The following is a 57,287-nucleotide window of genomic DNA, read 5'->3' on the forward strand; positions in this document are numbered from 1 at the left end:
GCCGAGCAGGCGGCCCGGCAGCGGCGGCGTCTCGCCGGGCACCAGCTGGCGCGGCGTGCGCTGGACGTAGCGGTAGGTCTCGACGCCGCGCACCCGCTCGACCCCGTCGAAGACGGCCGTGACCGGGCGGCGCAGGCGCAGGTCGAACAGCGGGTAGTCGCGGCGCTCGGCATTGAACGGCCAGCGGAAGGCCTGCCCGGTCTGCCGGACGGAGACGTCCTCGTCCAGGTACTCGCCGCAGCAGTTCACGATCTCGCCGGTACGCCGGTCGAAGGCCAGGCGGCGCTCGTGGTAGTCCAGGCGGTGGCCGTCGCGAGTGGCCAGGGAGACCGACTCGCCCCACACCGCGCGGTCGTCGTCGCCGGCCAGCACGTCGCCGATCAGCCACCGGGTCTGGACCAGGTCGCCGGTCGTCTGCCGCATGGTCGCCGGGTCCACGTACGTGGCCGACTCGGCGGTCGCCCTGGTCATGCTCTGCTGTTCCAGGGGGGCCTTGAGCACCCGGTCGTAGACGTACAGGCGGCTCAGCGGGATGAGCGTCAGCAGGAAGGCCCCCACGGCGGCCAGCACCAGCGCGAGACTCCTTCGGCTCGGTGCGGTCACGGCCGGGGCACCGCCTGTCCCGGCGTCACGTCGCCCAGGCACAGGCCGGGCGGCACGTCGTGCACGACGATCCGGTCCGCGTCCGGCACGGCCAGCACGAACACCCGGCCGAAGCCGGCGCGCAGCTTCATGTCGGTGGCCCGGTCGCCCATCCACAGGGTGACCGTCGTGTCGGACCGGGCCGCGTACCCCAGCCTGACCAGGGTGCCCTCGACGCGGGTGACGCGGTTGTCCAGCGGCACCTGGACGGTCCCGCCGGTCACCGGCCAGCACCGGTCGCGGGTGGTGGGCACGAGCGGGATGCCCTGCACGTCCACCGGCCGCAGCCGGCCCTGGTCGTCGAAGACCAGGCCGTCGAGCGCGGCGGGCGGCGCCTGCATCCTGGCCCTGAGCGCGGGCGTGGCCAGCGCGCCCAGCACCCGCGAGGTCAGGCTGTAGGTCCGGTACGAGTTCGGCAGCACCTCCGTCGGCACCAGCCGGTCGTAGATCACGCTGTCGGGGGCCGCCCTGGCCAGCTCGGCGCGGGCGGTCTCGATGTAGTCGTGCCGCCGCTCGGCCCCCAGGTACCCGGCGAACAGCGTCACCGTGACCAGCGACGCGCCCGCGAACAGTCCGAGCGTCGCACCGGCCGCCCCGGTCACCCGCTCCCGCGCCGGCAGCGCCCTGCGGTACGGCTCCGCCTCGCCGCGCAGCGGCAGCAGCACCAGGCCCACGACCAGCGCGAGCAGCGGGACGGCGTCGGCGACGTACCGGGTGTCGGTGCCGACGAACGAGCCGAGCAGGTGCACGCGTCCCCACAACACCGGCAGCGCGTCCGCGACGAGCAGGTAGCCCAGCAGCGTGGCCCAGGCCAGGACGGCCCGCCTGCGGTACCGGCTGGTGACCGCCACCAGCGCGGCCAGGACGACCAGGGAGGCGATCACCAGCGGCAGCGGCGGCGAGGCCACCCCCCAGTCGCCGCCCGCGAACCACCGCCACGGCCCGCCGAGCACGGTGGTGGCGAACGTCTTGCCCAGCAGCTCCCACAGGAAGCCCAGGGCCTGGTCGAAGATCGGCAGCGCCCCGGTGTTCGGCGCCGACAAGGACCGCTGGACGTAGAGCGCGCCGAAGGCCACCAGCACGGTGGCGTACATGGCCCAGGCGGCCAGGTATCGGCGCAGCGCGGCGCGCAGGCCGCCGTGGTAGATCGCGGTGAGGGCGAACAGCAGCAGCGGCAGCGCGAACCCCTTGACGAAGCCCAGCAGCCCGACCAGCACCCACAGCGCCGCGGCCACGGCGTGCCGCAGCCGGCCCGTCCGCAGGTGGTGCCAGTGCGAGGCGACCGCCATGGGCAGCGCGACCTGGAGGAACACGGTGTTGAGCCCGGCCGCCCACCAGGCCAGGGCGGGCACGGTGACCGGCGCGAGCAGGAAGACCAGCAGCGGCACGAGCGTCGCCGGCCGCCTGCCGAACATCACCCGCAGCATGCGCAGCACGCCCAGCGCGGCCAGGGCGTGCAGCGCCAGCACCGTGCCGGCCGCCCACCCCCAGTCGAACGGGTGCAGCCGGGAGACCAGCCAGGCCACCAGGAAGCCGCCCGGCATGAACTGGCCGAAGTGGATCCGGGTCAGGTAGTCGAAGGACAGGTCGCTCTCCATCGCCCTGGCCACGAACTCGTAGTCGTCCTCCTTGAAGTACGCCTCCTGGACGACGGCCGCCTTGCCCGCCACCGCGGCGGCGACGAGCAGGAGCCCGGCCAGCAGGACGCCGTGGCGGCGGACCCAGCGGGCGGCACGCGCCACCGGGCCGGGCACCGTGATCACCGTCCCCGGACGTGGCTTGATCGTGTCGGTCACGGAACACTCGTCATGGTCGGGCCGCCGGCGGCGACGGTGATCGGTACGGTGGTCTGCCGGGCCGGCGCGCGCCTGGCCGCCACCTCGACGAGGAGCTGCCCGAGCAGCGGCAGGCAGAGCAGCTGCGCCCACAGGCCGCCCGCGCCGAACGCCACCGCGACCGTGGCGGCCAGGTAGAGCGCCAGCCCGCCGGGCGGCCCGAGCAGCAGGGTCCAGCGCCGCCGCCCGCGCAGATGCTCGGCCTCCCGCAGCGGACGCGACCAGGCGCCCAGCACGAACGCCACCCCGGCCACGCCCGCCCCCGCCGGCCCGCCGACCCAGTAGCCCAGCGCCACGGCGAACACCGCGACGTGCCGGACCCGTGGCCGGGCGGCCAGGACGGGCGCCAGATGGCGTCCCGGCCGGCCCCTGCCCACCAGGGCCAGCCCGGCGACGAGCAGCGCCAGCGCCCCGCCCGCGGCCAGCCCGGCCCGGTACGGCTCGTCCGGCTCGTAGGTGAGCGTCACCGTCCCGGCCGTGAACGCGGGCAGGAACCAGGCCTGCCGCCAGCCGTCGAGCCGGACCGGCTTGAGCGCCGCGGCCCCCAGCGTGGCCTTCCAGCCGGCGTTGAAGTTCTCGTTGACCACCAGGTAGGCGTCGTCCTGGACGTTCACCTCGACGACCCGCTCGCCGGCCGCCCACGTGGTGACCGGCGTGCGCCGCATGACGGTGGGCCCGGCCGCGGGGCTGCCCGGCTCGTGCCGCACGACCGCCGACTCGACCCGGTACGACTCCCCCGGCCGCACCGACAGCCGGGTCGGACCGGCCACGAGCTGCAGCCGCTCGCAGGTCTCGAAGGTCACCGGCCGGCCGGTGACCACGTCGTGCAGGGTGCCGCCGGTGACGGCGGTGTGCACCTCGTTGCCGTCGATGGTGAGCGTCGGCCCGAAGCCGCACGGCAGCGTGAGCTTGAAGCCGGTCAGCGCGCCGAGCGGCCGCACGCCGGGGAAGGCCACGTCGCTGATCTCGATCGGCCGGCCGCCGGACGCCCCGAACTCCAGCGCCACCTTCCTGGCCTTCATCTCCGGGAAGCGGACGAGCCCGTCTGTGCCGACCCAGCTCTGCCGGACGCCGCCCTCGGCGCGGATCGTCACCCGGACGGGAGGGGCGCCGAGGTAGGAGTCGGGCGTGATGACGCGGATCTGCGACAGCTTCGTCTCGCGGGCCAGCTCGACGTTCAGCGTGGGTTTGGGGTCGAGCGGGTCGGCGAACCAGGCCGTCCTCGGGTCGCCGTCGAAGGCCCAGCGGCCGCCCGCCGCGCCGCTGTCCACCGCGGTGGAGGAGGCGCGCACGCTCAGGGAGTCGCCGGGCAGCGTGCTGAGGCGTTCGATCGTCGCGCGGTCGGTGACCGTGGCGCGGCCCGAGATGCCGTACGCGCCGTCCTTGCCGGTGACGAAGGAGCGGTCGAAGCCGTTGCCGTCGTCGCCCAGCACCTCGTGGCCCTTGGCGCAGCTCCAGGCGGCCGAGCCCCGGACGCAGCCGGGCACGTCGCCGGTCCTGGCGACCGAGATCGTGGCCGGCTCGCCGGTGTCCTCGCGCGGGTCGGGCACGACGATCGAGCGTCCTGGCCGGACGCCGGGGATGTCCAGCTCGGTGATGCCGACCCGGCCGCCGAGGCGGTTCGCCGGCTCGTACGCGGTGGCGACGACCTTCACCCGCAGCCGCTCGACCGGGCCCTTCGGCACGGCCAGCTCCTGCGGGTCGGCGGTCGCGCGCACCTTCTGACGCAGCGCGCCGGCGCCGGTCTCCACGACGACCTCGCTGGGCGGCGGCCCGATCGGCGAGTTCTCGAACGCCACCTGGATCGTGGGGATCGTCAGCGGCTCGGCGAAGGTCACCTCCAGCCACTCGCCGACGGCGCCGTTCCAGCCGGTGGAGCGCCAGCTCGTGCGCCGGTCGCCGTCCAGGGCGGCGAAGGGCTGGTGGCCGGGCTCGCGGCTGTTCGCCGCGGCGCCGACGTCGGCCTCGGAGCTGGAGGCGGTGACGCCCGCGACGCCGGTGAGGCCGGCCGTGGAGACGTACCGCGCCCAGCCGGGGTCGAGCAGGTCGTTGGAGGGCGAGCTGCCGCGCAGGGGCTCGTCCGCGGTGAGCGTGGCGCTGGCGTTGCGGCGCAGGTCGGCGAAGGCGACCTCCCTGCGGCGCAGCGTGTCGGTCAGGATCGTGTCGTGCGCGGGCACCTTGACCACGCCCGCGTCGTCGTTCAGCAGGACGGGCCGGTCGTCGTCCAGGAGGCCCTGCTCGGCCAGGGAGAGCACGGACTCCGGCGCGCCGCCGACGCGCAGCGGGCGGGTGGCGTCCACGGTGCCGACCAGCGGCGCGGCGCCGGCCACGCGGTAGATCTCGACGGCCGGGTAGGGCTGGTCCAGCCAGGCGGCGGCCCGGCCGTACTGGGCGATGCCGACGCCCGGCCCCATCCGGGCCACGAGCGAGACGCCGGGCGAGTCCTCCAGCGCCTGGTGCACCCGGACCGGCCAGGCCGTGCCGATCGTCGCCCGGTCCAGGTCGTTCCGGACGACCAGGTACGACACCCCCATCCGGCGCAGCGTGGCGGCCAGCCCCGGCGAGCCCTTGCCGGTGGCCAGGCGGTCGTCCACGGCGGCCATGAGCCGCGAGATGCCGGCCGAGCCCCACGGCACGATCGTGTGCGTGGCCCAGCGGGCCTGCGAGAGCGCCTGCAGCGGCTCGTCGAGGGGGCGGCCCCACAGGTACTCGCCGCGTTTGGCGCCCGGCACGGCCAGCACCATGCCGTCGCCGGCGTTGCGGTTGAGCCAGGTGATGGCCTGCCGCCAGTAGTCGGGGATGGCGGTGAAGCCGCCGGCGGGGGCGAGGCCGGCGTACAGGATGGGCAGGCCCGACAGGGTCACGAGGCCGGCGGCCAGCACGGTCAGGGGCGTGCGCAGGCGCGGCCGGGCCAGTGAGAGCAGCCCGGCCAGGCCGAGCGCGACGGGCAGCCGGATCAGCGCGTCGAACTTGTGCAGGTTGCGGAAGGCGGCGAGCGGGCCGTCGAGCAGCCCGACCATGAACTGCTCGTGGGGCGTGCCGGGATGGCCGGTGGTGATGATCGCGACCCCGCACAGCAGGCTGATCAGCAGGAACGGCCGCTCGGGCAGCCGGCGCAGGGTGAGCCCCGCCAGGCCGAGCGCGGCCACGGCGGCGGTGACCACGATCAGCCACGGGACGGTGGACTGCTGGTGGGCGTCGGGCAGCCAGGTCTGGCCGTCCACGGTCAGGAAGCTGAGCCAGCTCGACGTGCCGCGCAGCGCGTTGACCAGCGACGTCACGCCGGTCGTCGCGGTGGCGGTCTCGATGTAGGGCAGGAAGGAGAAGATGTAGCCGCCGAGGGTGAGCAGCGGGACGGCCCACCACAGCGAGGCCAGCAGCACCAGCGGCAGCCACCAGGCGATCAGGCGGCGCTTGACCGGCCCGCCGCGCCTGGTCAGCAGGTACGCCGTCGGCACCACGAGCACGGCCGCCTCGGCCACCGCGTTGACGCCGCCGCAGAACAGGAAGGCGAACGCCGACAGCGCGGCCGACCGGCGCGGCGTCAGCTCGCCCTTGGCCCCCTTGACCAGCGGGAGCAGGATCCACGGCAGCACGGCGCTGGGCAGGAACTCCGAGGAGTTGATGCCGATCAGCGCCTGGGCGTGCGGCGCGAGCGCGTACACGAAGCCGGCCAGGACGCGGGTGTGCGGGCCGCCGACGCCGAACGCGCGGGCGAGCTGGACCACGCCGAGGAAGGCGACGCACAGCACGAGCGACATCCACAGCCGCTGGACGGCCCACGACTCCATGCCCAGCTTGAGGAAGATCGCGTAGAACGGGCCCATCGGGAACAGGTAGCCGTACGCCTGGTTCTGCAGGTGACCGAAGTAGGCGCCGTCCCACAGGTGCAGCGCCCGGCCGAGGAAGCCCAGCGGGTTGACCGCCATGTCGAGCTTCGTCTCGGGGATGATCTTCTCGGTCGAGGTGTTGAACGCGATGGCGCCGAGCAGCAGACAGGACGCGAGCAGCCGCAGCCTGTGCCTGATCCGGGCCTCGTAGCTCTCGACGGTGGAGTCCCCGCGTTCCCCCGGGGGTCCAGGCGAGGCTTGGGTCACTGAGGGGCTCCGCCGCAATCTTGGAGTTTCGCCAGGATAAGTCCGGTCATGTTAGCCCCAGTTCGGGCCCACGTAAATTCCCCGGCCCAGGCGCGGCAGGCCGCGGCCACCTCCGCCCGCCGCCGCGGGTCGGCCAGCTCCTTCAGCGCGCGGCCGGTCACCTCGGCCAGGCTCTCACCGTCCCGTACGAGCCAGCCGGTGACGCCGTCCCGCACGGAGTCGCGCAGCCCGGCCACGTCGTAGGCCACGGTCGGCACGCCGAGCGCGGCGGCCTCGATCACGGTCAGGCCCCAGCCCTCGAACTCCGAGGCCGTCACGTTCAGCCGGGCGGCGGCCAGCAGGGCGTTCTTGCGCGGCTCGGGCAGGAAGCCGTGCAGCTCGACCCGGCCGTCCAGGCCCCGGGCGGAGATCCGGGCGGCCAGGGCGTCGTGCTCGGGGCCGCGGCCCACGACGTGCACCCGCAGGCCCGGCCAGGCGTCGCCGAGCTCGGCGGCCAGGTCCACGACGCGCTCGATGCGCTTGTGGCCGATCAGGCGGCCGGCGTACACGAGGGCGGGCTCGCCCGCGGCGGCCGGCGGCTCGCTGCGCGCGGGCTCGGCGCAGCCGTTGGGCACGACGGTGACCGGCGCGAGCCATCGCAGCTTCGTGGCCAGGTCGCGCCTCGACGACTCCGAGACGGTGACCGTCAGGCAGCGCCGGTAGACCAGCCGGGCCACCTCGCCCTCCACGAAGCACCCGATGCGGGCCAGCCAGGCGGGCAGGAAGGCGTGGAACTGCCGGTCGTGGACGTGATGCACGAGGCTGATCACGGGCGTGCGGCGGCGGACGACGAGCGGGGAGAAGAACGGGATGCCGTTCATGGTGTCGATGACGACGTCCACGCGCCGCCGGTGGATCAGCAGCCAGAGCGGCACCAGCAGGTAGACGAGGTACGGGTTGCCCATCCTGCGCAGGTCGACGCCGTCGAGCACCTCGGCGCGGCGCTGCCCGCGCTGGCGGCCGGTGACGAACACGACCGAGGCCCCCTGCGTCAGCAGGAACCGGCTGACCTGCCAGGCGTACTCCTCGGCGCCGCCGGCCGTGGACTGGCAGGGTTCGCGGAAGTTGAGCATCGCCACGCGGACGCCCGCGAGTGGCCGCTCCTCCGCCGTCGCGTCGCTGGTCCGCGGCTCGATCAGCCGTGCCGTGTCCGCCTTGCGCTCACCGGTAAAGACCACCATCACTCCTCGTCGGCGGGCATGCGGGCATGGCGGAGCCACACTCCGTGCTCGCTGTGTATGGCCCCGCGTCAAGCGGGATGGATCACCTGGTGCCGTAGTTGTAGAGCGGCTGGTTGGGCGGGGTGAGCGACGGTGAGGCCACGTTGACCACCGCGACGGAGGCTCCGACCGCCAGCAGGGCTCCTATCGCCAGGGCCACGAGAAGTCGCAACACGAAGCTCTCCCTTCCTTCCGGTGACGCGGTGTGCCGAGACTAGAACGTGTTTCGTCTTGAATCCATAACATTGGTCAAACCGTGATAAAGCAAGTTACTCTCCGGTACATCATGAAACAGCCGGTCAACGCCGCAGCAAGCGCAGCTCTTCGCCGTCGAAGACCGTTCTCCAGCCGGGCGGCGCCGACGGGAACCCGTTCTCGCCCGCGGCCATGAGGAGATACCGGGCGGGCAGCTCGCCGTAGGCGCCGGCGGCCAGCAGGTCGCCGGTGAGGCGGTTCAGCGGGTCCTCGCCGCGCACCCGCAGCCGTCCGCCGCCGGGCAGGCCGACGAGCAACGTGTCGTCCCAGAGCACCCGGCGCCGGAACAGCTTGGTCGCCGGGTCGAGCACGACCCGGCCGCCGTTCCAGGCGAAGGCCCGGTGGGCGCCCCACGGCAGCGACACCAGCGGGCCCGGCGCGGGGTCGCCGTCCACGATCCGCTGGACCGCCGTCCATTCCGCCGGGTACGTCACCGCCGCCAGCCGGCCGAACGCGCCCAGCGCGAACGTCGGCAGGGCCAGCACCGGGGCCAGCACCCCGACCAGCGCGAGCGCGCCCGACCGCAGGACCGAGGCCAGGCCGACGGCCGTCAGCAGGGCCAGCGGAGCCAGGTACACCTGGCCGTCGCGCAGCGGCCCGAACCCCGGCCACAGGGCGACGAGCCACTTGAGCGCCTCGCGCCCCGGCTGGAACGCGCCCAGCCCGGCGACGCAGAACCCGGCGGCCGCCGCCACCGCCAGGCCGCCCCACCAGGCGGGCCGCTCGGGGGCCGCGCGCAGGCGGGCGTAGCCGTACAGGCCGGCGAGGACCAGGAGGAGCCGGGCGGTCGCCGTCCACCACGCCTCCTGGCCCGGCAGCCCGGCCTCGGCGTTCCAGATGCCGCCGAGCGAGAGCAGGCTGCCCAGCACGCCGAAGGGCCCGTCGGCGCGGGCCGCGAACGCGTCCACGCCCGCCGGGTCGGTCACCGCGCCCGAGCCGAGCGCGGGCACCGCCCACGGCAGGCTGTAGGCGACCAGCACCCCGGCGGCGACCGGCGCCCTGCGCCGGGCGACGGCGATCGGCATCAGGGTGAGCCAGGACACCAGCATCGCCTGGAACCCGCCCACCGCCGCGGGCAGCAACGCCACCGCCAGCCGCCCGGACCGGGCGACCCCTCCGGGGATCTCCCGCGTGAGCGCGCGGATCGCCCACGGCAGCCCGGCCACGCCCAGGAGCAGGGCCCACTGGCCGAGCATGAGCCGCTGGGCGAGGTAGATGTTCCAGGCGTAGAACGCGGCGGCCACGAGCCGGGCGAGCCTGCGCTCCGGCGGCACCAGCGCCGCCGCCCCGGTCGCGGCCAGCACGAACACGGCGACCAGGGCCGCCTTCTGCACGATCTCCACGGGCAACGCCCTGGACAGCAGCGCCACGACCAGGTCGCTGGGCACCGCCCGGGGGAAGCCGCCGCGGTCGGGCCACAGGGGCGGATCGGGCACGAAGAGCAGGTCGTACCGGAGCACCAGCCCCCAGCCCAGCGCCGGGCCGAGCGCCAGCACCGCCAGCCCGAGCCCCAGCGCCGCCGGCCCCCAGCGGCCCGCACGGCCTTCGCGCACCGTGACACCGCCTCTCCCTCGTGCCAGGACCGGCGATCCGGGCACAAGGGAGATTAGCCGCCGACGCCTCACATGTGTTATTTGCCGGGCTCGGGGTCCCGGGGCAGGCCGAGCATGCGCTCGCCGATGATGTTGAGCTGCACCTCGGTGGTGCCGCCGTAGATGGTCATGGCCCTGGTCGCGAGCACCGCCCGGTTCCAGTAGCCGGCGTCGCCGAGCTTCATGTCGGCCGCCACCACGGCCTGCGCGCCGAGCAGGCCGACAGCCGTCTCGGAGACGTGCTGGGCGTGCGAGGTGGACAGCAGCTTCCGTACGGACGCGTCGGCGCCCGGCTCGTTCCCGGCAAGCTGCTTGAGCGTGACCCGCAGCGACAGCGCGTTGATCGAGTGCCCCTCGCACACGACCCGGGCCACCTCCTGCTCCTCGGCCGGCGTGAGCTCGCGCCCGAGCCGCCCGATCAGCCCCAGCAGGTCGGGCACGGACGCGCCGGTGCCGCCCGATCCGGACGACAGCGAGACGCGCTCGTTGGACAGCGTGTTGCGGGCCACCTTCCAGCCGTCGCCGACCTCGCCCACGACCAGGTCGTCCGGGACGAAGACGTCGTCGAGGAAGACCTCGTTGAACAGGTTCTCGCCGGTCATCTCGGTGAGCGGCCGGACCGTGACGCCGGGCGCCTTCATGTCCACCAGGAAGTACGTGATGCCCTCGTGCTTGGTGCCCTCGGAGGAGTTGCGGGCGATGCAGATGCCCCATTCGGCCACGTGCGCGACCGACGTCCAGATCTTCTGGCCGTTGAGCCGCCAGCCGCCCTCGACCTTCTCCGCCTTCATCTGCAGCGAGGCCAGGTCGGACCCGGCGCCCGGCTCGGAGAAGAGCTGGCACCAGATCATCTCGCCGCTGAGCGTCTTGGGCAGGAAACGTTCCTGCTGCTCGGGCGTGCCGTACACGGCGATGGACGGCACCACCCAGGCCCCGATGATCATCGCGGGCAGCCTGACCTTGGCGGCCTTGAGCTCCTGGGCGATGAGCACCTGCTCCAGCGGCTTGGCCGCGCGGCCCCACGGCCTGGGCAGGTGGGGCATGACGAACCCGCGGTCGGCCAGCGCCCGCTTCTGCTCCTGGCCCTCAAGACGGGCGATCTCGGCGATCTCCGCCCGAATGCCCTCGCGCAGCTCCTCGGCGCCCTCGGGCAGGTCGATCTCCATCTCGCGGCCGACGCCCTGCAGGGCCAGCGCGGTCACCGAGGCGGCCCACTCGGCCGACGAGCCGAGCAGGGCGCGCAGGGTGAGGGCGCGCCGGTAGTACAGGTGCACGTCGTGCTCGAAGGTGTAGCCGATGCCGCCGAACGTCTGGATCGCGTCCTTGGCGCACTGGACGGCCGCGTCGGGGGCCATCACCCCGGCGACGGCGGCGGCGTACTCCAGCTCACGGCCCTCGGCCCTGGTGGCGTCCCAGACGGTGGCGCGGGCCTGCTCAAGCGCGACGAGCATCCGGGAGATCTTGTGCTTGATGCCCTGGAACTGGCCGATCGGACGGCCGAACTGCTCGCGTACCTTGGCGTAGGCGGCGGCGGCCGTGACGCACCAGGACGCCAGCCCGGCGGCCTCGGCGCCGAGCAGGATCGCGGCCAGGTTGAGCACGTCGGGGCTCTCCACGCCGTCGAGCACGCGCTCGGCGGGCACGCGTGCCTCCGACAGCTCCACCTTGGCCACCGGCCGGGTCAGGTCGAGCGACCGGACCGGCGTGACGGTGACGGCCGAGGCGTCGACGGCGATCCACTCCTCGCCCTCGGACGTGGTCACCGGCAGCACCAGCACGTCGGCCAGCGAGCCGGCCAGCACCGGGTCGGCCGTGCCGGACACGACCAGCGAGCCGTCGTCGGCACGGGAGCCGGTGAGCGAGCCGGACAGCGCGACGGCGCCCGTCAGCGTGCCGTCGGCGAGGGCTTCGAGCAGGTCGTGCCGCTTGGAGGCGTGGATGACCGCGCTGGCCAGCACGGTCGGCACGTACGGGCCGGGGGCGAGCTTCTCGGCCAGCGCCTCGACGGCGACGGCCGCCTCCAGCAGCCCGTAGCCCGACCCGCCGGACTCCTCGGGCAGGTGCAGGCCGAGCAGCCCCTGCTCGGCCAGGCCCGGCCAGAAGGGCGGACGTTCGTCCGACCCGGATCGCAGCAGCTCCGAGGGGATGTTCCGCTCGGCCCAGCCGCTCACCGAGTCGCGGAGCGCCTCGTGCTCCTCGCTCAATCCGATCGCCATTGCTCATCCTCCAGCCAGGTCAAAGTCAGTACCCGATGCCCAGAACCATATTCTAGAGCATGCTTCTGGCCTAGAGGGGACGTACCTGCTGGAGGAGTGTGTTCAAATCAGCCCATCGCGCCTTGTTCTTCTCGGGAATCGACGCCAGCAGCAGCGCCGGCTTGGTCTTGCCCACCTCGACGACCGTCACCACGGCCTGGGCGGTCTCCGTCTTGCCGCCCGAGACGTAGGTGACCTTGTACCCCAGCGACCAGCCCTTGCCGACCGGCACCTTCGCGGACCCGGTCCAGGAGGTCAGCTCGGCGCCCGCCGGATACTGCGTACGCAGCGCCCAGCGGGCCGCGCGGACGGCCATCTCGCGGTAGTCGGCATCCTTGGAGGGCTTCTTCGCCGGGGCGTCGCCGGGGAACATGGCCGAGGCGATCACGGTGTACGGCGCCGCCACCTTGCCGATGCGCTGGGCGACGGTGAACGGCGCGAACGACTTGGCGTCCCAGGGCGCGGCCAGGCGCGGGTAGCTGATGCCGCTCGTCTTGTCGGAGATGATCCCGCTCACCACGGACGCCTTGCCCGGGAACGTGGGGAACGCCTTGCTCGCCGGCACCGAGGGGAGCGCGACCGGCGTCTCGCTGGGGGTCGGGGAGGCGGTCGGGGTGGCGGTCGCGGCCGGCACGGGGGCGACGGAGACCGTCGTCCCGGCGGGGTCGCCGCTCGTGGGCACGTCGCCGGAGAACACGACGAAGATCAGCAGCACCGCCGTGACGGTGACGAGGATGGCGCCCATCAGGTAGATCGCGCGGATGGGGATGTCCCCGATGCCACGCTTGTGCGGCTTGGTAACAACCGGCGTCACAGGACCGGCGAAGCCCGGCTGAGGCTGAGGCTGGGCCTGGGCCTGGGGCCGGGCCTGGGGCTGGGCCTGATGGGGCTGAGGTTGAGGCGACCCGGGCGCTCCCGGTGGCCACACCTGCACGGGTTGATGCTGCGGCGCCCTCCCCTGCCCTGGCCGCTGCCCCGGCCCCTGCGCGTGAACCTGCCCCGCCCCCTGCACGAGCCCTGGCCCCGGCCCCTGCGCATGCCCCTGCGGCCCTTGCGCGAGTCCTTGCCCCGCCCCTTGTCCAGCCCCGCGGGCGACGCGCTGCCCCGGCCCCTGCGGGCCGCCGCCTTGGAACTGCGCGTTCCCGCCCGGCGGATGCGGCGGGCGTCCCTGTGGGCCGGACGGAGGCTGCGGGCGCACCTGCGGGCCCGACGGCGGCCCAGGGTAGGGACGCGGTTGCGGGCCGGATGGCGGTTGCGGGCCGGACGGCGGCTGCGGGCCGGACGACGGTTGCGGAGTCGGCCCCGCCGGCTGGGACGCCCCCGGGCGCGGCGGGCGCGGGATCTTGACCGTCTGCTCGGCGGGCGGCACGGCTTGCTCGGCGGGCGGCACGACGACCTTGCGAAAAGGTTGGGTGTCCTGTGCTGAGCTCTCGTCGCCGACGTCCGCCATGGCCTTGAGGTTACGTCACCGAAGAGCAGGATAATTCCTCTATTCCCCCAGCAGAATCAAATTCTGTATGGTCTGCGGACATGAGGGGTTTCTACGAGATCGCAGCCGCCGACCCGGACCGTCCCGCCCTGCTCGGCGACGCCGGCGCGACCTACGGCGAACTGCTCGCCCGCGCCAACAGAGCCTCCCACGGCCTGGTCGCGCGCGGCGTCCGGCCGGGCGGCGCCGTGGTGACCGTGCTGAAGAACGGGCTCGACGCCCTCACCATGATGCTGGCCACCTACCAGATCGGCGCCTACCTGGTGCCGGTCAACTGGCACTTCACGGCCGAGGAGATCGACTACATCGTCGCCGACTGCGGCGCCGACGTCGTCGTCTCCCCCGGCGCGCTGACGGTCGCCGACCTGATCGACGGCCGGCCGGACACCGCGCCCGAGCACCGCCGGGCCGGCTCGATGATGCTCTACACCTCCGGCACCACGGGCCGCCCCAAGGGCGTGCGCCGCCGGCTGCTCGACCTGACGCCCGAGGACCTCTACCCCATCCTGATGCGCAAGAGCTGGCGGCACTTCGGCCTGCCGTCCGAGGGGGTGCACCTGGTGTGCTCGCAGCTCTACCACTCGGCCCCCTACGGCCAGGCGATGATGGCGCTGCAGTTCGGCCACTCGATCGTGGCGCCGGAACGGTTCGACGCCGCCGAGGCGCTGGCGCTGATCGAGCGGCACCGGGTGACGAACGCGTTCATGGTGCCCACGATGTTCCACCGGCTGCTCGCCGTGCCGGACCGGGAGACCTACGACCTGTCCTCCCTCACCCACCTCTACCACGGCGCCGCCCCCTGCCCACCCGCCACCAAGCAGGCGATGATCGACTGGCTCGGTCCCGTCCTGTGGGAGTACTACGGCTCGACGGAGGCGGCGGTGGCGACGATGGTGTCGTCCCAGGAGTGGCTGGACAGGCCGGGCACGGTCGGCAGGGCCCTGGACGGGATGGCCTTCACGATCATCCGCGACGACGGCCAGGAGGCGGCCCCCGGCGAGCCCGGGACGGTCTACATCGGCGGCATCAACCGCTTCGAGTACCACGGCGACCCAGACAAGACCGCCTCGGCCATGCGCGGCGCCGCCTACACCCCGGGCGACATCGGCTACCTCGACGCCGACGGCTACCTGTTCCTGCTGGACCGCAGGACCGACCTGATCATCTCGGGCGGCGTCAACATCTACCCCGCCGAGATCGAGGCCGCGCTGCTCGAACATCCGTCGGTGGCCGACGTCGCGGTGATCGGCGTGCCCGACCCCGAGTGGGGGCACAAGGTCGTGGCGCTGGTCCAGCCCGTGCCGGGCGTGACGGGCGGCGCGGACCTGACCGCGGAGCTGCTGCGGCACTGCGCGCCCCGGCTGGCCCGGCTGAAACACCCCCGGGTGATCGAATACCGCGAGTCGCTGCCGCGCACCCCGACCGGCAAACTCAGCAGAAGGGACGTCCGGGAGGCGTATCTTTCCAGCTGAGCTGGGCAGAGACCTCCCCATGAGGGAGATCGTCGCCGGACTGGCAGCCGTCGTACTGCTCACCGCCTGCGGGCGGTCCCCGTCCATCCCGGCGTCCACCTCGACGGCCGCCGCGAGCCCGGCCACGACCACGCCGGGCTCGCCCACCGCCTCCGCGGAGGCGCCGGGGAGCGCGCCGCAGTCGCTGGAGAGCGCATACGAGCGGGTCATCACGGACGTCCTGCCGTCGATCGTGCAGATCAACACCAAGGTGGGCCTCGGCTCCGGCATCGTCTACGACACGGCGGGTCACATCGTCACCAACGCCCACGTAGTCGGCGAGGCGACCGAGATGAACGTCACGATCGCCACCGGCGGCGCGCCCCGCCCGGCCAAGCTGGTCAAGGCGTTCGGCGCCGGCGACCTGGCGGTGATCAAGGTCGATCGGCCCGACGGGCTGCGCCCGGCCAAATTCGGCGACTCGGGCAAGCTGCGGGTGGGCCAGATCGTCCTGGCCATGGGCAACCCGCTGGGCCTGTCGGGCAGCGTCACGAACGGGATCGTCTCGGCGCTCGGACGTACCGTCAGCGAGCCCCAGAGCCCCGAGTCGCCGGGCGCCACCATCAGCGGCGCGATCCAGACCTCCGCCGCGATCAACCCCGGCAACAGCGGCGGCGCGCTGGTGAACCTGGCCGGCGAGGTCATCGGCATCCCGACCCTCGCCGCCACCGACCCTCAGCTCGGCGGCGGGGCCGCGCCCGGCATCGGGTTCGCGATCCCGAGCAACACGGCCACCGACATCGCGGCCCAGATCGTGAAGAACGGCAAGGTCACCAACAGCCACCGGGCCGCGCTCGGCATCCGCGGCAGCACGGTCATCGGCGCCACCGGGCAGCCGAGCGGTGTGGGCGTGGCGAGCGTGGAGAAGGGCGGCGGCGCGGAGAAGGCCGGGATCCGGGCCGGTGACGTGATCCTGTCGATCAACGGCAAGAAGACCACGACCATGGCCGCGCTGTCGGAGGAGATCACCGCCTACAAGCCCGGCGACCAGGTCAAGGTGGAGATCCTGCGGCCTGACGGCGACACCCAGACCGTCACGGTGACCCTCGGCGAGCTCAAGGCCGAGTGACGCCCCGACCGGGCCGCCCTGTCACCGCCGAAGCGATCCCTCACTGCCGGGCCGTGAAGACGATCTCCACGCGCCGGTTCTTCGCCCGGTTCCGTTCCACCGGCTTGCCCTCGACCAGGTTGGGCAGCTTGGGCCGCCTCTCGCCGTATCCGGCGGCCCGGAGGGTCACGTTCCCGCCGCCCAGCAAAGGGCCCAGGGCCGCGCGCACGGCCTGCGCCCGCCGCCGCGACAACGCCAGGTTGTACGCGTCGCTCCCCTGGTCGTCGGTGTGCCCCTCGATCCTGACGACGCCGCTCGCGCCCTCCGCCTCGACCTTCGCGGCCACGTCCGCCAGCCGTTCGCGGGCCTTGGGCGTGAGCCGCCACTTGTCCAGCGCGAACAGCACGTCGCTGGTCAGCGCGACCGTCACCGTGCGGCCCTGCCTGGTCTCGCTCTGCGCGCCGTCCATGGACTCGACCTCGCCGACGATGTCCTCGACCGGCAGCACCAGGTCCTCCACCGGGCCGGCGGCGTCGGCCGGGACCGGCGCGGGCGTGGGCGTCAGGACGAGGGCCAGCGCCAGGCTAAGAGAGCGGAACATCGGTCAGCACGCCCAGCATCGGCATCTCGACGTTGACCTTCGTGACCTCCGGCGGCGGGGCGGCGAAGACCGCGTACAACGTGCTGGACTCCCCCGCCTCCAGGAACTGGCCCTGGGTGCCGGAGCACACGCACGTGGCGTCGGCGGCGGTGCCGTTGCGGGCGACGCGGTAACGCTTGGCGTTCACCGGGTCGATCAGGGAGACGTTGGAGACCGTGTAGTCGAAGCCGCCGCCGCCCAGGCCGTTGTGCACGTTGACCTTGCCCTCGACGGCGGTGATCGTCCAGTTGAGGGTGACGGTCCTGCCCTGGCGCTTCAGTGCGGTGATCTCGACGCGGGCCCTGCCATACTGGTCGCCGGAGCCGACCTTGGCCTCGCGGGTGGCGACGACCACGTCCGCCTGCGGCGGCGCCGTCTGCGCAGGCGTCTGCTGCGGCGCGGGGGCGGTGGTGGTCGCCTCCTTGGCGGCGGCCCGCGGCTGCCCGCCGGACACCATGCCACACCCTGACAGGACGACGGCCGCCCCGATGAGCACAATCGTCTTTCGCATCTGCTGATCACCCTAATGCCGAGAAAAGGATCAAGTCAGACACCCTAGCCCGTATTGCCCGTTTCGGGCGGGACAAACGGTGATCAACCGGTCGCGGACGACTGGGTCAGCCGGTAGCGGGAGGGCGGGATGCCGTACCGGTCCACGAACGCCTGGCGCAGCGTCTCGGCCGTCCCGAACCCGCAGCGCACGGCGATCGCGGACATGGGCAACGAGGTCGAGGCCAGCAGCTGAGCCGCCCCCTCGGTACGGGCCCGCCGCACGAACCTGCCCGGCGTCTGCCCGAGATGCCGGAGGAACAGCCGGGTGAGATGGCGTTCGCTGACGCCCGCCGCGGCGGCCAGCGTGGCCGCCGTGAGGTCGGCGGCCAGGTTGGCGGAGATGTGCTCGACGACCCGCCTGACCAGGCCGTCGGCGGGCGCCGGCGGGCTGACGAACATGCTCATCTGGGCCTGGTTGCCCGGCCGCTGCAGGTAGGTGACCATGCCGCGGGCCACCGTCCTGGCCAGCTCCGCGCCGTTGTCCTCCTCGACCAGCGCGAGCGTGAGGTCGATCGCGGCGGTGACCCCCGCGGACGTGGCCACCTCGCCGTCGCGGACGAAGATCGGGGCCGGGTCCACGGTGACGCGCGGGTAGCGGGCGGCCATGTCGGCCGCCTCCCGCCAGTGGGTGGTGGCGCGCCTGCCGTCGAGCAGCCCGGCGGCGGCCAGCACGTACGCGCCGGTGCACACCGACGCGACCCGCCTGCTCTCCCGCGCCAGCCTGCGGACATGGCCGACGACCAGCGGGTTCGCCGCGGCGTCCACGTGGCCGGTGCCGCCGGAGACGATGAGCGTGTCGAGCGGCCCGGTGATCCGCTCCAGGGCGAGCTGGGCCTGCAGCACCAGCGCGCCGGCGGTGGTCACGGGGTGGCCGCCGGGGGTGGCCAGCCGTACCTGGTAGTACGGTGAGGCGCCGTGCCAGTTCGCGTTCTCCAGCGTCGAGCTGACGCACGCGATGTCGAGCAGCTCGGCCGCCTCGTAGGCGACGACCACGACCCGCCGGTACTCCATGGCACGACTGTAGGTCCGGAAGACAAAGAACCCAAGTTTCCAGACATGTACGGCTTCGCCCTCTCGTCCCCGTCCCCCCGCCCGGCCACAGTCGGACCCATGACACCGACGCCCCCCGCACCCGCGACCCCCTCCGCCGCCGGACGCCGCTGGTCGAAGTTCGCCCTCCACTACGTGGAGATGATCGTGGCCATGTTCGTCGGCATGTTCGCGCTCGGCGCCCTCCAGTCGGCCGTCGGCCTCTCGGTCTCCCACGAGGAGTCGCCGGAGCTGGCATACCTGATCATGGCCGTGAACATGTCGGTGGGCATGGCGGCCTGGATGCGCTACCGCGGCCACCGCTGGCCGTCGACGCTGGAGATGTGCGCGGCGATGTTCGTCCCGATCGTGCCGCTCTATCCGCTGCTCTGGCTCGGCGTCATCGACGGCGGCGTCCTGATGCTCCTCGCGCACGTCGCGATGTTCCCGCTCATGCTGGCCGCCATGTTCCGACGCCTCGACGAGTACACCGGCTGCGCCCACTAGCCGGCACCCCATCCCCCTCGGCCCCGCGCCCACGGGGATCCCTAAGATGCCGCCATGGCGCGTTTCGAGACCGTGACCCTGGTCTTCGCTCCCCCCGACGTGCTCTTCGACACGTCGCTGTCGGTGGAGACCCACACCGCGTCCATGGCCGGCTCGTCGGAACGCGCGGTCGCGGGCGTCACCACGGGCCTGCTCGGCCTCGGCGACCAGGTCACCTGGCAGGCCAGGCACTTCGGCCTCACCTGGCGGATGACCTCGACGATCAGCGCCTGGGAACGGCCCGGGTACTTCGTGGACGAGCAGGTGTCCGGGCCGTTCCGCCACTGGCGGCACGAACACCGCTTCGAGGCGGCCCCGCACGCGGGCGCCACCCTCATGACCGACGTCGTCGACTTCTCCGCCCCCGCCGGCCCCCTGGGCCGCCTGGCCGAGCTGTTGGTGCTGCGCCGCCACATGACCCACCTCATCAGCCTGCGCAACCAGCACATCAAGACGATCCTCGAACGGTCCCCTTGACCGAACCCGCGCCGCTGGACGGTCGTCCAACCCAGCGGCGAAGGCTGCCGCGAGGAACGGAGACCGGGATGCGCACGAACATCGGGACCGGCCGTCCCCCCGGCGGGGTCGCGCTGCGGCCGCTGCTGGTCCTGGCCCAGCTCGTCGGCGCCTGGGCGGCCGGGTCGGTCTTCCTGCCGACGGCGTGGCTGGTCCTGCTGGCCGTGCTGTTCGCCGGCAGCGAGGCGATGTTCCTCGCCGCCGCCGCACTGGGCGTGGCGGCCCTGCTCGGCTACCTGGTCATCGTGATCGGGGCCACCCGCGGCGTGTCCGTCCTCGGCGCGACGCGCGGCGGCCGGCTCCTGTGGGCGCTGCTGGTGCTGGGCCTGGGAACCGCCGGCTGGGCCCTCGGCTGGGCGGTGACCGACGTCGCCGGCCTCGGGGTGAGCCGCGACATGCTGCTGGCGGCCGTGCTGGGCGGGGTGCCCTACGCCCTCGTGGCCGGGGCGCTGCTGCGCGGGTGGCGCTGCAAGGGGGTGGCGCTGGGGCTGAGCGTGGCGCTCGTGGGGACGGGCGTGGCGGTGCTGCGCCAGGAGCCGCCGGACGACCTGGCGGCCCGCCTGGCGGTGGCCGACCTCCACCGGGAGACCGCGTACGTGGTCGCCGTCCCCGGCTACCGTCCCGACGACAGGGACTACGGCGGCGGGCTGGGCGGCTCCGGCTTCACCCCGGCGGACCCGGCCGCCATCCCGCCCGACCGGTACGTCCGGATCGTCGCCTACGACCGGCTCCTGCCGGGCGCGGCCGTGTGCGGCCAGCCCACCGCGCAGGACGCCGGCCTGCCGGCCGGACCCTGCACGGCCGAGCCCGGCGGCCTGGTCCACCGGCAGGGCCCGGTCGAGCACGGCTACCAGGTACGGGTGGGCCGCCGGTACGTCACGGTGGTGGGGAGCGCCGCCGTCCCCCGCGACCTGCTCCGGTCGGCCGCCCGGAGCCTGCGTCCGGCCGCCGCCCGCGAACTGGGCGACCAGCAGCAGACCGGCGACTACTACGCGGCGCGCGTCCCGGGCTACACCCCCCATCTCACGGGCATCCCGGCGGGCCTGGTCTACACGCCCTCCGACCACACCGGCAACGGGGGCCAGAGCGTCCACATCACGTTGTCCGTGAGCCCGGCCGACGACGACGTCTGCTACCTCGCCGAGAAGTGCGCCCCGGCCGGCTCCGGCCTCACCTACGTCCGCCGCGAGGACACGCACGGTTACGCGGTGCGCCGCGGCACGGTGACCGTCCAGGTGCTCGGCGGCCTGCGGGTGGACGCGAAGCCGCTGCGCCAGGCCGCCCTCGACGCCCGCCCGGCCACCGACGACGAGCTGCGCCGCCTGCTGCCCCCGCTGGAGCCGCGTACCCCCCTCGACCGCCTCCGCCGGTGGCTGCGCACGTTCTAGTGGACGCGCACGCTGGTGGACGCGCACGCCCCCGGACAGCGAAAAGCCTCCGACCCGCCGAGGTCATCGGCAGGTCGGAGGCTTTTGATCACGTGGAGGTGGCGGGAATCGAACCCGCGTCCTTCAATCCCAAGTCAGGGCTTCTCCGGGCGCAGCCTGCTGTGCTTTTCTCAGCCCCGGCGATCACGCAGGCGAGTCGCCGACGGGCTCAGCCACTGTTTGATTTCCCGATCTCCCCCGTGGCCGGGTCGATCGGTTGAGCCTTCTAGCGATGCCAGACACCGGGCCGAAGGCACTCCCGGGCTGACAGAGGTTTCGCTACTTAGGCAGCGAGAGCCAGGGAACCCTGGCTGACCTCAGTGCGCTTGGAATTGGCACTTATTGGTTTGCGGTCACAGGATTAACGAGGTTATGTCCGCAGTCCTCGGCCCGCTTCACCTGGCTTGCAAGATCGAAGTCGAAGCCAGTCACCCCCTGTGCAGTTGTCAACACGCCTCACGCTGATCGCTGATCACACAGAGACGAGCAACACTGAATCTACAGGGGACAACGCCCCCAACGCCAACTTAATTCCAGCATGGCGAAACCCCCGGGAGCGTGGCACAGCAGCACGCGCTCCCGGGGGCCGACCGGCAGGGTCGAGCCGGTCCGGACGGCAGGACTTCCCCCGAGATGAAGTCCTGATCTCATCACGGCGACTGAGTCCGCAACCCCCCGAGCGGGCCCAGTCATTCAGTAAGACGCAGCCGCGACGCGGAACGGTTGCTCGCCGTCACAAGATTTTCACGCAGGGTCACGAAGGCCCGAGAAGAAGCTGCCCGCTATGGCCGCCGCGTCGTAGCTCTTGGCCAGGACGGCGATCGCCACGTCGCCCTGCCAGCCGACGAACCAGGTCATCGGCTTGTCCTGGGTGCCCGCCGTCGCGCGCACGCCGTAGACCCTGCCCCGGCCCGCCTGGGCGGGGCTGCCGACCGCCCCGGCGCGCATCATCGCGGTCAGCGCCGTGCGCACCTTCGGATCCATCGGGACGGCGTCCGGCTGCTTGGCCGGGACGACCTCCGCCGCCGGATCGGGCGACGTGGGCGCGGTCACGAGCACCGGCGGCCGCCAGGTGCCCGACCCCACGGCCGCCGCGACCAGCGCCATCGACAGCGGGCTGACCTCGACGGTCTGGCCGGCGATGGCCCTGGCCTTGTCGGCGTCGCTGGACAACTCGGGCATCGCCCCGCTGAACGACTTCAGCGGCAGCCGCCACGGCTGGCCGATGCCGAAGTCCTTGGCGCTCGCGGCCAGGCCGCCGGCGCTGGCCCGGCGGGCCAGCGAGGCCAGCGCGGTCACGCAGCCCTTGGCGAAGTTGTCCTGGAACGTGGCCGACGACGTGACCCCGGCGGTCTGGCTGGCGTGCACGAACTTGGCGCCGCCCACCGTGCGCTCGGCCGGGCAGGCCAGCCGCTGCTTGGTGCTGACGCCGCTTTTGATCAGCGCGTCGGCCGCCACGATCGAGAAGGCCGTGCCTGCCGGGAATCTGCCCGCCAGCGCGTCCTTCTCCTGGTTGAGCCCGCTGGTGCCGACCGCCAGGATCTCGCCGGTGTCGCGCTGCACGGCCACCAGCGCGCTGGTGGCCGTCTCGGCCACCGCCCGCTCGGCCGCCGCCTGGGCGCGGCTGTCGATCGTGGTCTTGACCGAGACGTTCTGGCGGCCCGGCCACTCCTGCAGCTTGGCCACCTGCCGGCCGGTCTTGAGATCGAGGGTGATCACCCTCGTCTCGGTGGAGCCGGTCAGATAGTCCTGGTACGCCTGCTGCAGGCCGCTCTGGCCGATCGAGTCGCCGGCCCGCTGGGGGCCGCCGAGCTTCTGCTCGTCCTCGGGGGTGAGGGCGCTGACCTTGCCGACGATCTGCTTGGGGGCGGCCGGGTCGATGGGCTGCGGCTGCGGGTCGGTCTGGATGCCGGAGATGCCGGCCAGCTTCGACTTCATCGACAGGTAACGCGAGCGCCCGAACGTGACCAGCGGCACGAACTTGTCGGGCGGCGAGGACCTGATCCGGCTCAGCAGCCGGTCCTGGGCGTAGCCGGTGATCGCCGACAGCTTGGCCACGACCTCCTCGGCCCGGTTGCCCAGCGCGGACGGCACCACGCCCACGACGTAGACGTAGAGCTCGTTCTGCAGGGGGTCGTCGGTCCGGTCGACCACGGGCTGGCGCGGCTTGGGGTTGGTCTCGACCGCGAACCGCTGGCCCTCCTTGAGCTGCGGGTGCAGCACCGACGGCGACCAGCGCACCTTCCACCTGCCGTCGACCAGGTGCAGCGGCAGCGAGCCGTCGTACGCCCAGAGCGGGGTGTTCTCCCCCAGGTCGACCTCGGCGCGGAAGTCGGCCTTGGACTCCTCGCCGGTCACGCTCACGCTCTTGATCTTGAAGCGGAACGAGGCCGCGTCGAGCTCCAGCTTGGCGTTGGCCAGGGCCTTGCCCACCTTGGCGGGGTCGCCGTCGGTGCGGCCCGCGGCCAGGGCGTAGTCCTCGGACTGCCAGCCCACGAGGAAGTCGCGCACCGCGTCGTGCGGCGAGGACTCCTCGAAGCAGCCGGTCAGCGTCATGCTCGCGACCGCCAGGGTGACGGTCGCGGCAAGGGTGCGGCGCGCGCGTGTCATCGGTTAGAGTGCCGCCGCTCTCATCGGTTGCGGTGCCGCAGGGCCCGCGCCATCTCCCGCTTGGCCTGCTGCTCGGCCAGCGACTGCCGCTTGTCCCAGTCCTTCTTGCCCCGGGCGACGGCGATCTCGACCTTGGCCCGGCCGTCCTGGAAGTACAGGACCGTGGGGACGATCGTGAGGCCGCCCTCCTTGGTCATGGCGGCCAGCTTCTCGATCTCCTTGCGGTGCAGCAGCAGCTTGCGCTTGCGCTTGGCGGCGTGGTTGGTCCACGTGCCCTGCATGTATTCGGGGATGTGCACGTTGAGCAGCCACGCTTCGCCATCGTCGATGCTGGCGTAGCCGTCGACGAGCGAGGCGCGGCCCTCGCGGAGCGACTTCACCTCCGTGCCCTGGAGCACGAGCCCCGCCTCGAAGGTGTCCTCAAGGTGGTAGTCGTGCCGGGCCCGCTTGTTCTGGGCGATGACCTTCCGCCCGGTCTCACGTGGCATGCTTCGACCTTACCGGCGATTCCTCACACCCTGAGGTATCGGCGGAGCGTCACGAACGAGGCCAGCACACAGATCACGACGCCGATGGCCATGGTGAGCGTGATGGTCTGGGCCACCGCGTCCCAGCCGAGCTGGGCCATGCCGCTGCCGAAGTAGCCGGCGATCTCCTCGAACAGCAGGACCTTCGTCACGATCAGGATGATGGCCGCGAAGACGCCGCCGATCAGACCGGCGATCACGCCTTCCATGACGAACGGCAGCTGGATGTAGAGGTTGGAGGCGCCAACCAGGCGCATGATCCCCGTCTCCCGGCGCCGGTTGAACGCCGACAACCGGACCGTGTTGCCGATCAGCAGCGCCGCGGCCAGCACCAGGACGATGGCGACGGCAAGCGCGTAGAAGGACAGCTTGTCGAGCAGGTCGAAGAACTTGCCGATGAGCTGCTTGTGGTCCATCACCTGGGACACGCCCGGCTGGCCCTTCACGGCGTCGATCACCGGCTGGTAGTTGTCGGGATCGACCAGCTTCACGCGGAACGACTGCGGCATGTCCTCGACCCTGGTGGCCTGGACGAGCGTCGGGCTGGCCTGGTAGGCCGTCTTGAAGTTCTCGTACGCCGTGCTCTGGTCCTCGTAGAAGACCTCCTTGACGCCCTGGAGGCTCTCAAGACGGGTCTTCAACGCCTTGGTCTGGGCCGGCGTGACGGCCTTGCCGTTGCACTCGGGGATCGCGGTGCCCTTGGTGCACAGGAAGACCGAGATCTCGACCTTGTCGAACCAGAACGACTTGAGCATGGAGACCTGGGCGTTGATCATCAGGCCGACGCCCAGCATCGCCATGCCGACTGCCACGGTGATGACGACCGCGATCGTCATGGTCAGGTTGCGACGGAGGCCGATCCAGACCTCGGAGAAGATGAAGTTCGCCCGCATGTTGTGTCTGCCGCTCCCTGTCAGTACGCCTGGCCGTACACGCCACGCGACTGGTCACGGACGATCTTCCCGTCCTCCAGCTCGACGACGCGTTTGCGCATGGAGTCCACGATGGCCGCGTCGTGCGTGGCCATGACGACCGTGGTGCCAGTTCGGTTGATGCGGTCGAGCACCTTCATGATGCCGATGCTCGTCGCGGGGTCGATGTTGCCCGTGGGCTCGTCGGCCAGCAGGATCATCGGCCGGTTGACGAACGCGCGGGCCATGGCGACACGCTGCTGCTCGCCGCCGGACAGCTCGTCGGGCATGCGATGGGCCTTGCCCTCCAGGCCGACCAGCTCGATGACCTCGGGCACGACCTTGCGGATGAACCGCCTGGGCTTGCCGATCACCTCTAGGGCGAACGCCACGTTCTCGTAGACGTTCTTGTTCGGGAGCAACCTGAAGTCCTGGAAGACGCAGCCGATGCGGCGGCGCAGGTGAGGCACCTTGAAGTTGGAGAGGCGGGCCAGATCCTTGCCGGCGACGTGGATCGCCCCGGAGTTGGGCCGCTCCTCCTTCAGGACCAGACGCAGGAACGTGGACTTGCCTGACCCCGAAGGGCCGACGAGGAACACGAACTCGCCCTTGTCCACGTCGACGGAGACGTGGTCGAGAGCGGGCCGGTTCTGGTTCGCGTAGACCTTGGTGACATTATCGAAATGGATCACGAGAGCATCACGGCATGCCAGTCTAGGGGTCAGGACGGAAGCGAGGGTGGCACATGCCCATTTCCCGCCGCCGGCCGATCGGGGGCGCCGTCTTTACTGATGATCGACGTTCCGATTGGCCAGACGACAGTCTAGGGGGAAGACTGGCATGGAACGTCCATAACGGAAACAAAACGATTGTGCGGCTAGACTTGGGGCTGTCATGAGTTGTGAACACCTCGTATGCGCGCAGTGCGCCCACCCCGTGATCGAGGGCCGCTGCCCCCTCTGCCGAGCCAACAGGGAGCGGATGCACAGTCACGGCTTCGCCGGACTGTCACCCGCCCTCGTCGTCGTCCTGCTCCTCGTGCTGCTCTTCGCGACGCTGGTGCTCAGGCACCTAGTCGGTGGCGCCTGACTCCGCCCTGCGCATCCAGCGGATCTCCGACTCGATGAACCCGTCGAGGTCGCCGTCGAGCACCGCCGACGGGTTGCCCGCCTCCGTGCCCGTGCGCAGGTCCTTCACGATCTGGTACGGGTGCAGCACGTAGTTGCGGATCTGCGTGCCCCATGACGTGGTGGTCGCGCCACGCAGCTCCGACATCTTCTCCGCCTCCTCCTGCCGCTTGCGCTCCAGCAGCTTGGCCTGGAGCACGTTCATGGCCGAGGCGCGGTTCTGGAGCTGGGAGCGCTCGTTCTGGCAGGAGACCACGATGCCGGTGGGCAGGTGGGTGATGCGCACCGCCGAGTCGGTGGTGTTGACGCCCTGCCCGCCGGGGCCCGAGGACCGGTAGACGTCGACCCGCAGGTCGTCCTCGTTGATGTCGATGTGGTCGGTCTGCTCGACGACCGGCACGATGTCGACGCCCGCGAACGAGGTCTGGCGGCGGCCCTGGTTGTCGAACGGGCTGATGCGGACCAGCCGGTGGGTGCCGTGCTCGCCGCGCAGCGTGCCGTAGGCGTAGGGGGCCTTGATGGTGAACGTGGCCGACTTGATGCCGGCCTCCTCCGCGTAGGAGGTGTCGTAGACCTCGGTGGAGTAGCCCTTGCGCTCGGCCCACCGCAGGTACATGCGCAGCAGCATCTCGGCCCAGTCGGCGGCGTCGACGCCACCGGCCTGGGAGTTGATGGTGACGAGCGCCTCGCGGGCGTCGTACTCGCCCGACAGGAGCGTGCGCACCTCAAGGGCGCCGATGTCGGTCTTGAGCGTCTCCAGCTCCTTGTCGGCCTCGAGGCGCGTGTCGTCGTCGCCTTCCTCGGCCGCGAGCTCGTAGAGCACCTTCAGGTCGTCGAGACGGCGCGCGACGCCCTCGACGCGGTTGAGCTCGCCCTGGAGGTGGGAGAGCTTGCTGGTGACCTTCTGCGCCTGCTCGGGGTCGTCCCACAAGTCTGGGGCGGCAACCTGCTGCTCCAGCTCCTCGATCTGCTTGCGCATCGCGTCGAGGTCGAGCACGTCCTGGATGCTGCGGAGCGTGTTCGCGAGCTCGTTGATCTCTTCTGCCGGATCGATGCCTGCCACGTCTCCCTAGGGTACGCGACCCTCGCGTGCACGAATAACATGGCGAGGTGCGTGCATACGGTCGGGGGAAGATGCTGGCGCTCGCCGTCGGCGTGCTGGCCGCGGCGACCGCGTGCACAGGCCCTGCTCAGACGTCCCCGGCGGTGACCCAGGGAAAGGCGGGCGCCACCGGCGCGGCGAGCCCCTCGCCCAGCGCGCCGCCGCCCGCCGTCACGCGTCAGGAGGCGGCCGAGGCGGTCGCCGAGATTTTGCCCACCGACGACGTGCTGCGCGTGGAGAGCCCCGTGACGGGGCGGCTGTTCCTCGGCACCGACCTGGTCCGCGACGGTCAGCTGGCGCTCACGCAGGCCGCCTTCGAGTCCACCGGCGACCGCCCGCCGCGCTACTCCTGGGGCTCGCCCACCCTCTACGTGCCCAGGTTCGCCCAGGGCGAGCGGGCGCCCTGGTTCAGCGCGCTGGCCACCCGCAACGGGCAGCCGACGCTGCTGACGTTCGCCAAGAGCGGCGACGACTGGCTGCTCAGCTCGGCCGCGCAACTGCTGCCGGGCCAGGAGCTGCCGCGGGTGCGGCTCGACGCCGACGGCTACGCCACGGCGCTGACGCCCGACGACAAGACCGTCACGATCAGCCCCCAGTACATGGGCCCGGTGCACGCCAGCGTGGCCGAGACCGGGTCGGCCGGGGTGACGGCGGGCCTGCTCGCCGACGGGCCGTACACGACGGAGGTGGCCAGGCAGATCGCCGCCGACCGCGAGAAGGCCAAGAAGGACGGGTTCAGCTACGACTCGATCTTCAGCGCCGACAACTGGCCGGTCTACGCGCTGCGCACGGCCGACGGCGGCGCGCTGATCCAGTACTCGCTGTCGCGCAACACCTCGACCCGCACCGTCGCCAACAACACCTACATCATCCCGGTGCCGCCGGAGGCGGGCTGGGCCATCTCGACCTCGTCGGTGCGCCGCAGCCTCAAGCTCACCGAGGTCCACCAGTACGCCACGGCGGTGCCCCCGCTGTCGGCCCCGGCCGCCGCCCGGGTCGTCGCCCACGACGGAGCCCTCACCCGCGCCAGCGGCGAGTGAGGGCCCCTCCGGGCGGTTCCTACGCCTCCGTGTGAGGCAGGTTGCTGGCGGCCACCAGCGTGCGGATCGCGCGCAGGGCCACCGAGAGCGTCGCCAGGTCGAAGTGGTCGCTCTCCCAGATCTCCGACAGCGTCTGGCGGGCGCGTCCCACGGCGGCCGAGTTGCCGTCGGTCCACCGGGCCAGCCGCTCCTCGGGCGGCAACCCGGACGTGCTGTGGGCCAGCACGTCACGGGTCAGCGAGGCGTGCGCGGCGTACAGGTCGTCGCGCAGCGCCGAGCGGGCGATGGAGTTCCACCGGTTGTCCCTGGGCAGGGCGATGACGCGTTCGCGCAGACGGGCCAGCTGCAGGCGGTCGGCCAGGTCGAAGTAGACCTCCGCCACCTCGTTCACCGGACGGCCCGTCACGGACGCCACCTCGACCAGGTCCAGCGTCGAGTACGCGGGCACCATCGCGGCCACCCGCTCGGCCAGCTCCTGCGGCACCCCGCGGGCCACGAAGGAGTCGCGGCGCTCCTCGTACGCGGCCAGGTCGGGCCCGGTGAGCAGCTTGGGGATGTGCGCGGACAGCCCGTTGACGCCCTTGAGGAAGAAGCCGACCGACCCGGCCAGGTCGAGCGGCGGACGCCGGTTGACCAGCAGCCAGCGGGTGCCGCGCTCGACCAGCTTGCGGGCCTCCAGCAGCATGGCGATCTGCGTGGCGGTGTCGACCTCGTTGTCCAGCGCCTCCACGGCCCGGTAGAAGCTCGGCAGGTCGAAGACCTCCCGCGCCACCAGGTACGCCCGCACGATGTCGGACGTGGAGGCGCCGGTCTCCTCCGCGAAGCGGAACATGAACGTGGTGCCCATGGCGTTGACCAGCTCGTTCACCACGCAGGTCGTGATGATCTCGCGCCGCAGCGGGTGGGCGTCCATGTACGTCCGGAACCGCTCGCGCAGGGCCGACGGGAAGTACGACACCAGCCACGACGCCAGGTACGGGTCGTCGGGCAGGTCGGAGCCCAGCACCTCGGCGTCGGCCACCAGCTTGGTGTAGGCCAGCAGGACCGAGAACTCCGGTGCGGTCAGCCCGAGCCTGGCCTGCCGCCGCTCGGCCAGCGTCTTGTCCGAGGGCAGGAACTCCAGCTCCCGGTTGACCAGCCCGTCGCGTTCGAGCTTGCGCAGGTAGCGGGCGTGGATGTGGAGCATCTCGACCGCCTGGGCGCGGGTCGCGTCGAGCACCACGTTCTGGGCGTGGTTGTCGCGCAGCACCAGCTCGGCGACCTCGTCGGTCATCGACGTGAAGACCTGGTTGCGCTGCTTGTCGGTCAGCTCGCCGTCGCGCACGACCTGGTCGAGCAGGATCTTGATGTTCACCTCGTGGTCGGAGGTGTCCACGCCGGCCGAGTTGTCGATGAAGTCGGTGTTGACCAGGCCGCCGTTCAGGGCGAACTCGATGCGGGCGAGCTGGGTGAAGCCCAGGTTGCCGCCCTCGCCGATGACCTTGCAGCGCAGGTCGCCGGCGTTCACCCGGAGCGTGTCGTTGGCCTTGTCGCCGACGTCGGCGTGGGACTCCGAGCCGGCCTTGACGTAGGTGCCGATGCCGCCGTTCCACAGCAGGTCGACGGGGGCCCGCAGGATGGCGCTGATCAGGTCGTTGGGGGCCAGCGAGCTGACGCCCGCCTCGATGCCCAGCGCCTCGCGCATCTGCGGGGTGATCTGGATCGACTTGGCCGTACGCGGGAACACGCCGCCGCCGGCGGAGATCAGCGAGGGGTCGTAGTCGTCCCAGGAGCTGCGCGGCAGGTCGAACAGGCGCTGCCGCTCGGCGAACGAGCGGGCCGCGTCGGGCGTCGGGTCGATGAAGACGTGCCGGTGGTCGAAGGCGGCCACCAGCCGGATGTGCTGGGAGAGCAGCATGCCGTTGCCGAAGACGTCGCCGGACATGTCGCCGATGCCGGCCACGGTGAAGTCGGTGGTCTGCACGTCCACGCCCATGGTGCGGAAGTGGTACTTGACCGACTCCCAGGCGCCGCGGGCGGTGATGCCCATGGCCTTGTGGTCGTAGCCGACCGAGCCGCCGGAGGCGAAGGCGTCGCCGAGCCAGAAGCCGTACTCCTTGGCCACGCTGTTGGCGATGTCGGAGAAGGTGGCGGTGCCCTTGTCGGCGGCGACGACGAGGTAGGTGTCGTCGCCGTCGTGCCTGACCACGTCGGCCGGCGGCACGACCTTGCCGTCCACCAGGTTGTCGGTGATGTCGAGCAGGCCGGAGATGAACATCCGGTAGCAGGCCACGCCCTCGGCCAGCACGTCCTCGCGGGCGCCGGACGCGGGCGGCTGCTTCACCACGAACCCGCCCTTGGACCCGGTGGGCACGATGACGGTGTTCTTCACCATCTGCGCCTTGACCAGGCCGAGGATCTCCGTCCTGAAGTCCTCCATGCGGTCGGACCAGCGCAGGCCGCCGCGGGCGACCTTGCCGAAGCGCAGGTGCACGCCCTCGACGCGGGGCGAGTACACGAAGATCTCGTACTTCGGCCGCGGCAGCGGCAGCACGCTGATCGCCTGCGGGTCGACCTTCAGCGAGATGTACGGCTTGCGCTGCCCGTCGACCGTCTGGAAGTAGTTGGTGCGCAGGGTCGCCTGGATCATCTCCAGGTAGGCCCGCAGGATGCGGTCCTCGTCGAGGGAGGCCACCTCGTCGAGGGCGCCCAGGATCTCCTCGTTGAGCGCGTCCACGAGGTCGACCCGCACGTCGTCGCCGCGCCTCGGGTCGAGCTTGGCCTCGAACAGGCGGACCAGCAGCCGGGCCAGCCGCACGTTGCCCAGCAGCACGCGTTCCATGTAGAGCTGCGAGAACGTGCTGCCGGCCTGCCGCAGGTACTTGGCGTAGACCCGCAGGATCTCGACCTGCTCCCAGGTCAGGCCGGCCCGCAGGATGAGGGCGTTGAAGTTGTCGGCCTGGACCCGGCCCTGCCACAGGGCGCTCAGGCCGTCCTGGAAGAGCCGCTTGAAGTCGTTCCTGTCCACCTCGTCCGAGGGGGTGTAGCGCAGGCCGAAGTCGTAGATCCAGGCGTTCTTGGTGCTCGCGTCGCCGTCCCGGTCGATCTCGTACGGCCGCTCGTCCACGACCTCGACGCCGAGCCGCTGGATCAGGGGCAGCGCCTCCGACAGGGAGATCGGCGAGCCGACCTTGTAGATCTTCAGCCGCCGCTCGCCCTCGGCGGCGTCGTACGGCTCGTAGAGGTTGATCGCCACCTCCTCGCCGTCGGCGACGAGCTGCTCCAGGCGGCGCAGGTCGACCACGGCGACCTTGGGCGGGAAGTCGGCCTTGTACCCCTCGGGGAAGGCGGAGACGTACCTCCTGGCCAGCGCGGGGGCCTCCTCCTCGGAGGTCATCTCGTCGAGGGCGGCGGCCAGGTCGTCCTCCCAGGAGCGGGTGAGCGCGGCCAGACGCGCCTCCAGCTCCTCCACGTCGACGCTCGGCGCGGGGAGCTGCTTGCCGCGCTCGCCGCGCACGACCACGTGCAGCCGGGCCAGCACGGACTCGCCGATCATCGCGCTGTAGTCGAGCGACCTGCCGCCGAGCGCCTTGAGCAGCACCTCCTGCATCTTCAGCCGCACCTTGGTGGTGTAGCGGTCGCGGGGCAGGTAGATCAGGCAGGAGATGTAGCGGCCGTAGTCGTCGCGCCGCAGGAAGAGCTTGACCTGCTTGCGCTCGCGCAGCCGCAGCACGCCGAGCGCGATCGGCAGGAGCTGGGCGACCGAGGTCTGGAACAGCTCGTCGCGCGGGAACGTCTCCAGGATCTCGATCAGGTCCTTGCCGTCGTGGCTGTCGGGCGCGTGGCCGGCGGCGTTGAGCACCTCGGCCAGCTTGCGCCGCAGCACGGGGATCCTGGAGATCGACTCGTTGTAGGCCACGTGCGTGAGCAGGCCGAGGAAACGACGCTCTCCGATCACCTCGCCCTCGGGCGAGAACAGCTTGACCCCGATGTAGTCGAGGTAGGTCGCGCGGTGGACGGTGGCCCGGCTGTTGGCCTTGGTGATGATCACGAGCTGCTTCTCGCGGGCCTTGGCGCGCACCTCCGCGGGCAGCGCGGAGAAGCTGTCGGAGCCCACCTTGTCGTCGCGCAGGATGCCGAGCGCGGCGCCGGGCAGGGCCTTCAGCATCTCGCCCTGGTCGGTGTGCTCCAGCCGGTACTCGCGGTAGCCGAGGAACGTGAAGTGCCCGTCGGCGAGCCAGCGCAGCAGGTCGAGGCTGTCCTCGACCTCGGCGGGCTCCAGCGGCGGCGGGTTCATGCTCAGGTCTTCGGCCGTCTGGACGGCCAGGGCCCGCATCTTCCTGAAGTCCTCGACCGCGTACCGCACGTCGGCGAGCACCCGCTGCAGGTCAGCCTCGACGCGCCTGAGCACCGCGGGGTCGGCCTGGCGGTCGATCTCGATGTGGATCCACGACTCCACCAGCATCTGGCCGGTGACGTCCTCCTGGCCGCGGCCGAGCATCCGGCCCGTCATGTCGCGGCGCACCCGCATCTGGGGGTGGACCACGAGGTGGGTGCCGATGTCCTGCCGGTCGAGCTCCATGGTGACCGAGTCGACGAGGAACGGCATGTCGTCGGTGACCACCTCGACGACCGAGTGCCCGGGGTCCCAGCCGTTCTCCTCCAGCGTGGGGGTGTAGGCGCGGACCACGGCCCGGCCCTGGGGGCGTACCTCGGCGAGCTGCCGCTGGGACATCGCCGGGCCGTACACGTCGACGGGGTTGCGGTCGAGCAGGTCCTCGGGTGCGACATGGCGGTAGTAGAACCGCAGGAAGGAGAGGGCCTCCTCCGCGCTCATGTGCTCGCTGCCGACCGCGCAACTCTCCGCGGCTCTTTGCAGCAGCTCATCCTTGGCCTCGTCGAGCGGCATTTCGCTCTCACTCCTTTGTGAGGGTTTGCCATGACTGTTCATAGCCAGGCTCTTAGTTCCCATAGCGAGGGGAAGTAGTGCAGACGGGTACGTCCGCGGAGATGGGCGACACCTGGTCGCCTTCCTCGCCGGACCGCCGGCGCGGGGGGAACGGGCGCATCACCGTCGATGCCCACCGAACACCTCCCCCTGAACGCCCGGCCCTGATTCCGGGCGTGTGCCTCGCCGTACCGATATCACCCGAAAAGGGCATAGACGTCAACGTGACATCGACATGGGGGGATCGTCGCCGGAGGCCGAGGGGGCGGTCTTGAGGTCGTCGAGCCGGTCGGGAAGCTCGGCCAGCTCCAGGAGCTCGGCCTGGCACCGCTCGCACGCGTCGAGGTGGCGTTCGAACGCCTCGTGCTCCTCTTCGTCGAGGACGCCGAGGACGTAGGCGGCCACCCCGTCGTGCATCAGCCGGCTACCCCCTTGTCACGCAGCTGTTCGCGGAGAGCCCGGATCCCGTAGTAGAGCCGGGACTTCACCGTGCCCGGCGGAATCCCCAGAATCTCCGCCGCTTCACTTATCGTACGGTCTCGGAGGTAGGTCTGCTCAATGACTTCGCGGTGTTCGGCGGACAGGCTGCGCAGCGCGTCGGCGACGACGATCGCCGACAGGGCGCGCTCGGAGCCGTCCGGCACCGACATCTGGTCGACTTCGGGCGGCTCGACCTCGTGAGGCCGGGCGCTCTTCCGTCGGCGTCCGTCGATGACGATGCGGCGGGCCACTGTCAGCAGCCACGCCCATAAAAGGCTCGGTTCCCATTGCAGTCTTGCCGAGTTTCGCCAGGCCCTGACCAGGGTCTCCTGTACGACGTCCTCGGCCCATTGCAGATCGTTTCCGGTCGATTTGCGTACGTGGCGCAGCAGAGGGCCGCCGAACTCCTGGTAGAGCACCGCGATGCGATGTTCCGCCTCGGCATCCGCACTCTCGAACCTGCCGTCGAGGTGACCTAGCACGGGGCACATCTTTACACCTTCGTTATCGGTCCGGCAGCCACTCCGATAACTCCAGTTATTTCTAACTATCTCCGGTCATGGGTGAACCTGATGGTGTAAGCCCGCGTACCTCCCACCATGCAACGGCTGACAACCATGAGAACCGGGCGCATGGCCGCGGCCATGACCGCTCTTGCCGTGGCGGCGGGCGGCCTGGTGTCCGCCGCCGTCATCGGCGTGGCGCCGGCGCGGGCCGACCACTGCGACCCGGCCCAGGCGAGCCAGGACGACGGCCGCCGCCAGCGCGACCGGGCCCCCGACCAGCAGGCCCCTGACCAGCAGGACCCGGACCAGCAAGCACCCGACCAGCAGAACCCGGACCAGCAAGCACCGGATCAGCAGGCGCCCGACCAGCAGTTCCCTGACCAGCAAAGACCGGATCAGCAGGCGCCGGACCGGCAGGGGCGGGGCGGGGATCGGCAGGTGCAGGGCAGCGGGATCGTGCTGCGCGACCCGGCGCGGTCGCCGGAGCCGGAGGACTCCGGCGACGCCCTGTTCCGCCGCGACCGTTCCCCCCGCACCCCCACGGCCGCTCCCCAGGACCCCCAGAACCCGCGCGACCCCCAGGACCCCCAGGATCCCCAGAACCCGCAGGATCCCCAGGACCCCCAGAACCCTCAGGACCCGCAGGACCCCGGCGACCAGTCGCAGGACCGGCGTGGCCGGCCGACCCGGACCGCCTCCCCCTCCCCCACGGCCTCCCAGGACGACGACTGCAAGGACCTCGGTCCCTTCGTCACGGACTTCGTGGACATCCGCCAGGTCCAGCCCCTGCGGCTCGACGCCGGCATCGGACGGAACGGCTCACGTGGCACGTTCGTCGCCCAATGCGGCACCAACCGCAACGGTCACAACAACCCCGACAACTTCATCGTGGCCCCCGGCGTCAGCAACGGCGCCCACCACCTGCACGACTACGTCGGCAACCTGTCCACGGACGGCTTCTCCACCGACGAGAGTTTGGCCGCCGCCGGAACCACCTGCCGCCTAGGGGATAAATCCACTTACTTCTGGCCAGTTCTGCGCGACCGCAAAGTGGACGCGAACGTCCAGGACCCCGACGGCAACGTGGGCCGGGTGATCCGCGCCGGCACGGTGAGCCTGCAGTTCCGGGGCAACGCGACCTCCAGGGTCGTCGCGATGCCGAGGTTCCTGCGCCTGATCACCGGCGACGCCAAGGCGGGGACGAACGGCGCCGCGAACGCCCGAGCCCGCTGGAGCTGCACAGGATTCACAAATCGCATAAGTCCCGATAAATATCCGCTTTGCCCGCGCGGAAGTCAGGTTCTTCGTATTCTGGATTTCCCCAGCTGCTGGGACGGTCAGAACACCGACAGCGCCAATCACCGCACGCACGTGGTCTTCCCCGGGCAGAACGGCGCTTGTCCGCAAGGCACCAGGGCGATTCCGCAACTGCGCATGCTCCTCGCCTACACGGTTCCACAGGGTCCGTCGTTCGCCGTGGACGCGTTCCCTGAACAGAAGCACAACCCGGTCACCGACCACGCGGACTTCGCCAACGTCATGCCCGAACGGCTGATGCAGTTCGTCGTCTCGTGCATCAACCGGGGTCGCCGCTGCTGACACGTCCCCATCAGCCTTCCGAGTCGTACCCTCACCCGACCTTGGAGGGAAATAGATGCTCCACAGACGACACCCCCGGCACGCCCCCACCAAGCTGGACACAAGGAATGTCCGGCTGGGGGCGAGCGCCTCGTTGACGGCCGTCCTGTTGTCGGTGCTCGCGCTGGCCAGGACAGAACGCGGCGTCGCGCTGCTCGGCCGAGGAGTGAGTTTCCTAGAGTTCTACGCGGGCGTGTTCGCCCTGGTGCTGCTGACCGCGACGGTCGCGCTCGGCCTGGTCACCACCGAACGCGTGTTCCTGTCCCCGCCCAACCGGGTCAGGGCCCAGCTCGCGCACCGCGCCACCGCCCTCATCGGGCTCGCCTACCTGGTCACGCACATCGTCCTGATGATCAGCCTGGGACACGCGCCGCCGGGCGCGGCGATCGTGCCGGTCGCCGGGGTCTACGTGGGGTTCGGCGCGCTCGCCTTCGACCTGATGGTCGTGGCGGTGGCCACGGGGATGCTCAGGGGCCGCTTCGCCGTGCGGGGCACGCCGTGGTTGTGGCGGCTGCTGCACTCGGCCGCCTACCTGGCCTGGCCCATCGCGATCATGCACGGGCTGACGGCGGGCCGGTCGCCGGCCGGCTGGGTGGCCTGGTCGTACGTGGCGTGCCTGGCCGCGGTCGGGTCCGCGTTGATCGTTCGGGTGCTGGCCACGTTGCGCAGGCCGCCCGTCGTACCGGAGAGGGTCGAGGCGCCAGCCGTGACGGCCGGGGTGGCGGCGGACGTGCCCGTCGAGCGGCCGCGGGCGACGGCCGCGGCCACAGCGGCGGCGGCCGACGCGCCGGTGAGCCTGGCCGACGCCCGGCGCAGGTACCGGGAGGCCGGATGAGCCCGCGCCGCGCGACCCCGGGGAGCCGGTCGTGATCCCGCACCGGGTGCCGCGCGTGCTCCGGATGGGCCCGGCGCGGCTGACCGCCGGGCTCGACCACTGCCGGCGGCTGGACCTGCCCGCGCACCGGACGCTGCACGGCGAGCCGCGGCCGCGCGAACTGGCCGAGCTCATCTCCATGGTGAACGAGGTCGACATGCGCGGACGGGGCGGCGCCGCCTTCCCGTTCGCCCGCAAGCTGCGGGCCGTGGCCGACGCGGCGGGCACGGGCGAGAGCGTGGTGCTGGTCAACGGCGCCGAGGGCGAGCCGGCCAGCTCCAAGGACGCCATGCTGCTCACCCGCACCCCGCACCTCGTGCTGGACGGCGCCATCCTGGCGGCGGAGGCGCTGGGCGCCCGCGAGGTGGTCGTGGCCACGGTCGAGGGCGAGGTGGCCGAGTCGTCCGTGGCGGCGGCCGTGGCCGAGCGCCGGGCCGCGAACGTGTCGGGCGGTTCGGAGAGCCGCATCCCGATCCGGGTGGTCGGGCTGGCGGAGAGGTTCATCAGCGGGGAGGGCGGTGCGCTCGTCCGCGGCGTGAACGGCGAGGAGGCCATCCCGCCGGGCAGGAAGCGGCGGGCCGCGACGAGCGGCGTGGACGGGCTGCCGACCCTGCTGTCCAACACCGAGACCTTTGCCCAGTTCGCGCTGCTGGCCGAGTACGGCCCGCAGAAGTACGCCGAGGTGGGCACCAGCAAGGAGCCCGGCACGATCCTGCTCACGGTGAGCGGCGGCGCGGCCAACGGCGCGGTGATCGAGGCGCCGACCGGCGTGCTGCTGGCCGACGTGCTCGCCCTGTGCGAGGCCGAGGCCGGGGACGGCGTGCTGGTCGGCGGCTACCACGGCGCGTGGTTGTCGGCCGAGGTGGCCGGGTCGGCGGTGATCTCGCGGGAGGGCATGAAGCTGGCCGGCGCCACGCTGGGCGCGGGGATCATCGTGCCGCTCGGCGACGGCACCTGTCCGCTGGGCGAGGCGGCCAGGGTGGCCTCGTACCTGGCCGCGGAGTCGGCCGGGCAGTGCGGTCCCTGCCGTCTGGGGCTGCCCGACGTGGCGCGTGCCCTGTGCGCGATCGCCGAGGGCACCGGCTCCGTGGACGCCGTGCGCCGGTGCGTGCGGGCGGTCGAGCGGCGTGGCGCGTGCTTCCACCCTGACGGCACGGCCAAGTTCGTGTTGTCGGCGCTGGACGCGTTCGAGAGCGAGATCGCACTCCACCTGGAGCACGGCTCGTGCGGCCGTCCGGTGCGCGGCGTGCTGCCGATGCCGGAGCCGGAGGTGGAGCCCGAGTACCGGCTGGAGGTGGACTGGACCCGCTGCCAGGGGCACGGCCTGTGCGCGCACCTGCTGCCGGAGTTCGTGGACCTGGACGACTACGGGTTCCCGTCGTTCCGGAACGTGCCGGGGTGGATGGTCAAGGACGCGCGGCGGGCGGTCGAGATGTGCCCGGCGCTGGCCCTGCGGATCGTCCAGACGAGCGGGGAGGCGCCGAAGCCGCCCACGTCGCCGCTGCGGCTGGTCAAGGACGGCGTGTTGCGAAAGGCTCCCGGGCTGACCCGGGTGGGGGCCACTACCAACCTCTTCGGATTTGGCGGGACGGCGGGGTGATGTCGGTAGTGATGTAGTTGTGACCAACTTGTCCGGAGGGCCAGGCGTCTCATCGATCGGTTCGACACGACCGACGGGGGACGCCCATGGACCGCCGCGACTTTCTCCATCTCACCGCGCTCGCGCCGCTGGCGCTGGCCGCCGACGCGAGGACACCCGCCGCACCGGCCACCGGCGCCCGGCCGTCCGGCACGGGACCCTACGGCCCGGGTCCTCACGGCCGGGGGGCACGCGGGGCGGAGCTGGTCGGCGCGCTCGGCGCCGGGCGGTCGGCGCCGCCGCCGGACTGGGCGCGGCTGCGCGGGCGGCTCGCCGGCACGCTGGTGCTGCCCGGCGACTCCGGGTACGACGACGCCCGCCGCCTGGTCAACCCGGCCTACGACCGGATCAGGCCGGGCGGGGTGGCCTACTGCGCGAGCCCGGCGGACGTCTCGGCGTGCCTGGCCTTCGCGCGCGCGAGCGGCGTCGCGGTCACCCCCCGCTCCGGCGGCCACTCCTACGCGGGCTGGTCCACCGGGACCGGCCTGGTCATCGACGTGTCCCGGATGAACACGGTCTCCTACGCCGCCGGGCGGGCCACGATCGGGGCCGGCGCCAAGCTGGTCGACGTCTACGACCGGCTGGCCCGGCACGGCGTGAGCATCCCGGCGGGCTCGTGCCCGACGGTCGGGATCGCCGGGCTGGCCCTGGGCGGCGGCATCGGGGTGGTGTCCAGGAAGTACGGCCTGACCTGCGACACCCTGGAGTCCGTACGCGTGGTCACGGCCGACGGCCGCCTGCTGACGGCGGACGCCACCCACCACTCCGGCCTCTACTGGGCCTGCCGCGGCGGTGGCGGCGGCAACGTCGGCGTCGCGGTCTCCTTCACCTTCCGCACCCACGCCGCGCGCGACCTGACCGTGTTCTTCCTGCACTGGCCGTGGTCCAGGGCCGCGGCCGCGGTGCGCGCCTGGCAGTCGTGGGCGCCGTCCGCGCCGGACGAGCTGTGGTCCTCGCTGCACCTGGCGCGCGAGGAGCGCGACCTGGACGTGCTCCTCGTCGGCACGTACGAGGGACCGAAGGCGTCACTGGACCGCCTGCTCGCCCCGCTGGTCGCCCGGGTCGGCGCGCCGTCGTCGAGGTCGGTGCGGACGACGTCGTACCGGGAGGCCATGATGATCATGGCGGGATGCTCGTCACGGTCCGTGGCGCAGTGCCGCCGGCCGCGGCGGGAGGCGTTCGCCGCCAAGTCGCACCTGGCCTACGCCGAGCTCCCCGCCGACGGCGTGCGCCGCCTGGTGGACGGGGTGGCGCGCGGCGGACGGCACGCCGTGCTGCTGGACGCGCTCGGCGGCGCGGTGGGCCGGGTCAAGCCGGCGGCCACGGCGTTCCCGCACCGGGCCGCGCTCTACAGCGTGCAGTACTACGCGAAGGGCACGGACCGGACGTGGCTGCGCCGCCTGCACGGCGAGCTGACCCCGCACTTCGGCGAGCACGCCTACGTGAACTACGTCGACCCCGACCTGACCGGCTGGCGCGGCGCCTACTACGGCCCCAACGCCGCCCGCCTGGCCGAGGTGAAGTCCACCTACGACCCCGACCGGCTGTTCCGCCTGCCGCAGGGCGTCTGACCTACTTCTCCCGCACATAGACCGGCTCGCCGATCTTCACCATGTCGAACAGCCGCTTCGAGGTGGGCAGCGGCAGGCGGACGCAGCCGTGCGAGGCGGGCCGCAGCGGCACCTTCGACGAGCCGTGCATGGCGATGCCCCCGACGAAGTAGAGCGAGTCGTACATCGTGCCGAGCGGGCCCTCGGTCCAGCCCGGCGCCCGGCTGGTGACGTGGAAGTCGCCGGTCGGGGTGATCGCGTTGCCGCAGTGGCCGTTCTCGCAGTAGTTCACCCGCGCGCCCGTCGAGACGTGCGAGATGAGCGCCGGGCGGCGGTGGCGGTAGACGACGAGCAGCTGGTAGCGCAGGTTGATCTCGACCCGGTCCGCCTCGCCGCGCGGGACCAGCGGCTTCATCCGCACCGGACGGTCGAAGGCCCGCCACACCTCGGGCCCGACCGCGCCCTGGGGACGCAGGTGCCGGTGCTTCTGGAAGGCCCACACGCCGAACTTGGTCTGCTCGTCGTAGACGCCGTTGAGCCGGCCGAAGTAGTAGCCGTTCCGGTGCAGCCGCTCCTGGAGGCGCCTGACGGTCTCGCCGCGGTCGCCCGGCCGCAGCACGACCACCCCGCCGGGCACCGCCTTGTCCGCCCGGTCCACCTTGTCGGTCTTGTCGGTCTTGTCCGCGCGGTCCGCCTCCGCCCGGTCCACCCTGTCCGTCCGGTCCACCCTGTCCGTCCGGCCCGCCGTGTCCGTCCGGTCCGCCCGGTCTGGCCGGTACGCCCTGTCTTCTACGTCAACCGTGTCCGTCGCGTCCGCCGTGTGCGCCCTGTCCGCCTTGTCCGGCGTGTCCGCCATCGCGGGCGTACCGGCCAGGAAGGGAAGCCCACCACACCCGAGAGCGGCGAAAACAACCGCTCTCCGAACCTTTGTGATCATAGGTCAACGCCTACCCAGATCGCCGACAATTCACGACACTGGCAAATCCCGCTAAAAGCAGGCATATCGCTTTTATGCGACGGCACGGTCAAAGCTTTAGCAAGCGTGGACCGAGGCGAGACACCCGCGAAATCGGCGGAACGAAGAAAAGGCGGATGCGCCATGGACGCATCCGCCTTTTCTCCAGAGGCCGGGGAGCGAGCTGCGCGTTCACCCGCCCGGCCTCTGTTCACCCCTCCGAACAGCCCCAACCTTAACCAAGACGACGCCCGGAACGCACACCGTTCCGCAAAACCTTTCCAGGAATCCTCGGGGGCCGGCAAAAAACGAGTCGCGCGGACGGGGATACGCCTGGAAGCATGCCGGAATATGCGTCACTGGCCGCTCTTTGAGCTCTCCATCACCACGCCGCGACTGGAACTGCGGCACCCCACCCTCGACGACCTCGACGACCTGGCCGACCGGGCGGCCGAGGGCGTCCACGAGGCCGGTTTCATGCCGTTCATGTTCCCGTGGACCGAGGCGCCCCCGGCCGAGCGGGCCCGCCGTACGGTGCAGTACCACTTCCGCAACTGGGCCGGGTTCACCGCCGACGACTGGTCGCTGGAGCTGGTCGTGGTGCACGAGGGCCAGGTCGTCGGCACCCAGGGCGTCATGGCGACCAGCTTCCCCGTCACCCGCGAGGTCAAGACGGGCTCCTGGCTGGGCCGGCGGTTCCAGGGCCGCGGCATCGGCACGGAGATGCGCAGGGCCGTCCTGCACCTCGCCTTCGCCGGCCTCGGCGCGCGGCACGCCGTGACGGAGGCGTTCGAGGACAACCACGCCTCGCTGGCGGTGACCAGGAAGCTCGGCTACCGCGAGGACGGCGTCACCGTCCACGCGCGCCAGGGCGAGCCGGTCGTCACCCGGCGCTTCCGCATGGCCCGCGCGGACTGGTCGCCGTCCCCCGACGTCGAGATCCGCAACCTCGACGCCTGCCTGCCCCTGTTCGGGCTTGCGCCCTGAGCCCCCGCCGTCACGGCCTGAAGTGCCGCAGCACCTCCGGGTTGGCCATGGCGTCGGGGTTGGCCGCCTCCTCGACGGGCGTGCCGAGCAGGATCTTGCGTACCGGCACCTCCAGCTTCTTGCCGGACAACGTCCGGGGGATGCCGGGCACGACACGGATCTCGTTCGGCACGTGCCGGGGCGACAACTCCTGGCGCAGGGCCGCGCACAGCGCGCGTTCGAGCCGCTCGCCGAACTCGGCGCCCTCGGCGAGGGTGACGTAGAGCAGCAGGCTGCCCTCCTGGCCGAGCTGCCCGGTGTCGACCACGAGGCTGTCGGCGATCTCGTCGAACCGCTCCACGACCCGGTAGAACTCGCTGGTGCCCATGCGCACGCCGCCGCGGTTGAGCGTCGAGTCGGAGCGGCCGTAGATGACGCAGCTGCCGTCCTCGTTGATCTTGATCCAGTCGCCGTGCCGCCACACGCCCGGGTAGACGTCGAAGTAGCTGTCGAAGTAGCGCCGCCCGTCGGGGTCGTTCCAGAACATCACCGGCATCGAGGGCATCGGCCGGGTCAGCACCAGCTCGCCCACCTCGCCGACCACCGGCTCGCCCTTGGGGTCGTACGACTCCACCTTGGCCCCCAGCGACCGGCACGGGATGATCCCCGCCCTGATCGGGTGGAGCATCGTGGCCCCGACGAACCCGGTGCACACGTCGGTGCCGCCGGAGAACGACCCGATCGGCGTGCCGGGCAGCTCGGCGGCGACCCAGGCGAAGCCCTCGGGCGGCAGCGGCGAGCCGGTCGAGCCGATGCCGCGCAGCCGCTCCAGCCCGTCCGGACGCAGCCCGGCCTTCAGCGAGGCCATGATGTACGGCGCCCCCACCCCGAAGTACGTCACCTTCTCCGAGGCGGCGATCCGCCAGAGCGCGGCGGGCGAGGGATGCGTGGCCGAGCCGTCGTAGAGCACCGGCGTGGCCCCCACCAGCAGGGCGCCGACGAGGTAGTTCCACATCATCCAGCCCGTGGTGGTGTACCAGAAGAACACGTCGCCCTCGCCCAGGTCCTGGTGGAAGGCGAGCGACTTGAGGTGTTCCAGCAGCACGCCGCCGTGCCCGTGCACGATCGGCTTGGGCAGCCCGGTCGTGCCGCTGGAGTAGAGGATCCACAGCGGATGGCCGAACGGCACCCGTTCGAACTCCAGCGGCCCCGCCTCGGCCCGCAGCCCCTCCCAGCCGATGACCTCGCCGTGCGGCACCGAACGGGCGGGCGCGGCGGCCGGCTCGGCCTCCTGGGGGGCCTGGCCCTCGCCGGCCGCCGCCAGGTAGGGGATCCAGACCGTGGCGCGCAGCGTGGGCAGCTCGGCGGCGATCTCGTTCACGGCCTCGGAACGGTCGTAGGTCTTGCCGTTGTAGTGGTAGCCGTCGACCGCGATGAGCACCTTGGGCTCGATCTGCCTGAACCGGTCGACGATGCTCGGCACCCCGAAGTCCGGCGAGCCGGCCGACCAGACGGCGCCGAGCGAGGCCGTGGCGAGGAAGGCGATCAGGGCCTGCGGGATGTTCGGCAGGTAGCCGGCCACGCGGTCGCCCCTGGTGACGCCCAGCCTGGCCAGGCCGGCGCGGACGCGGGCCACCTCGTCGCGCAGCTCGGCGTGGGTCAGCTCCTGGCGGGCGCCGTCCTCGGAGACGAAGACCAGGGCGGTGCCCTCGGTGCGCCGCAACGCGTTCTCGGCGTAGTTGACCTCGGCGCCCGCGAACCAGGTCGCGCCCGGCATCTCCCCCGACAACACCGGCCCCTCGCCGCGCTCCCCGACGACGTCGAAGTAGTCCCAGATCGACGTCCAGAACTCCTCAGGACGGTCGACGGACCACTGCCACACCTCCTCGTAGCTCGCGCCGGACCGCCCCAGCCACTCCAGGTAGCGGGTCAGCTTGGCGGCGGACACGACCTCGCCGGTCGGTTCCCAGAGAAGCGCACCTTCAGCAACCATGTGCCCCATCCTGTCGCCCGTCAGGTGGAAAGTCATACCTGACCTCCCCCATAACTTGCTACCTCCGTAGGTGGTCCACCGCCATACGGGCGGCGGTGCCGATCACCGCGTCGGCGCGCGGCTGGATGACCGCCGTGCTGAACGAACGGGTGAACACCGCCACCGCGTACCGGCCGCCGTCGGGGTACTCGACCACGCCGACCTCGGTGCGCAGCGTCGGCAGCGAGCCGGTCTTGCCGCCGACCTCGACGTCGTCGTACGGGAAGCCCGAGGCCAGCCGGTGCGGCCACACCTGCATGTTGAGCACGCCGCGCATCCAGGAGCACGACTGCGGCGAGGCGGCCTCGTCCCGCCAGATCATGGACAGCAGGCGGGTCATCTCGCGCGGCGTGCTGCGGTTGGTGTGCGCCGGGTCGAGCGCCCGCATGCGGGAGATGTCGTCGGGATCCAGGTACGGCCACCCGTGGCCGGTGTCCAGCTCCATGGTCTCGTACAGGTCGCGGCCGCTCTGCAGCATCCGGGTGCCGTCGAGGCCGAAGGCGTCCAGCATGGCGTTGACCGCGTCCATGCCCACCCGGTCGAGCAGCACGTCGGCGGAGGTGTTGTCGCTCACCGCCATCATCAGGTACGCCAGGTCGCGCAGCGACATGGTCACGTCGTCGAGCATGGCCGACAGGCCCGTGGGCCCCGGGACCCGCCGGCCGGACGTCACCGTCGTCGGGGCCGTCGCGTCCAGCCGCCCGGCGTCGGCCTGGCGGCAGAACTCGACCAGCAGCGGCAGCTTGTACACCGACGCCAGGGGCATCGGCTCGTCGGCGCCGTGGCCGGACTCCCGCCCGGAGTCGATGTCGCAGGCGTGCAGCCAGCCCGTCACCCCGGCCATCCGGAACAGCGCAGCGTAGTCGGGCTCGCTCATGCCAGCATCCCCGGCCTCCGGCTGATCCGCCGCGCGGGCGCGGCGCCCTCGTCGGTCATCCCGGCGCTCTCCTTCAACGTGCGTACGGCGACGTCCGAGAACTCGGCGACCCAGTCATTCCGCTGGGCCGTCGCCGCGCGCCAGGCCGTGGAGACCCGGCACGCGATCGGCGAGCCTAGCAGCGGCCGCCAGGCCAGCCCGGGGACGTCCGCCCTGGGCCCGAACGCCACCGCCTGGCCGGCGAGCACCAGGCCGAGCCCGGCGCCCTGGTGCACCTGGCCGGGCACGTACCCGTGCCGGCGGCACTCGGCCAGCGTCTCGGCGTGCCAGCCCGGCTCGCCCTCCTTGGGCGGCATCAGCAGCTCGCGCCCGGCCAGGTCGGTCAGGTGCACCTCGCCGGCCGCGGCCAGCGGGTCGTCCCCGGCCAGCAGCACGCCCAGGGGCTGGACGAGCACCTGGCCGAAGTCCAGGCCGGGGGCGGCGACCGGATGGCGGACGAGCCCGACGTCGATCGTGCCGCCGGCCAGGCCGGACACCTGATCGGCCGTCCAGGTCTCGACGGGGACGAGCCGTACGTCCGGATTGACCGCGCGGAAGCCCGCGACCAGGGCGGCGATCACGGAGGCGGCCAGGTCGGGCGGCACCCCGATCTTGAGCACGCCGCCGTCGCCGCGGCGGGCCAGCTCGCGCAGCCGCTCGACCCTGGAGACGATCTCGCGGGACTCGCCGAGCAGCAGCCGTCCGGCCTCGGTCAGGCGTACCTGCCGGGCGGAGCGGTCGAAGAGCTGCACGCCGAGCTCCTCCTCCAGACGTTTGATGCGCTGGCTGAGCGGCGGCTGCGCCATGCCGAGGCGGATCGCGGCGTTCCCGAAGTGCAGTTCCTCCGCCACGACGACGAAGTAGCGGAGATGCCGGACCAAGTCCATGACCAGCCACTATATCCAGACTTATATCTACATGGCCGTCATATCAATATTGGACGAAACCCACCGCCTCTGGTGTCCTCGGGCCATGGCATCACAAACGGGGACACTGTACGGGCGCGCCCGGCCGGAGGGGCCACGTCGCGGACAACGGCGCAGGTGGCCGCTGGTCCTGACCGTCCTGGTCGTGCTGATCGTGGCCGCGGGGGCCACGGTCTGGGTGTTGCGCACGAAGGGCTCACCCGAGCAGACGACCGACGAATACCTCTCGGCCTGGTCCGTCCAGGATTATGCGAAGATGCGCGAGCTCGTCGCCGACCCGCCCACCGACTTCGAGTCCTGGCACCGGCGTTTCCGCACCGACCTCAAGGTCGAGCAGGCCACCTTCACCCGCTCCCGCTCGACCGGCCCCTTCGCCGACAACGGCCCGGACGACGACGGCTACCTGAGCTTCACCGTCAGGCTGACCGGCCCCCGGGACTGGACGTACGGCAGCCGGCTCAAGCTGGTCGAGCGGGACGGCGCGTGGAAGGTCGCCTGGACCCCGGCGGCCATCCACCCCAAGCTCAAGAAGGGCCTCTCGCTGCGCCTGGTCGCCCGGAAGCGCGACCCCGTCAGCGTCCTGGCCGCCGACGGCACCGAGATCGGCGGCGCGGACGCCCCCGGCTCGGTGCAGCAGCTTGTCGAGGGCATCATGCAGACCTACCCCGACCGCTTCGAGCTGGGCGGCGACTCGATCATCGGCCTCTACCAGGGCGACGAGCTGGTCGAGACGCTGGCCGAGCCGGGCGGCACCGAGCCGTTCAGCACCACGATCGACCTGAAGGTGCACGCGGCGGGGGCGGCGGCGCTGGAGGGCGTCACCAAGCCGGCCTCGCTGGTGGCGCTGCGCGCCTCGACCGGCGAGATCCTGGCCGTGGTCAACAAGCCCGGCGGCTTCAACCGGGCGCTGCTCGGCAAGTATCCGCCCGGCTCGACGTTCAAGGTCGTGACGGCCTCGGCGCTGGTCGCGGACGGGGTCGAGCCCGGCAGGACGGTCACCTGCCCGGCCGAGAAGAACATCGGCGGCTTCCCCTTCCACAACGCCGGCTTCAAGGACTACGGCACGCTCTCCTTCCAGGACGCCTTCGCGCACTCGTGCAACACGACGTTCGGCGAGATGAGCGTGGCCGAGCTGAACGGCGGCAGGCTGGCCGAGGTGGCCAGGAGCTTCGGCTTCGGCATCCCGATCAAGCCGGGCGTGCCCGCCGTGCGGGCCGAGTTCCCCGACCCCAAGGACGACACCGACCTCGCCTCGGCCTCCATCGGCCAGGGCCGGGTGCTGGCCAGCCCGCTCAACATGGCCTCCGTCGCCGCCGCCATCGCCTCGGGCGCCTGGATCCCGCCGCGGATCGTGTCCAAGGAGATGGCCTCCGACGACCGTCCGCGCCCGCTGGAGCGCGGCGTGGTGTCGGCCCTGCGCAAGCTCATGCCCGCCGTCGTCACGGACGGCACCGCCAAGGGCGCGCACTTCCCGGCGGGCACCGCGGGCAAGACCGGGACGGCCGAGTACGGCTCGGGCAAGGAGCCGCCCGCGCACTCGTGGTTCATCGGCTACAAGGGGGACGTGGCGTTCGCGGTGATCGTGGAGGGCGGCGGCGCCGGCTCGGCCGTGGCGGCCCCCGTCGCCGCCCGCTTCCTCGCCGCCCTGCCGCGAAACCCCTGAGGTCGGACGGGAGGGGCGGTCAGCCGGCCTTGCGGTCCAGCGGGGAGGTCAGGCCGGCCACCGCGGCCACCACCTCCGAGGCGTCCGACAGGTCGGGCAGCACCAGGTCGGCGCCCGCCTCGCGCAGTTCGGCGGCCGTCGACCGCCCCGAGGCGATCCCGATCATGGCGGCCCCGCCGATCCTGGCGGCCTGCACGTCGCGCGTGGAGTCGCCGATCACCACGGTGTTGGCCGCCGTGAACGGCGTGCCCAGCCGCTGCTTGGCCCTGCCCTGCGCGACCTGGAGCAGCGTCGCCTTGGGGTAGACCTCCTCGCCGTAGCCGCCGAGCTCGAAGTCGACGTACCTGTCCAGCCCGAACGCCTTGAGCTTGTGCACGGCGTTGCCCTTGATCGTGCCGGTCAGCACCGACTGCACGACCCCGTCGAGCCGGGCCACAGACTTCAGCGCGTCCTTGGCCCCCGACATCATCCGGCCCTCCTTGGCCAGCCGGCCGCGCCGGTCGGCGAAGGCGAGGGCGAGGGCGGCCAGGAACCTGGGCAGGTGGTCGTCCTGCGCCGGGATGCCGTTGACGGCCAGCGTCTCGAAGACGATCTCGGAGTCGGGACGGCCGAGCGGCGGCACGAGCTTGACCAGCGGCCGGCCGGTCACGGCGCGGAACGCCTCGGCGTAGGCGTCCCGGGTCACGATGGCGACGTCGACCAGGGTGAGATCGACGTTCCAGAGCACAAGGCGGTTGATGGCGACCTCCTGAGGGGTTCCCGGCAAGGGTACGGCCCCGGCCCGGCCGGGAGCTGCCTCCCGGCGGATCCGGCATATCCCCCTCAGGCGTACTGGAGCGCCTGGGCGAGCGTGTCCACCACGGGCAGGCCGGTGCCCTCCAGCTCGGCCCGCGTGGTCATGCCGCCGGTGTAGAGCACCGCCCGCGCGCCGACGTGCCGCGCGGCGAGCCCGTCGTCGACGCTGTCGCCGATCACCAGGATCTCGCCGGGGTCGAGGTCGAGGGCCTGGATGTGCGCGGTCATGTGCACGGCCTTCTCGCCGCCCGTGGTGCCGACCAGTCCGTCGATCCGGGTGAAGTGCCGGGTGATGCCGAAGGACTCGACGATCGGCACGAGATGGGCGTGCGGGGCCATCGAGCACAGCGACTGGGTGCCGGCCCAGCCGCCGAGCACCACCTCGGCGTCGGGGGCCAGCCCGCAGGCGGCGCTGAGCCTGAAGTAGTGCTCGTGGAACCCGTCGTCCAGCAGCTCCCACTCCCCCTCGGCCAGCGGCCTGCCGAGCAGCCGCTCGTAGGCGACCCAGATGGGACGGGTGTAGACCGCGCGGAACCCGTCGGCGGTCAGCTCAGGCAGCGCGTACGGCTTGAACAGGGCGTTGGTGGCGCCGACGACGGCCTCGACGTCGTGGAAGAGCGTCCCGTTCCAATCCCAGATGATGTGTTTTGTCATGTCCCGGCAAGCTTATTCGACAGGGGTCACGATCCTATGAACCCAGCAGGTCCGGGATCTCCTGGGTGGCGTACCACATGAGCTCGTGGGCCTCGGCGCCGTCGACCGTGAAGCGGGCGTCGTCGTCGCCGTCGTCGGCGGCGGGCAGCGCCTCGACGGCGGCCTCGATGTCGCCGACGGCGTCGTGGTCGTCGACGTGCACCGCGGCCACCTTCGCCATCGGGACGGCCGCCGCCAGCCGCACGCGGGCCCGCTCCTCCAGGTCGACGCCGGCCGAGACCGAGCCGTCGGGCACCTCGGCGGCGACCACCACCCGCCGGGGCGCGGCGGCCACGCCGTCGGCGCGGTCGGCGGCCAGCATGCGCAGCGAGGCGCGGGCCGCCTCGGTCAGCGCGACGTACTCCAGTTCCTCAGTGTCGCCCGAGGCGTACCACTCGGTCAGCGCGGGGGTCACCGCGTAACCGGTCAGGGGGGCCGGACCCAGCTCCCCCGCCTCGACCGCGCGGGCGAGGGCGGGGAGGGTGCACGGCAGATAGACGCGCATCACGAACCTTTCCGAAATCGCAAGGGCACCATCATGCCCGTCGCAGCGTGAGCCGGAGTACGGTCTCCAGCTCTGCGAGGGTCGTGTCGGCGTCGCGGTGGTGGATGCCGGTGATGCCGAGCGCGCGGGCGGCCAGGATGTTGGCCTCGATGTCGTCGATGAACACGCACTGCTCGCCGGGCAGTCCGACCTGGTCGAGGGCGTGGCGGAAGATGCGTTCCTCGGGCTTGCGCATGCCGACCTCGCCGGAGATCACGACCGCGTCGAAGAGGCCGTCCCATTCATGGCGGGGGTAGGTGTTCGACCAGGAGTTAGACAACAAACACGTCTTAACACCATTTTTCCGTACGTCGCGAAGCATGTCGTACATGGCGTCAACCCGTTCGAAGCCCGCGAACATGCGCTCCAGCAGCCCCTCGGCCACCGGCGGCACGCCGTCCACGGTGAGCAGCCGCGCGGCCAGGTCGCGCTCGAAGGCCGGGCCGTCGAGCTCGCCGCGTTCGAGCGCGTGCACGACGTTCTGCCCCTCGCCGCCCCGGTAGGCGTGGTCGACCAGCTCGCGCATCACCGAGCGGTAGTGGTCGGCGTCGATCCGGTCGGCCGCGAGCCACCGGGCGATGGAGTCGGTCAGGCTGGTCGTGAGCACGCCACCCCAGTCGATGAGCACCCCTGCGACCACGACCGCCTCCTCGCTCGAATCCGGTTCTAGGATAGAACCACGCGAATCGGCCTTCGCGCCTACCCCGCGGCCCGCACCTTGGCGGCCAGCCTGCGGTGCTCGGGGGAGCGCAGCACGCCGGCCGCCTGCTGCGCCGACGCGACGGGCGCCGCCGCCAGCAGGCCCCTCTTCTGCTTGAGCCTGAGCAGCCGGACCACCGACTGGTCGAGGCGGTCCTCGGAGATGCGCCCGGACTTCACCGCCGCCAGCACCGCCTGGTACGCCTTGCCCAGGTCGTACGGCATGAGCAGCAGGTCGGCCCCGGCCAGCACGGCGCGCACCGCCACCTCGCCGTCGCCGTACTTCTTGCGCACGCCCTCCATGTTGAGCGCGTCGGTGGAGATCACGCCCTTGAAGCCGAGCTTCTGCCGCAGCAGGCCGGTCAGGATGGGCTTGGACAACGTCGCCGGGTCGCCCGACGGGTCGAGCTTGGGGAAGACGATGTGGGCGCTCATCACGGCGTCGACCCCGGCGGCGACGGCGGCCCTGAACGGCGGCGCGTCGATCCTCTCCCACTGGGCCATGGTGTGCTTGATCACCGGCAGGCCGGTGTGGCTGTCGACGGAGGTGTCCCCGTGGCCCGGGAAGTGTTTGGCCGTGGCCGCCACCTTGGCGTCGCCGAAGCCCTTGACCGCCGCCGCGACCATCTTCGCCACCGCGAGCGGGTCGTCGCCGTAGGCCCGCCGGCCGATGACCGGGTTCCGCGGGTTGACGTTGACGTCGGCGACGGGCGCGAAGTCGAGGTTGACCCCGAGCGCCCGCAGCTCCTCGCCGGTCGCCCTGGCCACGGCCCTGGACATCGCCGGGTCCTTGGTGGCGCCGATCTCGGCCGCGCCCGGGAAGTCGGTCATCAGCGCGGACATGCGGGAGACCAGGCCGTTCTCCTGGTCGGTGCCGACCAGCAGCGGCACCTTCTTCGACGCCTCCTGCAGGCCGTTGGTGAGCTGGACGACCTGGGCGGTGGACTTGACGTTCGCCGGGAAGAGGATCACGCCGCCCAGGTGGTAGCGGGCGATCACCTTGGCCGGGGTCTGGGCGCCGTAGCGGGCCTGGTTCTCGCCGGAGACGGTGTCGGCGGCCGTGCCGTACAGGACGGGCATGAACAGCTGGCCGACCTTCTCCTCCAGCGTCATCCGCCGCAGGGCGCGCAGCACCGGGTCGGCCTCGGCCTGGGGCGGGCTCTGTGGGGTCGTGCCGGCGGTGGGGGTGGCGGGGGTGGCGGGGGTGGCCCCGTCGCCCGCCGGGGCCGCGCTCGCCGGGGCGCCACCGCCGCCGCCGCACGCGGTCAGCGCCAACACCAGGAGCCCTGCCGGGCCGATCCGTCTGAACATGCCTTCCAAGGTATCCATGCCGCGGCCCGGACGAGTCCGGCGACCCGAAAACGGCCCGTTCACAGCCCCAGCGCCGCGAGCCCCGGCAGGTGGGTGCGCGCCACCGCGCGCGCGTTCGCCGCCGTGACCTGGGCCCGCGCGTTGCGCGCCGCCATCCCGCACTGCTCCAGCGTGTGCGCGGCCAGCGCCGCCCGTACGGCCCCCAGCGCCGCCGCCCCCATCGACAGCGTGGTCGCGCCCAGCCCGACCAGCACGCACGCCAGAGCCGGGTCGGCGGCCGCCTCACCGCAGATGCCCACCGGCTTGCCGTGGCCGCAGGACATGGCGATCAGGTCGAGCAGCGCCGGCTGCCACGGGTCCTGGAGCCCGCTCACCGTGCCGAGCTGGCGGTCGGCGGCGAAGGCGTACTGGGCCAGGTCGTTGGTGCCGATCGAGACGAAGTCCACCACCCCGGCGAGCTGCCCGGCCCGCAGCGCCGCCGACGGGATCTCGATCATGACGCCCACCTTGGACAACCCGCGCGCCCGGCAGGCGTCGGCGAACCACCTGGCCTCCTCGGCCGTGGCCACCATGGGCGCCATCACCAGCAGCTCGGCCGGCGCGTCCTCGGCCGCCGCCGCCAGCGCGCGCAACTGCGCGTCCATCACCTCGGGGAAGCGCCTGAACAGGCGCAGCCCGCGCTCCCCCAGCGCCGGGTTCGGCTCGGCGGGGGCGGGCAGGAACCGCAGCGGCTTGTCGGCGCCCGCGTCGAGCGTGCGCACGACCACGGTGGCGCCCGGCGCGGCCTCCAGCGCCGCCCGGTAGACCCGCTGCTGCTCCTCGGCGGCGGGGGCCTCGGCCCGGTCGAGGAAGAGGAACTCGGTCCGGTAGAGCCCGACGCCCTCCGCCCCGGCGGCCAGCGCCGCCGCCAGCTCGTCGGGGCCGGCGACGTTGGCCAGCAGCGGCACCGCGTGCCCGTCGGCGGTCCGGCCCGGCCCCCTGGCCGCGCCGATCGCCGCCTGCTGCTGCGCCGCCGCGTCCCGCGCCCCGGCCACGTGGTCGTCGGACGGCTCCAGGCTCACCTCGCCCGTCGTGCCGTCCACCAGGACGGGGACGCCGGCGGGGATGCCGGTCGCCCCCGGGCAGGCGACCACGGCGGGCACGCCCATCGCGCGGGCCATGATCGCGGTGTGGCTCGTGGGGCCGCCCTGCTCGGTGACGAACCCGGCCACGTCCCGCCTGGACAGCAGGGCCGTGTCGGCGGGCGCCAGGTCGGTCGCGACCAGCACGTACGGCACCTCGGGGGCGACCGGCAGCCCCGGCATCGGGTGCCCGGTCAGCTGGGCGATCACCCGGTCCCTGATGTCGTCGAGGTCGGCGGCCCGCTCGCCCAGGTAACCGCCGGCCCCGCTGAGCACGTCCCGGTACTTCGTGAACGCCTCGAAGACCGCCCGGGGAGCGGCGAGGCCCCGGTCGATGAGGGTCCTGACCTTCACCACCAGACCGGGGTCCTCGGCCATCAGCGCCTGGGCCTTGAGGATCTCCTCGGCCTCGCCGCCCGCCTGGTTGCCGCGGGCCTCAAGCTCGCCCGCGACCTGTGAGAGCGCGGCCGAGGCCCGCTCCTTCTCCTGCTCCGCCTCACCGGTGTAGGTGCTGCCCTCGGGGGGTTCGGGCACAGAGGCGGTCAGAACGTACGCGGGGCCGTGCCCGATTCCCGGGCTGACCCCAACCCCCCGCAGGTTCATGGCGCTCCGGCGATCGTGGCCAGTTCGTCCAGGATCTCCTCGGAGCCGTCGCCCTCCGCCGTGATCACGACGGTCTCGCCCTGCCGGACGTCGAGCGCCATGATGGCGAGGATGCTCTTGCCGTTGACCGGGGCCCCGCCGCCGCTGGCCTTGGCGACGCTGATGTCCATCGGGGCCAGCTGGGCCCGTTTCACGAACGTCGCCGCGGGACGGGCGTGCAGACCCACCTCCGCCGCGACCGTGACCTTGCGCTCACCCATGAGCCTCTCCTTCTGTACCCGGTCCAGACCAGCTGGACCCTTGCGTGAATGGCGGCCGGCCGCTCGCGGTCGGGCCGGGCGCCGGCGTGGCTGGGGGCACGCCCATTGTGACGTCTTCTGCCGGTACGACCGTGCCGACGAGGCGCCGTACGCCGGTCTCGGGGACCGCGCCGACGGTCTCTACGTCCATGTGAACAGCTCGTCCCCCACGTGCACCGCCCCCTGGACGATGCCGGCCACCGACTCCGGGAGGGCGTCCAGCGCCACGACGGGGCAGACCGGGGACCGTCCGCCGGCCTCGACGACGGACGGGTCCCACGCCACCACGGGCTGCCCCGCGCTGACCCTGTCGCCCTCGGCCGCCAGCAGCTGGAACCCCTTCCCCTTGAGCTGGACCGTGTCGATGCCCAGGTGCACCAGCACGCCCCTGCCGTCGTCCCCCACGATGACGTAGGCATGCGGATGCAGTTTCATAATTTTTCCCGCTATGGGGGCTACGGCCTTGCCGGGCCCCCGCAGCGGGTCGATCGCCGTTCCCGGTCCCACCATGCCCGCGGAGAAGACCGGATCGGGCACGGCGGCCAACCCCACAGCCGCCCCCTCGACCGGGGCGAGAACAGTCGTCATGGTCTCGCCCTTAGCCGATGATGTCCTCGATGTCGCTGGCGATCGTGTCCGCCTCGGGCCCCACGACGACCTGGACCACGTTCCCCGCGGCCATCACGCCATGCGCCCCCGCCGCCCGCAGGGCGGCCTGGTCGACCTTGGACGCGTCGTGCACCTCGGTGCGCAACCGGGTGATGCAGGGCTCGATCTCGATGATGTTGTCGGCACCGCCGAGACCGGCGATGATCGCATTCACATCCGCCGCCATCCGGTCCTCCCTCGTTCCAACTCCGTGACCAGGCTAAACGAGGCGCCCCGCTCAGTCCGTCTGCGTGACCTTGTTGAGCCCGCGCGGCGAGTCGGGGTCGATGCCGAGGCGCCGGGCCAGCGCTTCGGTGAGGAGCTGACCGGGGATGATCAGGCCCATCGGCGCCACCCATTCGGGCAGGTCGGGGCCGTTCAGCGCGGCCGTGCCGGCCTGCGCGAGCGCGTCGCCGCCGCCGATCGTGTACGCCGCCGCGCCCGCCGCCACGACCCGCTCGGCCAGGGCCACCGTGCCGGACAGCGTGGGGCTGTTCTCGGCGGCCACCAGCAGCGCCGGGGTGTCGGCGTCGACCACGGCGATCGGGCCGTGCAGCAGGTCGGCGTAGGACAGGCCCATGGCGTGCAGGTAGCAGGCCTCCTTGAGCTTGAGCGCGGTCTCCAGGGCCGTGGAGAAGGCCAGCCCGCGTCCGGACACGACCACGCCCGGCTTGTCCAGCAGCCCCTCGACGACCGCGTCCAGGTCGCCCGGCTCGGCGATCAGCTTCTCGACCGCGTCGGGCACCCGCCGCAGGTCCTCGGCGTCCACGTCGGCGCCCAGGCCCAGCGCGAGCACGGCCAGCGCGGCGAGCTGCGTGGTGTAGGTCTTGGTCGCCGGGACGGCCTTCTCCTCGCCGGCCAGCGTGCACAGCGCGACGTCGGCCGCCTGGGCGAGCGGGCTGTCCTCGCCGCCGTTGGTGATGCCGACCGTCTTCGCGCCGCAGTCCTTGGCCCAGGCCAGGGTCTCGACGATCTCCTCCGTACGGCCCGACTGGGAGATCGCGACGGCCAGCACGCCGTCGAGGTCGAGCTTGCGCCGGTAGGTCGTCGCGATGGACGGCGCCGCCAGCGCGCCCATCCGGCCCGCGTGGGACTCGACCAGGTAGCGGCCGTAGACTGCGGCGTTGTCGGAGGTTCCACGCGCGATGAACAGCAGCTGGCGAGTCTGCTCGCCCACCGCCTTCACCTCGCCCACCCTGGGGAGCAGGGCGTCGAGCGTGGCCCGCAGCGCCTCCGGCTGCTCGGCGATCTCACTGCGCATCTTGGTGGTCATCCTGAGCTCATCCCTCGATTCAATACGGTGTCGGACTTGACCGTCTTTCGCGACATGTGGTCTAGTCCGGACTAGACCAGTACGAACCATAGCCCATGGCCACCAAACACGAAATCTGCCCATAGACTGCCGCACCACCAGATCCAGATTTCTGCCGATCGAGGGGAGGATCCGTGGCGCACATCGATCCGGATAGCCCGGTGCCCAAGTACTTCCAGCTTCGCGAGATCCTGCTGGACCTCATTGACAGCGACGAGCTCAGCATCGGCGCGGCCATCCCGTCCGAGCGCGAGCTCTGCCAGCGGTTCGGCCTGTCCAGGATGACCGTACGGCAGGCCGTCGACCACCTGGTCTCCGAGGGCCGCCTGCACCGCGTGCCGGGCAAGGGCACGTTCGTGGCCAGGCCCAAGATCGAGCTGGCGTTGCAGCTCACGTCGTTCACCGACGACATGAGGGCGCGCGGGATGATCCCGGGCTCGCGCGACCTCGACCGCCGCATCGTGCGGGCCAGCGCTCACCTGGCCAAGGAGTTGGGGATCCAGCCGGGTGAGGAAGTGCACTTCATCGAACGCCTGCGTACGGCCGACGGCGAGCCGCTGTCCATCGAACGGGCACACATCCCGGTCAAGCTCGCCCCCGACCTGGCCGACGACGACCTGTCGGACAAATCACTGTACGAGCTGCTGGAGAGCCGCTACGGGCTGGTCATGGACGCCGGCGAGCTCACCATCGACGGCGGCATCGCCGACCCGAGCGACGCCGACCTGCTGAAGCTGCCGCGCGGCGGCGCCGTGCTGCTGCTCCAGCGCAGGTCCTTCTCCGGCGGCGTCTGCGCGGAGCTCGGCGTGTCCACCTACCGCGCTGACCGCTACCAGCTGCGGACCATCCTCGAAATGCCCGTTAGACGGGGCTAGGGCCACTCCGCCGGGCCCGGACGGCCTGCCCGGCGGACACCTGACTCCCACCCCCCGGAGGAACGCCCGGTGAACGAGACCACCGCCGCCGCCCGGCCTTCGCCGTTCGCACGCGTGATGAATGTGCTCCAGCGGCTGGGCCGCTCGCTCATGCTGCCCATCGCGGCCCTGCCCGCGGCCGCGCTGCTCTTCCGGTTCGGACAGCCCGACATGCTGGGCTCCAACGGCCCCGCCCCCGGCGGCCTGGCCGACGTGCCCGGGTTCGCGTGGATGAGCCAGGTCGCCGAGGTGCTGGCCGCGGCCGGGGACGCGCTGTTCCAGAACCTGCCGCTGCTGTTCGCGGTGGGCGTGGCCATCGGCTTCGCCCGCAAGGCCGACGGCACCACGGCGCTGGCGGCCGTCGTCGGCTACCTGGTGTTCGACCGGGTGACCAAGGTGATGTTCTTCGGCTCCGACATCCGCGACACCGTGGCCATCCGCCAGGTCCAGGACCAGGGCATCAAAGAGGTCATCAACTACGGCATGCAGAACCCCACCAAGGTGCTCGGCGGCATCGTGATGGGCCTGGTCACCGCGCTGCTGTGGCAGCGCTTCCACCGCATCAAGCTGCCGCCGTGGCTGGCCTTCTTCGGCGGACGCCGGTTCGTGCCGATCATCACCTCCATCGTCGCGCTGCTCCTCGGCGTGCTGTTCGGCTGGCTCTGGCCGGTCCTCGGCGAGTGGATCCGGCACGCCGGCGAGGCCCTGGCCGCCATCGGCCCGATCGGCACCGGCATCTACGGCCTGATCAACCGCCTGCTCATCCCGCTCGGCCTGCACCACTTCGTGAACTCGGTCGTCTGGTACGTCGTGCCGCAGTGCGAGGTGGGCGGTCACGTGCTGGGCGGCGACTGGAACTGCTACTTCGGCGGCGCCCCGCACTCCGGCCAGTTCATGGCCGGCTTCTTCCCCGTCATGATGTTCGCCCTGCCGGCCGCCGCCCTGGCCATGTGGCGGGCCGCGCCCCCGCACCGCCGGGCCACGGTGGGCGGCATCATGCTCTCGGCCGGGCTGGCCTCGTTCGTCACCGGCATCACCGAGCCGATCGAGTTCGCGTTCATCTTCGTCGCGCCCGCGCTGCTGGTCGCGCACGCCGTCCTGACCGGCCTGGCGATGGCGCTCACCACGCTCATCGGCGGGCAGCTCGGCTTCGGCTTCTCCGCGGGCCTGCTGGACATGCTGCTGAACGTCAGCAAGTCCAACACCCAGAACGTGCCCGGCATCCTGCTGCTCGGCCTGATCTACGGCGTCGTGTACTACGTCGTG

The 57,287-nt window shown here is 72.0% G+C and carries 47 protein-coding genes and 1 other RNA gene (2 of these 48 only partly in view); 14 read left to right on the top strand and 34 right to left on the bottom strand.

All coding sequences use genetic code 11. The annotated features are described in order from the left end of the window. The 8 genes from AB0J76_RS09405 to AB0J76_RS09440 form a co-directional block, all read right to left on the bottom strand. A protein-coding gene (locus AB0J76_RS09405; RefSeq protein WP_352323105.1) for a DUF3068 domain-containing protein crosses the window boundary here: on the bottom strand, positions 1-603 show its 5' portion. Its footprint begins 375 nt before the window's first position; the window shows 603 of its 978 coding nt (coding positions 1-603); its start codon is at positions 601-603; its stop codon lies beyond the left edge, outside the window. Further along, positions 600-2,438, bottom strand: coding sequence for a hypothetical protein (locus AB0J76_RS09410; protein ID WP_352323106.1), 1,839 nt, complete (start codon positions 2,436-2,438; stop codon positions 600-602). The genes AB0J76_RS09405 and AB0J76_RS09410 overlap by 4 nt, the downstream gene beginning before the upstream one ends. Further along, on the bottom strand, positions 2,435-6,574 hold the full coding sequence (locus AB0J76_RS09415; protein ID WP_364389216.1) for an alpha-(1->3)-arabinofuranosyltransferase family protein: 4,140 nt from the start codon (positions 6,572-6,574) through the stop codon (positions 2,435-2,437). The genes AB0J76_RS09410 and AB0J76_RS09415 overlap by 4 nt, the downstream gene beginning before the upstream one ends. Then, positions 6,571-7,794 carry a glycosyltransferase family 4 protein gene (locus tag AB0J76_RS09420; RefSeq protein WP_352321740.1) on the bottom strand — a complete coding sequence of 408 codons (1,224 nt, stop codon included), beginning with the start codon at positions 7,792-7,794 and terminating at the stop codon, positions 6,571-6,573. Before AB0J76_RS09420 ends, AB0J76_RS09415 begins: the two co-directional genes overlap by 4 nt. 82 nt (positions 7,795-7,876) lie before the next feature. Continuing rightward, on the bottom strand, positions 7,877-8,008 hold the full coding sequence (locus AB0J76_RS09425) for a hypothetical protein (protein WP_260477562.1): 132 nt from the start codon (positions 8,006-8,008) through the stop codon (positions 7,877-7,879). Between the two features lie 124 nt (positions 8,009-8,132). Next, on the bottom strand, positions 8,133-9,641 hold the full coding sequence (locus AB0J76_RS09430; RefSeq protein ID WP_352321738.1) for a hypothetical protein: 1,509 nt from the start codon (positions 9,639-9,641) through the stop codon (positions 8,133-8,135). A 77-nt stretch (positions 9,642-9,718) separates the two neighbouring features. Further along, a complete protein-coding gene (locus AB0J76_RS09435) occupies positions 9,719-11,896 on the bottom strand; it encodes an acyl-CoA dehydrogenase (protein ID WP_352321737.1) in 2,178 nt (725 codons plus the stop codon). A gap of 70 nt (positions 11,897-11,966) precedes the next feature. Further along, the gene (locus AB0J76_RS09440; protein WP_352321735.1) at positions 11,967-12,749 is read right to left on the bottom strand and encodes a hypothetical protein; all 783 of its coding nucleotides are present in this window, start codon (positions 12,747-12,749) and stop codon (positions 11,967-11,969) included. A gap of 716 nt (positions 12,750-13,465) precedes the next feature. Between AB0J76_RS09440 and AB0J76_RS09445 the strand changes: the two genes are divergently transcribed. After that, positions 13,466-14,896, top strand: a complete 1,431-nt coding sequence (locus AB0J76_RS09445; protein WP_352321733.1) for an AMP-binding protein — start codon at positions 13,466-13,468, stop codon at positions 14,894-14,896. A gap of 19 nt (positions 14,897-14,915) precedes the next feature. Beyond that, a complete protein-coding gene (locus AB0J76_RS09450; protein WP_352321731.1) occupies positions 14,916-16,004 on the top strand; it encodes a trypsin-like peptidase domain-containing protein in 1,089 nt (362 codons plus the stop codon). A 40-nt stretch (positions 16,005-16,044) separates the two neighbouring features. Here AB0J76_RS09450 and AB0J76_RS09455 read toward each other — a convergent pair whose 3' ends face one another. The 3 genes from AB0J76_RS09455 to AB0J76_RS09465 all read right to left on the bottom strand — a co-directional run bounded on the left by AB0J76_RS09455 (position 16,045) and on the right by AB0J76_RS09465 (position 18,186). Next, positions 16,045-16,584 (bottom strand): OmpA family protein, encoded by a 540-nt coding sequence (locus AB0J76_RS09455; protein ID WP_352321729.1) that lies wholly within the window; start codon positions 16,582-16,584, stop codon positions 16,045-16,047. Next, on the bottom strand, positions 16,568-17,134 hold the full coding sequence (locus AB0J76_RS09460) for a lipoprotein (protein WP_352321728.1): 567 nt from the start codon (positions 17,132-17,134) through the stop codon (positions 16,568-16,570). Before AB0J76_RS09460 ends, AB0J76_RS09455 begins: the two co-directional genes overlap by 17 nt. An 83-nt stretch (positions 17,135-17,217) precedes the next feature. Beyond that, a complete protein-coding gene (locus AB0J76_RS09465; RefSeq protein ID WP_352321726.1) occupies positions 17,218-18,186 on the bottom strand; it encodes a helix-turn-helix domain-containing protein in 969 nt (322 codons plus the stop codon). A gap of 99 nt (positions 18,187-18,285) precedes the next feature. On the opposite strand from AB0J76_RS09465, the gene AB0J76_RS09470 reads away from it, so the two are divergent. The 3 genes from AB0J76_RS09470 to AB0J76_RS09480 all read left to right on the top strand — a co-directional run bounded on the left by AB0J76_RS09470 (position 18,286) and on the right by AB0J76_RS09480 (position 20,654). Then, positions 18,286-18,711, top strand: coding sequence for a hypothetical protein (locus tag AB0J76_RS09470; RefSeq protein ID WP_352321724.1), 426 nt, complete (start codon positions 18,286-18,288; stop codon positions 18,709-18,711). A 54-nt stretch (positions 18,712-18,765) separates the two neighbouring features. Continuing rightward, complete coding sequence (locus AB0J76_RS09475) at positions 18,766-19,227, top strand: SRPBCC family protein (RefSeq protein ID WP_352321722.1); 462 nt, start codon at positions 18,766-18,768, stop codon at positions 19,225-19,227. 68 nt (positions 19,228-19,295) lie between these two features. After that, entirely contained in the window at positions 19,296-20,654 is a 1,359-nt protein-coding gene (locus tag AB0J76_RS09480) for a hypothetical protein (RefSeq protein WP_352321720.1), read from the top strand. A 90-nt stretch (positions 20,655-20,744) separates the two neighbouring features. On the opposite strand, the gene ssrA is transcribed toward AB0J76_RS09480, so the two are convergent. From ssrA to prfB, 6 genes are all read right to left on the bottom strand, one after another. Then, positions 20,745-21,129: a transfer-messenger RNA gene (ssrA, locus tag AB0J76_RS09485) on the bottom strand. Between the two features lie 308 nt (positions 21,130-21,437). Further along, on the bottom strand, positions 21,438-23,303 hold the full coding sequence (locus AB0J76_RS09490; protein ID WP_352321719.1) for a penicillin-binding transpeptidase domain-containing protein: 1,866 nt from the start codon (positions 23,301-23,303) through the stop codon (positions 21,438-21,440). A gap of 20 nt (positions 23,304-23,323) precedes the next feature. Then, on the bottom strand, positions 23,324-23,791 hold the full coding sequence (gene smpB, locus AB0J76_RS09495) for an SsrA-binding protein SmpB (RefSeq protein ID WP_352321717.1): 468 nt from the start codon (positions 23,789-23,791) through the stop codon (positions 23,324-23,326). 23 nt (positions 23,792-23,814) lie between these two features. Next, positions 23,815-24,723 (bottom strand): permease-like cell division protein FtsX, encoded by a 909-nt coding sequence (ftsX, locus tag AB0J76_RS09500; RefSeq protein ID WP_352321716.1) that lies wholly within the window; start codon positions 24,721-24,723, stop codon positions 23,815-23,817. A gap of 20 nt (positions 24,724-24,743) precedes the next feature. Next, complete coding sequence (ftsE, locus tag AB0J76_RS09505; protein ID WP_020541427.1) at positions 24,744-25,433, bottom strand: cell division ATP-binding protein FtsE; 690 nt, start codon at positions 25,431-25,433, stop codon at positions 24,744-24,746. Between the two features lie 379 nt (positions 25,434-25,812). Continuing rightward, positions 25,813-26,931, bottom strand: coding sequence for a peptide chain release factor 2 (gene prfB, locus AB0J76_RS09510; protein ID WP_352321713.1), 1,119 nt, complete (start codon positions 26,929-26,931; stop codon positions 25,813-25,815). Positions 26,932-26,978: 47 nt separating this feature from the next. Here prfB and AB0J76_RS09515 point away from each other — a divergent pair, with 47 nt between their 5' ends. Next, positions 26,979-28,010 carry a hypothetical protein gene (locus tag AB0J76_RS09515; RefSeq protein WP_352321712.1) on the top strand — a complete coding sequence of 344 codons (1,032 nt, stop codon included), beginning with the start codon at positions 26,979-26,981 and terminating at the stop codon, positions 28,008-28,010. 19 nt (positions 28,011-28,029) lie between these two features. On the opposite strand, the gene AB0J76_RS09520 is transcribed toward AB0J76_RS09515, so the two are convergent. From AB0J76_RS09520 to AB0J76_RS09530, 3 genes are all read right to left on the bottom strand, one after another. Next, positions 28,030-32,898: an NAD-glutamate dehydrogenase gene (locus tag AB0J76_RS09520; RefSeq protein ID WP_352321710.1), complete on the bottom strand. Its 4,869-nt coding sequence runs from the start codon at positions 32,896-32,898 to the stop codon at positions 28,030-28,032. A 258-nt stretch (positions 32,899-33,156) separates the two neighbouring features. After that, the gene (locus tag AB0J76_RS09525; protein WP_352321708.1) at positions 33,157-33,354 is read right to left on the bottom strand and encodes a zf-HC2 domain-containing protein; all 198 of its coding nucleotides are present in this window, start codon (positions 33,352-33,354) and stop codon (positions 33,157-33,159) included. Then, positions 33,354-33,899 carry a sigma-70 family RNA polymerase sigma factor gene (locus AB0J76_RS09530; protein ID WP_364325670.1) on the bottom strand — a complete coding sequence of 182 codons (546 nt, stop codon included), beginning with the start codon at positions 33,897-33,899 and terminating at the stop codon, positions 33,354-33,356. Before AB0J76_RS09530 ends, AB0J76_RS09525 begins: the two co-directional genes overlap by 1 nt. A gap of 162 nt (positions 33,900-34,061) precedes the next feature. Between AB0J76_RS09530 and AB0J76_RS09535 the strand changes: the two genes are divergently transcribed. The 4 genes from AB0J76_RS09535 to AB0J76_RS09550 all read left to right on the top strand — a co-directional run bounded on the left by AB0J76_RS09535 (position 34,062) and on the right by AB0J76_RS09550 (position 39,645). Continuing rightward, complete coding sequence (locus AB0J76_RS09535) at positions 34,062-35,522, top strand: DUF1996 domain-containing protein (RefSeq protein ID WP_352321705.1); 1,461 nt, start codon at positions 34,062-34,064, stop codon at positions 35,520-35,522. Between the two features lie 55 nt (positions 35,523-35,577). After that, complete coding sequence (locus AB0J76_RS09540) at positions 35,578-36,396, top strand: hypothetical protein (RefSeq protein WP_352321704.1); 819 nt, start codon at positions 35,578-35,580, stop codon at positions 36,394-36,396. 31 nt (positions 36,397-36,427) lie between these two features. After that, positions 36,428-38,035 (top strand): NADH-ubiquinone oxidoreductase-F iron-sulfur binding region domain-containing protein, encoded by a 1,608-nt coding sequence (locus AB0J76_RS09545; RefSeq protein ID WP_352321702.1) that lies wholly within the window; start codon positions 36,428-36,430, stop codon positions 38,033-38,035. A gap of 86 nt (positions 38,036-38,121) precedes the next feature. Continuing rightward, the gene (locus tag AB0J76_RS09550; RefSeq protein WP_352321700.1) at positions 38,122-39,645 is read left to right on the top strand and encodes an FAD-binding oxidoreductase; all 1,524 of its coding nucleotides are present in this window, start codon (positions 38,122-38,124) and stop codon (positions 39,643-39,645) included. A 1-nt stretch (position 39,646) separates the two neighbouring features. Here the strand turns inward: AB0J76_RS09550 and AB0J76_RS09555 are convergent, their stop codons facing one another. Next, positions 39,647-40,351, bottom strand: a complete 705-nt coding sequence (locus AB0J76_RS09555) for a L,D-transpeptidase family protein (RefSeq protein WP_352321698.1) — start codon at positions 40,349-40,351, stop codon at positions 39,647-39,649. Positions 40,352-40,930: 579 nt separating this feature from the next. On the opposite strand from AB0J76_RS09555, the gene AB0J76_RS09560 reads away from it, so the two are divergent. After that, the gene (locus AB0J76_RS09560; RefSeq protein ID WP_352321697.1) at positions 40,931-41,566 is read left to right on the top strand and encodes a GNAT family protein; all 636 of its coding nucleotides are present in this window, start codon (positions 40,931-40,933) and stop codon (positions 41,564-41,566) included. A gap of 10 nt (positions 41,567-41,576) precedes the next feature. On the opposite strand, the gene AB0J76_RS09565 is transcribed toward AB0J76_RS09560, so the two are convergent. The 3 genes from AB0J76_RS09565 to AB0J76_RS09575 are packed head-to-tail and all read right to left on the bottom strand — an operon-like array spanning position 41,577 to position 45,380. Next, complete coding sequence (locus AB0J76_RS09565; protein WP_352321695.1) at positions 41,577-43,538, bottom strand: acetoacetate--CoA ligase; 1,962 nt, start codon at positions 43,536-43,538, stop codon at positions 41,577-41,579. A 58-nt stretch (positions 43,539-43,596) separates the two neighbouring features. Next, positions 43,597-44,454, bottom strand: coding sequence for a serine hydrolase (locus AB0J76_RS09570; RefSeq protein WP_352321693.1), 858 nt, complete (start codon positions 44,452-44,454; stop codon positions 43,597-43,599). Next, complete coding sequence (locus tag AB0J76_RS09575) at positions 44,451-45,380, bottom strand: LysR substrate-binding domain-containing protein (protein WP_352321692.1); 930 nt, start codon at positions 45,378-45,380, stop codon at positions 44,451-44,453. Before AB0J76_RS09575 ends, AB0J76_RS09570 begins: the two co-directional genes overlap by 4 nt. An 85-nt stretch (positions 45,381-45,465) precedes the next feature. On the opposite strand from AB0J76_RS09575, the gene AB0J76_RS09580 reads away from it, so the two are divergent. Next, positions 45,466-47,082 carry a penicillin-binding transpeptidase domain-containing protein gene (locus AB0J76_RS09580; protein ID WP_352321690.1) on the top strand — a complete coding sequence of 539 codons (1,617 nt, stop codon included), beginning with the start codon at positions 45,466-45,468 and terminating at the stop codon, positions 47,080-47,082. Positions 47,083-47,101: 19 nt separating this feature from the next. On the opposite strand, the gene AB0J76_RS09585 is transcribed toward AB0J76_RS09580, so the two are convergent. From AB0J76_RS09585 to AB0J76_RS09630, 10 genes are all read right to left on the bottom strand, one after another. After that, positions 47,102-47,809, bottom strand: coding sequence for a haloacid dehalogenase-like hydrolase (locus tag AB0J76_RS09585; protein WP_352321688.1), 708 nt, complete (start codon positions 47,807-47,809; stop codon positions 47,102-47,104). A 95-nt stretch (positions 47,810-47,904) separates the two neighbouring features. After that, positions 47,905-48,531: an HAD hydrolase-like protein gene (locus AB0J76_RS09590; protein ID WP_352321686.1), complete on the bottom strand. Its 627-nt coding sequence runs from the start codon at positions 48,529-48,531 to the stop codon at positions 47,905-47,907. Positions 48,532-48,565: 34 nt separating this feature from the next. Beyond that, positions 48,566-49,075, bottom strand: coding sequence for a hypothetical protein (locus AB0J76_RS09595; protein ID WP_352321684.1), 510 nt, complete (start codon positions 49,073-49,075; stop codon positions 48,566-48,568). 31 nt (positions 49,076-49,106) lie between these two features. Beyond that, complete coding sequence (locus AB0J76_RS09600; protein WP_352321683.1) at positions 49,107-49,754, bottom strand: HAD family phosphatase; 648 nt, start codon at positions 49,752-49,754, stop codon at positions 49,107-49,109. Between the two features lie 59 nt (positions 49,755-49,813). Then, complete coding sequence (locus tag AB0J76_RS09605) at positions 49,814-51,124, bottom strand: glycoside hydrolase family 3 protein (protein ID WP_352321681.1); 1,311 nt, start codon at positions 51,122-51,124, stop codon at positions 49,814-49,816. A gap of 59 nt (positions 51,125-51,183) precedes the next feature. Further along, on the bottom strand, positions 51,184-52,848 hold the full coding sequence (ptsP, locus tag AB0J76_RS09610) for a phosphoenolpyruvate--protein phosphotransferase (RefSeq protein WP_352321679.1): 1,665 nt from the start codon (positions 52,846-52,848) through the stop codon (positions 51,184-51,186). Beyond that, complete coding sequence (locus AB0J76_RS09615; protein WP_352321677.1) at positions 52,845-53,108, bottom strand: HPr family phosphocarrier protein; 264 nt, start codon at positions 53,106-53,108, stop codon at positions 52,845-52,847. The genes ptsP and AB0J76_RS09615 overlap by 4 nt, the downstream gene beginning before the upstream one ends. Positions 53,109-53,288: 180 nt before the next feature. Further along, positions 53,289-53,735, bottom strand: coding sequence for a PTS glucose transporter subunit IIA (locus tag AB0J76_RS09620; RefSeq protein WP_352321675.1), 447 nt, complete (start codon positions 53,733-53,735; stop codon positions 53,289-53,291). Positions 53,736-53,745: 10 nt separating this feature from the next. After that, entirely contained in the window at positions 53,746-53,982 is a 237-nt protein-coding gene (locus AB0J76_RS09625; protein WP_125632338.1) for a PTS glucose/sucrose transporter subunit IIB, read from the bottom strand. Positions 53,983-54,033: 51 nt separating this feature from the next. Beyond that, positions 54,034-55,068: an SIS domain-containing protein gene (locus AB0J76_RS09630; RefSeq protein ID WP_352321673.1), complete on the bottom strand. Its 1,035-nt coding sequence runs from the start codon at positions 55,066-55,068 to the stop codon at positions 54,034-54,036. 173 nt (positions 55,069-55,241) lie between these two features. On the opposite strand from AB0J76_RS09630, the gene AB0J76_RS09635 reads away from it, so the two are divergent. Together AB0J76_RS09635 and AB0J76_RS09640 are read left to right on the top strand one after the other, a co-directional pair. Continuing rightward, on the top strand, positions 55,242-55,982 hold the full coding sequence (locus tag AB0J76_RS09635) for a GntR family transcriptional regulator (protein ID WP_352321671.1): 741 nt from the start codon (positions 55,242-55,244) through the stop codon (positions 55,980-55,982). A gap of 69 nt (positions 55,983-56,051) precedes the next feature. Next, positions 56,052-57,287 carry the 5' portion of a PTS transporter subunit EIIC gene (locus tag AB0J76_RS09640; RefSeq protein ID WP_352321669.1) on the top strand. 81 nt of this gene lie beyond the right edge of the window, so the window shows 1,236 of its 1,317 coding nt (coding positions 1-1,236); the start codon lies at positions 56,052-56,054; its stop codon lies off the right edge, out of view.

Source organism: Nonomuraea sp. NPDC049624 (assembly GCF_040675255.1).
Taxonomy (GTDB): Bacteria; Actinomycetota; Actinomycetes; order Streptosporangiales; family Streptosporangiaceae; genus Nonomuraea.

Excerpts from the sequence above, each read along its gene's own strand:
- AB0J76_RS09570 (WP_352321693.1), bottom strand. The coding sequence starts at position 44,454 with ATGAGCGAGCCCGACTACGCTGCGCTGTTCCGGATGGCCGGGGTGACG.
- AB0J76_RS09565 (WP_352321695.1), bottom strand. The coding sequence starts at position 43,538 with ATGGTTGCTGAAGGTGCGCTTCTCTGGGAACCGACCGGCGAGGTCGTG.
- AB0J76_RS09435 (WP_352321737.1), bottom strand. The coding sequence starts at position 11,896 with ATGGCGATCGGATTGAGCGAGGAGCACGAGGCGCTCCGCGACTCGGTG.
- AB0J76_RS09420 (WP_352321740.1), bottom strand. The coding sequence starts at position 7,794 with ATGGTGGTCTTTACCGGTGAGCGCAAGGCGGACACGGCACGGCTGATC.
- AB0J76_RS09470 (WP_352321724.1), top strand. The coding sequence starts at position 18,286 with ATGACACCGACGCCCCCCGCACCCGCGACCCCCTCCGCCGCCGGACGC.
- AB0J76_RS09535 (WP_352321705.1), top strand. The coding sequence starts at position 34,062 with ATGACCGCTCTTGCCGTGGCGGCGGGCGGCCTGGTGTCCGCCGCCGTC.
- ftsX (WP_352321716.1), bottom strand. The coding sequence starts at position 24,723 with ATGCGGGCGAACTTCATCTTCTCCGAGGTCTGGATCGGCCTCCGTCGC.
- AB0J76_RS09560 (WP_352321697.1), top strand. The coding sequence starts at position 40,931 with ATGCGTCACTGGCCGCTCTTTGAGCTCTCCATCACCACGCCGCGACTG.
- AB0J76_RS09460 (WP_352321728.1), bottom strand. The coding sequence starts at position 17,134 with ATGCGAAAGACGATTGTGCTCATCGGGGCGGCCGTCGTCCTGTCAGGG.
- AB0J76_RS09580 (WP_352321690.1), top strand. The coding sequence starts at position 45,466 with ATGGCATCACAAACGGGGACACTGTACGGGCGCGCCCGGCCGGAGGGG.
- smpB (WP_352321717.1), bottom strand. The coding sequence starts at position 23,791 with ATGCCACGTGAGACCGGGCGGAAGGTCATCGCCCAGAACAAGCGGGCC.
- AB0J76_RS09520 (WP_352321710.1), bottom strand. The coding sequence starts at position 32,898 with ATGCCGCTCGACGAGGCCAAGGATGAGCTGCTGCAAAGAGCCGCGGAG.
- AB0J76_RS09550 (WP_352321700.1), top strand. The coding sequence starts at position 38,122 with ATGGACCGCCGCGACTTTCTCCATCTCACCGCGCTCGCGCCGCTGGCG.
- AB0J76_RS09630 (WP_352321673.1), bottom strand. The coding sequence starts at position 55,068 with ATGACCACCAAGATGCGCAGTGAGATCGCCGAGCAGCCGGAGGCGCTG.
- AB0J76_RS09450 (WP_352321731.1), top strand. The coding sequence starts at position 14,916 with ATGAGGGAGATCGTCGCCGGACTGGCAGCCGTCGTACTGCTCACCGCC.
- AB0J76_RS09605 (WP_352321681.1), bottom strand. The coding sequence starts at position 51,124 with ATGTTCAGACGGATCGGCCCGGCAGGGCTCCTGGTGTTGGCGCTGACC.
- AB0J76_RS09615 (WP_352321677.1), bottom strand. The coding sequence starts at position 53,108 with ATGGGTGAGCGCAAGGTCACGGTCGCGGCGGAGGTGGGTCTGCACGCC.
- AB0J76_RS09595 (WP_352321684.1), bottom strand. The coding sequence starts at position 49,075 with ATGCGCGTCTATCTGCCGTGCACCCTCCCCGCCCTCGCCCGCGCGGTC.
- AB0J76_RS09590 (WP_352321686.1), bottom strand. The coding sequence starts at position 48,531 with ATGACAAAACACATCATCTGGGATTGGAACGGGACGCTCTTCCACGAC.
- AB0J76_RS09625 (WP_125632338.1), bottom strand. The coding sequence starts at position 53,982 with ATGGCGGCGGATGTGAATGCGATCATCGCCGGTCTCGGCGGTGCCGAC.
- AB0J76_RS09445 (WP_352321733.1), top strand. The coding sequence starts at position 13,466 with ATGAGGGGTTTCTACGAGATCGCAGCCGCCGACCCGGACCGTCCCGCC.
- AB0J76_RS09620 (WP_352321675.1), bottom strand. The coding sequence starts at position 53,735 with ATGACGACTGTTCTCGCCCCGGTCGAGGGGGCGGCTGTGGGGTTGGCC.
- AB0J76_RS09455 (WP_352321729.1), bottom strand. The coding sequence starts at position 16,584 with ATGTTCCGCTCTCTTAGCCTGGCGCTGGCCCTCGTCCTGACGCCCACG.
- AB0J76_RS09525 (WP_352321708.1), bottom strand. The coding sequence starts at position 33,354 with ATGCACGACGGGGTGGCCGCCTACGTCCTCGGCGTCCTCGACGAAGAG.
- AB0J76_RS09490 (WP_352321719.1), bottom strand. The coding sequence starts at position 23,303 with ATGACACGCGCGCGCCGCACCCTTGCCGCGACCGTCACCCTGGCGGTC.
- AB0J76_RS09540 (WP_352321704.1), top strand. The coding sequence starts at position 35,578 with ATGCTCCACAGACGACACCCCCGGCACGCCCCCACCAAGCTGGACACA.
- AB0J76_RS09465 (WP_352321726.1), bottom strand. The coding sequence starts at position 18,186 with ATGGAGTACCGGCGGGTCGTGGTCGTCGCCTACGAGGCGGCCGAGCTG.
- AB0J76_RS09475 (WP_352321722.1), top strand. The coding sequence starts at position 18,766 with ATGGCGCGTTTCGAGACCGTGACCCTGGTCTTCGCTCCCCCCGACGTG.
- AB0J76_RS09575 (WP_352321692.1), bottom strand. The coding sequence starts at position 45,380 with ATGGACTTGGTCCGGCATCTCCGCTACTTCGTCGTCGTGGCGGAGGAA.
- ptsP (WP_352321679.1), bottom strand. The coding sequence starts at position 52,848 with ATGAACCTGCGGGGGGTTGGGGTCAGCCCGGGAATCGGGCACGGCCCC.
- AB0J76_RS09480 (WP_352321720.1), top strand. The coding sequence starts at position 19,296 with ATGCGCACGAACATCGGGACCGGCCGTCCCCCCGGCGGGGTCGCGCTG.